Consider the following 57,671-nt stretch of genomic DNA (forward strand, 5'->3'; position numbering starts at 1 on the left):
GATGGCAAACTCACCTTTGACCGTTTATCTTCTGTGTTTGTATCAAATACAGTACATGAAGAAAACCAACCTGCGCATTTAAAATTAACTGACCCAAATATTCCAGTGCAAGTTAATTTACCGAAATGGGATGAGCCTGCACAGCGTTACTGCCCTGCTGGCGTATACGAAATTATGGACAATGATGATGGTTCCAAGCGTTTCCAAATTAATGCTGCGAACTGTGTTCACTGTAAAACCTGTGACATCAAAGATCCTTCACAAAACATCACATGGGTAACACCGGAAGGTGGTGGTGGACCAAACTATCCTAATATGTAATGGATAAAATGTCATACAAAACCCGCTTAGGCGGGTTTTTACATATTAAATGTTTTAAGCTACGTTCAATTTATTATTTTTCAAAATTAAGGCACAAAAAAACCACAATTAAGCGGTTGATTCTTCAAGTGGTGCGCTCAGAGAGATTCGAACTCCCGACCCCTTAGTTCGTAGCCAAGTGCTCTATCCAGCTGAGCTATGAGCGCGACGTCTTGATGTGGCATATCATACGTGAATTTTATAATTTGTTAAGTGTTTTTTAATATGATGTGATTCAACCGACTAGTATTTAAGCATTACATTCAATACTCTATCAATTTAAAAAAGTCATATCATAAGAACGGTTATAAAAAACAAAATAAATCAGATAAATTTATAAAAATAGAAATGATCTCTTATTATTATTTTAATCCTTTCATTTTGATCATGTTCTTTATACGGAGAAATATCAATTCAAAAAATCAGATGCCTAATACACGATGAGCCTGTCATGACTTATTTTTTAGATACAAAAAAACCGCAATTAAGCGGTTAATTCTTAAGTTGGTGCGCTCAGAGAGATTCGAACTCCCGACCCCTTAGTTCGTAGCCAAGTGCTCTATCCAGCTGAGCTATGAGCGCATTACTTATCTACCCGAAGGTAATACGTTACTTTTCATATTTACTTATTGGTGCGCTCAGAGAGATTCGAACTCCCGACCCCTTAGTTCGTAGCCAAGTGCTCTATCCAGCTGAGCTATGAGCGCGACATAAGTAAAGTTGGCGGTGAGAGAGGGATTCGAACCCTCGATACAGTTGCCCGTATGCATCCTTAGCAGGGATGTGGTTTCAGCCACTCACCCATCTCACCGTAACGTGCCGCCATAATACAAACTTCACACGCTCACTGCAAGCTTAGAATTTATAAAAACTACATTTTTTTGATCGTTTAAATACTTTTTAAGCAATTTTCATTTATTTCTATGATTATTTTCAAAATAATGTCTAAATTTTATGCGTCGTATAAATATTTCATCTTAAAATTTAAATTTAAACGATAATATTGTCATCAATTACGTGCAGTATTCCTCTGCATGTCTTATGCTAAACCAATATCTTCTTACTTGAAGTCAAAGAAATTATGAAAAATTGGGTCGACCCAGAAGCAAAAGCTGAAGCCGAACGTTACGAAAATCCAATTCCGAGTCGTACTCTCATTTTAGAGACGATTAAAAAGTCTAAACAATCACTATCTCATGCCAATTTAGTGGAAAATTTTGCAATTGTTGATCAAAAAAGTATTGATGCTCTAAGCCATCGCTTAATCGCAATGGTCAGAGATGGTCAACTCATGAAAGATGGCTATAAGTTTCAGCTTGCAGAAGAATTACCAACTTACGACGCTACTGTTTATATTAACTCTAAAGGTCTTGGTTCCGCACATATTAGTGGGCAAGACGATATATTACTTCCTGAACGAGAACTTCGTTTAGTCTTTAATGGCGATCGCGTTAAAGTTCGACAAACCTCTGTAGATCGTAAAGGTAAAGCATGGGGTTTTATTACCGAAGTTGTTCAACACCGTGTAAAACAAATTATTGGTCAACTCTCATCATATGAAGATGAATATTTTATTCAACCGAATAATCCGAATAAACACCAACCGATTACCTTAGAAAAAGAACTGATTGAACATGCTCAAGTTCAGCTAGGAGATTCAGTTCGTATTGCCATTGATGACTACCCTACACGCGAAGAGCTTGCCACAGGTCATATTATTCAATCCATGGCAGATAAAGCAGATACTGAAATTATTATTCCTCAAACCATTTTAGAATTCGGTCTACCTTATGAATTCCCTGAAGATGTGCTTGAAGATGCCAATAGTTTCAAAGAACCTTCAGCACAAGATCGAGCGAACCGTATCGATTTACGAGATTTACCATTGGTCACTATTGATGGTGAAGATGCACGTGATTTTGATGATGCTGTTTATGCAGAAAAGCGTCCTGGTGGTGGGTATCGTGTTGTCGTTGCTATTGCTGATGTCAGTCACTATGTCCGTACCGATAAACCTTTAGATAACGAAGCACAAGAGCGTGGTACTTCAGTTTATTTTCCTCACTTTGTACTACCAATGCTTCCTGAAGCCTTATCAAATGGCTTATGCTCTTTAAATCCAAATGTTGACCGCCTATGTATGGTCTGTGATTTAAAATTATCAAGAGCTGGTAAAGTCACAGGCTATGAATTTTACCCATCCGTCATGCATTCAAAAGCCCGTTTAACATACACACAAGTTGCACAATATTTTGATGGTGATAGCCACGCTGTGCCAGAAGACCGAGATGTTCGTAAATCACTAAATACACTCTTTCAGATGTATCAAGTGCTTAAAGGTTTACGTGCTGAACGTCATGCAATGGAATTTGAAACCGTTGAAACCTATATGACTTTTGATGCATTAGGTGGGATTAATGAAATTCTTCCACGTACTCGTAATGAAGCACATAAGCTGATTGAAGAATGCATGCTCTTAGCGAATGTAGCAGCAGCTGAATATGCACTGAAACACGACATTCCAATGCTTTATCGTGTACACGAAGCACCTGAATTCTCACGAATTCGGAAAGTTAAGGATTTTGTGAAGTTATTAGGTCTTCCCTTTCCTGACCAACCAACACAAGCTGACTATCAATCCGTTATTGAAGCAACCAAAGACCGTATTGATGCCCCTAGCATTCATGCAGTTTTATTACGTTCAATGATGCAAGCATATTATGGCGCTAAAAATTTAGGGCATTATGGTTTAGCGTATGAAGCATACACGCACTTTACCTCGCCAATTCGTCGTTATCCTGATCTCTTGTTGCATCGTGCGATTAAGTCACATCTGAAACAAAAACCTTTCCCGATTTCTGGTGCTGCATTAGATGATGCAGGCGAACATTTCTCTGCAACAGAACGTCGAGCAGATGAAGCTTCTCGTTCAGTAACAACTTGGCTCAAATGTCATTATATGCAACAGCATTTAGGCGAAGAATTTATTGGTACTATTTCTGCAGTTGCCGAATTTGGTCTATTCATTACCCTAAAAGATTTATATGTCGATGGTATGGTTCATGTCAGCCAATTAGGTGATGATTTCTTTGTTTTCGATCAAGCCAGTCAGACATTAATTGGGCAAAATCGCGGTCAAGTTTTTGGCTTAGGTGATGAAATTAAAATTAAAGTCGCTGCGGTCAATCTAGAAGAACGCAAAATTGATTTCGAACTTTTACAACAGCTCACTCATGCTGGTCGTACGATTCGAAGTAAGGCACCTCGCACGGCAAAACCAACTGCTCGCGCTCAAGCCAATGAAGAAATATTTTCTACCCGTACTAAACCACCAGCACAGCTAAGTGAAGATGGACAGCAACTAGTCCGTAAAAAGAAAGACAAAGCTAAATCAAGCTCATATAGCAAAAAAACACCGAAAAAAGCTGCATCTAAAGCAGAAGGAAAAACCAAAGAAAAAGTAAAAAAGAAGGTGAAACCCAAAAAGAAAAAAGCCAATGCGAAAGCAAAAAGTGAATAACATTAACAACTTTATTTAGAGAGCTTCGGCTCTCTTTTTTATTTCCAACTCAAAACTATGCTTTATTTACCACATTCATTCATGGCTTATTTAAGCAGTTTGGCTTGATTTAGTCATAATTGCCCTTACTTCTATTATTAAACACTCAATTTATTTGGCACATTGATATGACATTAGAAAAAGTAACGCTTCCAGTTCCACAATTTAATCAAATTACATTATCAGACTTAAAACAAAAAATTGAAGATGCTATCCAACATGGTCAAAATTATTTAAATGACCTGAAAGCCGTTCCTCAAACCCATGAAGCTCAGCTCGATGTCTTAACTCAGATGGATATGCTTGAAAATAATATGAGTGAAGTATGGGGAATTCTATCTCACTTAAATGCAGTGATGAATAACACTGAAACACGAGAAATTTATCAATCACTACTTCCTGCCTTAAGTGAATATTATACCGCTTTAGGTCAACATACTGTGTTGTATCAAACCTTCCAACACATTCATGATCAGAACTTATTTAGCAACTTATCAGATGCGCAGCAAAGTGCGATTAAACTCGCACTCAGAGATTTTAAATTATCAGGTGTCGCACTCGAAGGTGAGAAAAAACAACGCTATGCTGAAATATCATCTCGCCTATCGCAATTATCATCTGATTTTTCTAACCATGTATTAGATGCAACACAAGCTTATTTTAAACCACTATCTGAAGAAGAATTAAAAGGGTTACCTGAAAGTAGTGTTCAGCTCTTAAAACAATATGGGCAACAACATGAATTAGATCAGCCAGTTGCGACACTCGATATTCCTGCGTATTTAGCAATCATGACGTATGCTGAAACTCGCTCACTACGTCAAACGCTTTATCATGCCTATACCACACGTGCTTCTGAATTAAGTGAACATTCAGCATTTGATAACACCCCCATCATGGAAGAAATCTTAAGATTACGTCAAGAAATGGCGCATCTCTTAGGCTTTAATAATTATGCAGAGTTATCACTCGCTAGTAAAATGGCACCCAATGTTGAAACCGTAAATCAGTTTCTGATTGACCTCGCACAACATGCACGTCAACCAGCAGAAAAAGAGATCCTAGATATTAAAGCGATTGCTGCTGAAGATAATGTCACAGATTTACAGGCTTGGGACATTGCGTTCTATTCTGAAAAATTAAAAGTTCAACAATTTAATTTATCTCAAGAAGCATTAAAACCTTATTTTCCTGTACCTAAAATTTTGCAAGGGCTGTTTCGCATTGTAAATCGCTTATATGGGATTCAAGTTATTGAACGCGAAGCACCTGTTTGGCATCCTGATGCACGATATTTTGAATTAGAAGATCAAGGTCAAGTGGTCGGTGGCTTCTATTTAGATTTATATGCACGTAGTGGAAAACGTGGCGGTGCATGGATGAGTGGCTTTCGTTCTCGCATGCAAACAGCACATCATTTACAAAAACCGATTTGCTATATGGTGTGTAATTTCACTCCACCAATCAATGGTCAGATTGCACAATTAACCCATAATGAAGTTATTACTTTATTCCATGAGTTTGGTCATGGCTTACATCACATGTTAACAGAAGTCGATAATATTTCTGTAGCTGGCACACATGGTGTTGCTTGGGATGCTGTAGAGCTTCCTAGTCAATTCATGGAGTTTTGGGCATGGGACAATGAAAGTCTAGAATTACTCAGTGAACACATCAACACCAAAGAGAGCCTTGCACCCGAATTACTCAAAGCATTACTTGATGCTCGATTCTTCCAATCGGGTATGCAAACACTACGTCAAATTGAATTTGCACTATTTGATTTAACCATTCATAAACTCAGTCCAGCATTAAATGCTGAACAAATTCAAGCAACGTTAAATGATATTCGACAAAAATATGCTGTAGCGCCTACAACGATAGAAAACCGCTTTCAACATAGTTTTAGCCATATTTTTGCTGGTGGTTATGCTGCCGGTTACTATTCATACAAATGGGCTGAAGTTCTTGCAAGTGATGCATTTGATCGTTTTGAGCAAGAGGGAATCTTCAATACTCAAACTGGAAAAGAGTTCAGACAAGCAATTCTTGCTGTTGGCGGAAAAGACCAAGCACTAGAAGCATTTGTGAATTTTAGAAACCGTGAGCCTAAAATTGATGCATTATTACGCCATCAAGGTTGGACGAACAACTCGTAAAATGCGTAAACTATCCGCATCAACAAATATAGGTAAATATGATGACCGTTAAACGTCGCTTCATCGCTGGAGCAAAATGTCCAAAATGCCAGGCATTAGATCGTGTTGTCATGTTCACCTCAGGTGAGGATGAATGGATTGAATGCATTGAGTGCGATTACAGTGAAAATCGTCCAACCCATGTAGAAGAACCAACAATCCCTGCAATACCTGATGAAATAGGTGTTATACAGTTTAAGCCTCGACAGAAATAATTTTTCATTTTAGAGTAAGGAAGAATGTAATTCTTCCTTGCTTGTACATGTGAACATTAATTTAGTTCTTCCCATGCAATAAACTAAACAGAAAGTAAGCTTAATCTATTCAGCTTTCATTTAAAAAGGACAAATTCAGCTAGAATAGGCTGAATACATTGTTATCTCCACAGCATGTCTACTTTTAGCTCAGACCAAAATACATACAAAGCAGTTCTCTTACTCATTTGTTCAGCATTTTTATTTTCATTAATGGGGGTATGTATTCGCTATGCATCACATACCGTCGACAACCCAACTATTGTTTTTTTTCGGAATTGTATCGGTCTTTTAATTTTCTTACCGTTTATTTTTAAACAAGGTTTTAAATTTGTAAAAACTGAAAAACTTTGGATGCATACTTGGCGATCAATTGTTGGATTAACTGCCATGTATGGATTTTTTTATGCAATTGCGCACTTAAAGTTATCTAATGCAATGGTTTTTTCTTATTCTTCACCAATTTTTATTCCATTTATTGCGTGGTTATTCTTAAAAGAGAAAATAACATCCGCGATGCTAATCGCAGCCTTGATTGGACTAATTGGCGTATTATTTGTCGCAAAACCAGATCAAGGTTTGCTTAATCAACTTTCAATTATTGGAATAATCTCAAGTATTTTAGCAGCTACTGCATTTGTTACGGTCAGAGCTCTAACATCAACAGAACCACCAGAGCGAATTGTGTTTTATTTTTGTTTCTTCGGCACCCTTATTTCAGTTATTCCAATGTTTTGGCTCTATAGACCATATACATGGAAAGAATTGGCATATTTAGCTTGTGCAGGAGTACTTGCCAATATTAGTCAAATTTTCATGTCGAATGCATATAAACTTGCACCTGCTGGACAAATCGGACCTGTTAATTATATTGCGATTATTTTTGCAGGAATATGGGGATTCTTATTTTGGTCAGAAAGTCCAGATATATATAGCCTTATCGGCTTTGCATTTATACTTTTAGCAATCTTACTTACGAACCCAATGTTTCGGTTAGCACAGAATAAAAAAAATAATTTATTATGATAAGAATCTCAAATTTTAGATAAAAAAAAGTAGCATTGCGACGGTTCAGCACATGCTACTTATCAACTGGTTGACCAAATGGTCAATATTTTTATTTATATCTTAAAAAATAGATAAATTTTATACATATTTAGAATAATTAGGACTTAAATATTTTCAAATTTAATCTTTAACTACTCATTTTCTGTACTGCTACTATAACCTTATCATAATAAATTTAGCGTAATAGTTGTCTAACAATTTATTCTTTTTGCTAATGATTTGTAAATAATCATGAGCAAATTAAATTTATCTTAATATAAGATTTTGTTTTTCTAAATAATTTATTAAAAATTTATTTTATTCATTATTTTTTTAGAACATTTTTGCCAATATAAGTAGTTTTTTCCATTGTTGTTTAGATAATTGATCACACCAAATAATCAATGGACTATGATTCTTTTCATTCAAATAAATTACAATATAAAGATGATGATTTATCAACTTAGAGAATTGAATACGCTGAGTTTTGTTTTGATTTTGAATACATAAAGTCCACTCATTTTTATCTAAATAATATAATGAAAAATTTTTTTGTTTTTTTAGAAAAATAAATAAAATAATAAACTGAAAAATTAAAAGAACAACAAAAAATGAAATAGATACCGCCATAAATGAAGATACCATAATTATAATGAAAAATATTATAGGTAACGCAACCGCTAAACGGCTGCGATCTAAAATAAAATGATTATGATCCGTGTACATAATATTTTAATTTACGAATAAAATCTTTTAATTCAGGTCTAGGCGGTTCTGCCACCTCCATAAACCAATCTAATAAATCTGGATCTTCTTGTTCTACAAGTTCAGCAAACATTTGTTTTTCATGATCATCTGCTTTTAAGTAGTAGTTTTTAACATATGGATCAAAATAAACATCAATTTCTTTTAAACCACGACGCGCTCTATAAACAACTTTACGCTCTTCTAAACTAATTTCATCAATCATTACTTTTCTCAAATACATATTTTTCAAGTAGTTTAACCCAGCAATAAAAAAGTTTCGATGTATTTATCCTCCGACCAATGAACGTGATTTGTTATGACTTATAAATATTCAAGTGTTTATAATTAAATGTAAGATATATTTTAGTTTTTAGACCTATCGTTCTATATTTAACGTTGGTTATGGTTTAAGGTGCGAGATGTACGATTAAGTTACACAATTTTGTAATATATTTATAAAATCAACGTATTTCTAAACGTCACCAGAAAAATTCAAAATTCTTAAGCCTAATATGAAATTTTAAATGATGATAAAAATAAAAAAGTCGGCTAAAAGCCGACTTTTTAGAACAACTGAACTGTTCGACGAAATTATTTAACTTCGCGATCTACAAGTTCAACGTAAGCCATCGGTGCAGCATCACCTGCACGGAAGCCCGCTTTAAGAACACGTAGATAACCGCCGTTACGTTCTTTGTAACGAGGGCCAAGAATGGTAAATAATTTACCAACAGTTGCTGCTGAACGAGTACGAGCAAACGCTAAGCGGCGATTTGCAACAGTATCGTTTTTAGCTAAAGTGATTAAAGGCTCTGCAACGCGGCGAAGTTCTTTCGCTTTAGGCAAAGTTGTCTTAATTAACTCATGCTCAACTAAAGCATTTGTTAAATTTTGAAACAACGCCTTACGGTGGCTGCTTGTACGGCCTAATTTCACACCACTATTACGATGACGCATGGTGATAGTCCTACTTAATTAACGGCTACGATAGGCGAAACGATCGTCCATACGGAGACTAGCTGGTGGCCAGTTCTCTAAACGCATGCCGAGCTGTAAGCCCTTAGAAGCCAGAACATCTTTGATTTCAGTAAGCGATTTTTTACCAAGGTTAGGAGTTTTAAGTAACTCAACCTCTGTGCGCTGTACGAGATCGCCAATGTAGTAAATATTTTCTGCTTTCAAACAGTTAGCAGAACGAACAGTAAGCTCTAGATCATCTACTGGACGAAGCAAAATTGGATCAACTTCTTCACGAGGCTCTTGAGCTACAGGTGCTTGATCTTTCTGAAGATCAACAAAAATTGCAATTTGTTGTTGCAAAATTGTTGCTGCTTTACGAATTGCTTCTTCAGGATCTACAGTACCATTGGTCTCAAGATCAATGATGAGTTTATCAAGGTCTGTACGTTGTTCTACACGAGCATTTTCAACTGTATAAGAAACACGTTTAACTGGGCTATAAGATGCATCCAATTGTAAACGTCCTACAGGGCGAGTTTCGCCTTCTGGAAAACGAGAATCAGAAGTTTCATAGCCACGGCCTTGAGCAACTTTCAAGCGCATTTTTAATGAGCCAGAAGCACTTAAAGTGCCAATCAAGTGTTCAGGGTTAACCACTTCAACATTATGAGGAAGACGAAGATCAGCAGCTGTAACGTTGCCAGCACCTTCTTTCTCTAATGTCAAATAAGCTTCATTTTGATCGAACAACTTAATAGACAATCCTTTCAGGTTCAGCAAGAGCTCGACGATGTCCTGCTGCAAGCCTTCCAAAGTACTGTACTCGTGCTCAACACCTTCAATTTCAACTTCAACCACAGCAGCGCCAGGTAAAGAAGAAAGAAGGATGCGACGTAAAGCATTACCTAGAGTATGACCAAAACCACGCTCTAAGGGTTCTAGAATAACTTTTGCCGAGGTCCCGCTAACCGCTTCGACCTTGATCGCTTGCGGTGTTAGAAACTCATTTGCAGTACGCGTCATATTGCTACCTCAAGGATTATTTAGAATACAATTCTACAATCAAGCTTTCGTTGATTTCAGCAGGTAAATCAGAACGATCTGGTGCAGCTTTAAACGTACCTTCAAATTTTGAATGATCAATGTCCATCCAAGAAGGAATGCCACGTTGAGCAGCCAATTCAATTGCGTTTTTGATACGTAACTGAGTTTTAGCACCTTCGTGAACTGCAATCACATCACCAGCTTTAACTTGAATAGACGCAATGTTAACACGACGACCATTTAAAGTAATTGAGCGATGCGATACAAGCTGACGAGCTTCTGCACGTGTAGAACCAAAACCCATGCGATAAACAACGTTATCTAGACGGCTTTCAAGCAATTTCAACAAGTTCTCACCTGTTGCGCCTTTAACACGAGCAGCTTCTTTATAGTAGTTACTAAATTGACGCTCTAAAACACCGTACATACGACGTACTTTTTGTTTTTCACGTAATTGTAGTGAATACTCTGATTGTTTACCACCACGCGCTCCGCCATGTTGGCCTGGAGCTTTAGCATGTTTTTTAGTCTTAACGTCAAATGGTTTAACGCCAGATTTTAATTGCAGGTCTGTCCCTTCGCGGCGAGAGAGTTTGCATTTTGGACCAATATAACGAGCCATGAATGTTTCTCCTTACACGCGACGTTTTTTAGGTGGACGGCAACCGTTGTGAGGGATAGGCGTCACATCGGTAATGCTGTTAATTTTATAACCCACTGCACCTAATGCACGAACCGCAGACTCACGACCAGGACCAGGACCTTTTACAAGGACGTCCAAGTTTTTCAAACCGTAATCCTGAGCAGCTTTACCAGCAACTTCAGCAGCTACCTGAGCAGCAAACGGTGTTGATTTACGTGATCCACGGAAGCCTTGTCCACCTGAAGTAGCCCAAGCCAATGCATTACCTTGACGATCAGTGATCGTTACAATGGTGTTATTAAAAGAAGCGTGAATGTGTGCAACACCTTCAGAGACGGTACGGGTGACCTTCTTGCGTGTGCGAGTATCTTTAGCCATCTTTTAGCTTCCAGAAATCTTATTTCTTAATAGGTTTGCGCGGACCTTTACGGGTACGTGCGTTAGTTTTGGTGCGTTGTCCGCGAACAGGCAAGCTGCGACGATGACGAAGACCACGATAGCAGCCTAAATCCATTAAACGTTTAATGTTCATGGAAATTTCGCGACGTAAGTCACCTTCGGTTGGTACCTTAGCAACTTCAGCACGAATCGCATCAAGCTGAGCATCATCTAATTCACGAATTTTTGTTGTTGGTAAAATACCTACAGCAGTTAAGATATTCTTAGCTGTGTGGCGACCAATACCAAAAATATACGTGAGAGAGATAACAGCATGCTTGTTATCCGGAATGTTTACACCGGCAATACGAGCCATTCAAATTTCTCCAAAAAGGCAGTAGAGATAATCAACCGCCCCACAAAAATCTTGAGGGGCGGATAATAACCCAATTAGCCTACTGAAATCAACAGGTCTTGATTAGATTAACCTTGACGCTGCTTATGACGAGGTTCAGCGCTACAAATTACGCGAATAACCCCATTACGACGGATAACTTTACAGCTACCACAAATTTTCTTTACAGAAGCTTGTACTTTCATGATGAAACCTCTAAGTGCGCTTATCCCTTAGGATGAGCAGTCGTTTTTCTCATTAATGTTTGATTATCATACTGATGAGATGTTAAATGAGCTTGAAGCTGAGCCATAAAGTCCATTACAACAACTACTACAATCAACAATGATGTCCCACCTAAAGAAAATGGAATACCAAATGAGCTTTGTAGAATCATTGGCATCAAGCAAACTACAGTAATATAAATCGCACCAATAAACGTCAAACGATTGAGAATATGATCTAAGTAACGAGCAGTTTGCTCACCTGGACGTATACCAGGCACATAAGCTCCGCTGCGTTTCAGATTCTCTGATACTTCTTTAGGGCTAAATACTAGCGCAGTATAGAAATAGCAGAAAAAGATAATTAACGCACCAAAGAGCACCAAATACAACGGCTGTCCAGGCGATAGTACCAATGCCAAATCTTGTAGGCTACGTTTAATAAATCCTGCATTAGGATCTGCACTTCCCACCCATTGACCTAAGCTCGCAGGGAACAAAAGTAATGAACTTGCAAAAATTGCAGGAATAACACCAGCCATATTAATTTTTAATGGGAGGTGTGTTTGCTGTGCTGTAAATACACGACGACCTTGTTGCTTTTGAGCATAATTTACTGGAATACGACGCTGCGCTTTCTCAATAAAAACAATTGCTGCTAACACTGCTAAAGACAACACAGCAAATACTGCTAAACCAATCAGACTTGATTGACCATTATCAATAGATGTAAATGATTGCAAAACAAGATTTGGCAATCCAGCAACAATACCCGCGAAAATGATCATGGATATACCATTTCCCACTCCGCGTTCAGTAATTTGTTCACCCAACCACATTAAGAACATTGTTCCTGCAACTAAAGAGGTTACTGCAGGAACGTAAAATGCTAGACCATCTGTCAAAGTAATCCCTTGACTAATTAATCCAGCACACATACCCACAGATTGCACAAGTGCAAGTAACAATGTACCTTGGCGCGTATATTGATTTATTTTACGCTTACCTTGCTCGCCTTCTTTCTTTAAGGCTTCCAGCGAAGGAACAACCGTTGACATTAACTGCACAATAATTGATGCAGAAATGTAAGGCATAATTCCCAAAGCAAGAATTGACATTCGTTCTAAGGCGCCACCTGAAAACATGTTAAACAAACCAAGGATTGTACCTTGGTTTGCATTAAACAAGTTTTCAAGAGCTGCATTATTAATGCCCGGTACTGGAATATGCGCCCCTAGCCGAAAGACCAACAATGCACCAATTAGAAACATCATTCTACGAATTATTTCACGGTATTTCACGTGAAATGGTTGACCTTTCATCATGTGAACATGACCAGAAGAACTAGGAGACATAGACACTGGAGATTACTCCTCGACTTTGCCGCCAGCAGCTTCTACAGCAGCTTTAGCACCTTTAGTCAATGCAACACCTTGAACAGTGAATGCACGAGTAATTTCACCAGAAAGTACGATACGAGCACGAATCATATCTTTACGTACAACGTTAGCAGCTTTTAAAGTTTCAAGACTAACGATGTCGCCTTCAACTTTAGAAAGCTCAGACAAACGTACTTCAGCAGTTTTTAATGCGATTTGGCTAGTGAAACCGAATTTAGGCAAACGACGATATAACGCAGTTTGACCACCTTCGAATCCTGGACGAACGCCACCGCTCTTACGTGATTTTTGACCTTTGACACCACGGCCACCTGTCTTACCAACGCCAGAACCGATACCACGGCCTAAACGAAGGTTTTCACGTTTAGCACCTTCTGCAGGTGCAATTGTATTTAAACGCAGAGTCATGGCTTATTCCTCTACACTAACCATATAGTAGACTTGGTTGATCATACCACGATTAGAAGGTGTATCTAACACTTCTACAGTATGACCAATACGACGCAGACCTAAACCTTGAAGGCTAAGCTTGTGATTTTTCAAGCGATGCGATGCAGATTTAGTCTGGGTAACTTTAATCGTTTTCATGATTGATTACCCTTGAATTTGTTCTACTGTTAAACCACGTTTAGCAGCGACTCTCTCAGGAGAAGTCATATCACGCAAACCATTGAAAGTTGCGTTTACTACGTTAGCAGCGTTAGTAGAACCATAACATTTAGTTAGTACGTTACGTACACCAACAGCTTCTAATACTGCGCGCATAGCGCCACCAGCAATTACACCAGTACCTTCAGAAGCAGGTTGCATGTAAACGCGGCTTGCACCGTGACGAGCATTAATAGAGTGTTGAACTGTACCGTCAACAAGGTCAACAGTAATCATGTTGCGACGAGCCGCTTCAAGTGCTTTAGAAATAGCAGCTGGAACTTCACGTGCTTTACCACGACCAAAACCTACACGACCATTACCATCACCCACAACAGTTAATGCTGTGAAAGAGAAGATACGACCACCCTTAACAACTTTGGCTACACGATCAACGGCAACCAGCTTTTCAACAAGACCTTCGTTTTGTTCAACTTTAGCCATGATTAGAACTCCAAGCCATTTTCACGAGCAGCATCAGCCAAGGCTTTGATACGACCATGATATTTGAAACCAGAACGGTCAAATGCAACTTTAGTTACGCCAGCTGCTTTCGCACGTTCTGCGATTAAAGCACCTACTTTTTGAGCAGCATCAACATTACCTGTTGAACCTGCACGTAAAGTAGCATCTAAAGTTGAAGCTTGCGCTAAAACTTTACCACCATCTGCTGAGATAACTTGAGCATAGATGTGACGCGGAGTGCGGTTTACACACAAGCGAGTCGCACCCAATGCACGAATGTGCAAGCGTGTGCTTTTCGCACGACGCAAACGGGATTGTTTCTTTTCGTTCATAAGAACCTCGCGCCTTATTTCTTCTTAGCTTCTTTACGAAGAACAACTTCGTCAGAATAACGAACACCTTTACCTTTATAAGGCTCTGGCGGACGATAACCACGGATTTCTGCTGCAACTTGTCCAAGTAACTGCTTGTTTGCTGATTTAAGCACAATTTCAGTTGCCGTTGGAGTTTCTGCAGTTACACCTTCAGGAAGGTTGTAATCAACCGGGTGAGAAAAACCTAGGCTAAGGTTAATAATATTACCTTTAACCGCAGCTTTATAACCAACACCGATAAGTTGCAACTTACGTTCGAAACCTTCGTTAACACCTTTTACAAGGTTGTTCAATACAGCGCGAGCAGTACCAGCTTGCATCCAAGAATCTTTCGATTCTTTAACTGGAGCAATATGAAGTTGACCTTCTTCCTGTTTTAGCTCGACCAGCGCATGCAGGTTGAAAGACAATGTACCTTTACTGCCTTTCACTTCGACCTGCCGGCCGTTCTGAGTAACTGTTACACCATTAGGTACAGTTACTGGGGCTTTAGCCACACGAGACATGAGGAATCACCTATTAAGAAACAAAAGCAATAACTTCACCACCGATACCTGCAACACGTGCAGCGCGATCAGTCATGATGCCTTTGCTTGTAGAAACAATTGCAATACCTAAACCTTGCTTAACGCGAGGAAGATTATCTTTACCGCGATATTGGCGAAGTCCTGGACGACTTACGCGCTTCACAGTATCAATAACTGGTTTGCCTTCGAAGTATTTTAACGTAATTGTTAAAGTTGCTTTACCTTCAAGTTCTGCAACTTCTACGTTAGAAATATAACCCTCTTGTTGAAGTACGTTTGCAATTGCAACTTTCAACTTAGAGTTAGGCATAGAAACAGTTTGTTTCTTTGCCATTTGTGCGTTACGAACACGTGTTAGCATGTCGGCAACGGTATCTTGCATACTCATTTATAGTGCTCCTTACCAGCTTGCCTTAACAACGCCAGGTACATCACCCTGCATTACTGTATCGCGTAATTTGTTACGGCTTAGACCGAACTTACGGAAGTAACCATGAGGACGACCAGTTAAACCACAACGGTTACGTAGACGTACAGGAGATGCATTACGTGGTAATGCTTGTAATTTTAACATCGCATCGAAACGTTCTTCGTCGCTAGCATTTACGTTTGCAATAACAGCTTTATATTCAGCACGTTTTGCAGCGTATTTAGCAACAGTATTTTCGCGTTTCAATTCGCGATTAATCATACTTTTCTTAGCCATATCGACCTCTTATTTGAACGGGAAGCCGAATGCACGCATAAGCGCACGGCCTTCGTCATCGGTGCGAGCAGTCGTAGTAACGGTAATGTCCATACCACGAATACGATCAATCTTATCAAAATCGATTTCAGGGAAAACGATTTGCTCTTTAAGACCCATTGAGTAGTTACCACGACCATCGAATGATTTCGCAGAGAAACCACGGAAGTCACGGATACGAGGGATCGCAATAGAGATCAAACGGTCTAAGAATTCGTACATACGTTCGCCGCGTAAAGTCACTTTACAACCAATCGGCCAACCGTCACGGATTTTAAACCCTGCAATTGATTTGCGAGCTAATGTTAAAACTGGTTTTTGACCAGCAATAGCTTGCATATCAGCAAGAGCACCATCAAGGAGTTTTTTGTCAGCAGCTGCTGCACCAACACCCATGTTGATAGTAATTTTAGTGATGCGAGGAATCTCCATCACATTCTTAACGCCCAATTGTTCAAGTAATTGAGCTTTAAGTTCTTCATTGTAACGCGTTTTAAGTCTGGCCATTGCCCATTCAACCTATTACTTCGCTACCGCCACTGCTTCACCATTTGATTTATAAACACGAGTTTTCGCGCCTTCAATCACTTGGTAACCAATACGGTCAGCCTTTTGGGTTGTAGCATTAAAAATTGCCACATTTGAGATATGAAGCGTAGCTTCTTGAGTTACGATACCGCCTTCAGCGCCAGTAGCACGATTCGGCTTCTGATGCTTCTTCACTAAGTTAAGGCCTTCAACCTTAACGCGGTCATTAGAAACTGACAGAACAGTACCCTGTTTGCCTTTTTCTTTACCTGCGATCACAATTACTTGATCGCCTTTTTTAATCTTAGCCATGATTGCCTCTTATAGAACTTCAGGAGCCAATGAAATAATTTTCATGAACTGTTCAGTACGAAGTTCACGAGTCACTGGTCCGAATATACGAGTAGCAATCGGCGCTTTGTTGTTGTTCAAAATAACAGCTGCGTTATCGTCGAAACGAATCACTGAACCATCTGGACGACGGATGCCGAATTTAGTACGAACAACTACTGCATTCATCACGTCACCTTTTTTAACACGTGCGCGTGGAATTGCTTCTTTTACAGTAACTTTAATAATGTCGCCAACAGAAGCATAACGACGATGTGAACCACCAAGTACTTTAATACATTGTACGCGGCGAGCACCACTGTTGTCTGCTACGTCGAGCATAGTTTCGGTCTGAATCATTGCCCTACTCCAAAACCTAGCATCACCGGTTACAATTCGAAAGGCTCAAAGAGTACTCGAAATTAACCGATGATGCAACAAAAACGTTTAATTACTCAGCAGCTGCTTCAACAACTTCAACTAGAGTCCAAGACTTAGTTTTAGAAATTGGGCGGCTTTCTTTGATTGTTACAACATCGCCTAATTTAGCTGTGTTGTTCTCATCATGAGCATGTAATTTTGTTGAACGGCGGATTGATTTGCCATACAACGGGTGTTGAACGCGGCGTTCAATAAGAACAACAATAGACTTGTCCATTTTGTCGCTTACAACTTTGCCGGTTAACGTGCGGACTGTATTATCACTCATTGTCCGTTCCCCTGTTTTTCGGTAAGGAGGGTCTTAATACGAGCAATAGTCTTACGAGTAAGTGCAACTTCATGCGATTTACCCAATTGACCAGTTGCTTTAGCCATACGAAGACGAAATTGGTTAAGCTGTTGCTCATCAAGCAAAGCTGTCAACTCTTCTACCGACTTTTCACGTAGATCTTTAGTTTTCATTACATTACCGTCCGAGTCACGATAGTGGTTTTAAACGGAAGTTTAGCAGCTGCAAGCGTAAATGCTTCACGCGCTAACTCTTCGTTCACACCTTCCATTTCGTACAGGATTTTACCTGGTTTGATCACACAAACCCAGTACTCCACATTACCCTTACCTTTACCCATACGAACTTCTAATGGCTTTTCAGTAATTGGTTTATCTGGGAATACACGAATAAAAATCTTACCACCACGTTTTACACGACGGCTGATTGTACGACGTGCAGCTTCAATTTGGCGAGCTGTCATACGACCACTCTCAATTGCTTTAAGTGCAATTGAACCAAAAGCTACTGTGCTACCACGATGCGCAAGACCAGTGTTACGGCCCTTATGCACCTTACGGAATTTTACACGTTTAGGTTGTAACATCGATTATTCTCCTTTTTCAGCAGAACGATCATTACGACGACCACGACGCTCTTGACCTTCACCACGACCACGACCGCGTTTAGCTGGACGGTCTTCAGCAGGAGCAGGGTTCATGACTTGTTTCATGCCACCTAAAATCTCACCACGGAAAATCCAAACTTTAACACCAATCGTACCGTAAGTAGTCTCAGCACGCATAGTAGCATAGTCGATGTCAGCACGTAATGTATGCAAAGGTACACGACCTTCACGATACCATTCTGTACGCGCAATCTCAGCACCACCTAGACGGCCTGAAACTTCAACTTTGATACCTTTAGCACCAGCACGCATAGAGTTCTGTACAGCGCGTTTCATCGCACGACGGAACATCACACGCTTCTCTAATTGTGAAGCAATTGCTTCGGCAACTAAGCGTGCATCTAAGTCTGGGCGATCAATTTCATTGATACTTACTTGCGCTGGAACACCCATAATGCTGGTAAGTTCGCGTTGTAATTTCTCAATATCTTCGCCTTTTTTACCGATAACGATACCAGGACGAGCAGTGCTAATCGTAATTTTAGCAGCGCCAGTAGGACGTTCGATAAGAATATTGCTGATCATTGCATTCTTAAGTTTTTTAGTTAAAAACTCACGAACTTGCAAATCTTTAAGCAAGTATTCAGCGTATTGTTTCGGGCTCGCATACCAGTTAGCGTTATGACGTTTCACAACACCTAGGCGGATACCGATTGGATGAACCTTCTGACCCATATCAAACCCCTACCTTAACGGTGATGTGACAAGTACGCTTAGTAATACGATCTGCACGGCCTTTAGCACGTGGCATAATACGTTTCAGGCTAGTGCCCTCATCAACGTAGATCGTAGATACTTTAAGATCGTCTACATCTAAACTGTTATTGTGTTCAGCGTTTGCAATTGCAGATTCCAATGCTTTTTTAACCAAAACTGCAGCTTTTTTGTTGCTGAAATTCAAGATATTTAAAGCATGCGCAACAGATTTGCCGCGAATTAAATCAGCAACCAAACGTGTCTTCTGTGCCGAGATAGCGGCACCGCGTAATTTAGCAGTTACTTCCATCATAGCACCTATTAACGTTTAGACTTCTTGTCAACACCGTGACCACGATAGGTACGAGTTGGCGCGAATTCACCTAATTTATGACCAACCATATGTTCAGATACGATTACCGGAACATGGTTACGTCCATTATGTACAGAAATTGTTAAACCAACAAAATCCGGGAGGATCATCGAACGACGCGACCAAGTTTTGATCGGCTTACGGTTATTAGCCGCGATTGCCGCTTCAACCTTAGCGAACAAGTGCGCATCGACGAATGGGCCTTTTTTCAGAGAACGAGGCATTGTCAGATTCCTTTACTTGTTACTTAACGCGACGGTCGCGAATAATCATCTTAGTCGTACGCTTGTTGGTACGTGTCTTGTACCCTTTAGCTTTTTGACCCCATGGACTTACAGGTTGAATACCTTTATTACGCCCTTCACCACCACCATGCGGGTGATCAACTGGGTTCATAGCCATACCACGTACGGTAGGACGAACGCCACGCCAGCGTGAAGCACCTGCTTTACCTAACGAACGTAAGTTGCTTTCTGAGTTAGAAACCTCACCCAGTACAGCACGGCACTCAACATGCACTTTACGCATTTCACCAGAACGTAGGCGAATGATTGCGTAAGAACCGTCACGACCCAACAACTGAGCAGAAGTACCAGCTGAACGTACTAACTGTGCGCCCTTGCCAATTTTAAGCTCGATGTTGTGAATAGTAGAACCGATAGGTACGTTACGAAGTGGTAAACAGTTACCTGGACGAATTGGAGCATCGTTACCAGATTGCACTTTATCACCAGCGCGCACACCTTTAGGTGCAATAATATAACGACGCTCACCGTCAGCATATTTCAATAAAGCAATATGTGAAGTACGGTTAGGATCGTATTCAATACGTTCAACTACAGCAGGAATGCCATCTTTGTTACGTTTGAAGTCAACAAGGCGATAGTGCTGCTTATGACCACCACCAACGTGACGAGTAGTAATGTGACCGTTATTATTACGACCACCAGTACGTTTTTTAGCTTCTACCAACGGTGCATAAGGTGCGCCTTTGTGAAGGTGGTCATGAACCACTTTCTCTACAAAGCGACGTCCCGGAGACGTTGGCTTACATTTTTGAATCGGCATAAATTTCGTCCTTATTCCGCTGCGCTTTCAGCGGTATCGCCCAAGTCAGCCATTTCAACATCTTGGCCAGCTTTCAGGGTGACGTATGCTTTTTTAACATCAGAACGACGTCCTAATGTTTTACCAAAGCGCTTAGTCTTACCTTTGGTGATTGTTGTATTTACTTTAACAACTTCTACACCAAACAATTGTTCAACAGCTTTTTTGATTTCAAGTTTGTTTGCACTTAATGCAACTTTAAACACTTGAACACCAGCAGTCTCACCTAAAACTTGAGCTTTTTCTGAGAAAACAGGTCCTTGAAGGACTTGATATAAACGTTCGTTGTTCATCCGAGTTCTACCTCAATTTTCTTAGCAGCAGCTACAGACATAACAACTTTATCGAACGCGATCAAGCTAACAGGATCAATTGCAGCAGCATCAACAACATCCACATGTGGAAGGTTGCGAGCAGCAAGATACAAGTTCTCATCAACAGCATCTGTAACGATCAATGCACGAGTTGCATTCAAGTCGTTAAGTTTTGCAAGCAATTCTTTAGTTTTTGGAGCTGCAACTGTAAACTCTTCAACTAAAACTAAGCGATCTTGACGAACAAGTTCAGCTAGGATGCATTGCATAGCACCGCGATACATTTTACGGTTTACTTTTTGAGACCAGTCTTGTGGACGAGCTGCAAAAGTTTTACCACCGCCAACCCAAATCGGGCTACGAATAGAACCAGCACGAGCGCGGCCAGTACCTTTTTGACGGAACGGCTTTTTACCACCACCAGAAACGTCTGCACGTGATTTCTGAGCTTTTGAACCTTGACGACCACCAGCTAAATAAGCTGTAACAACTTGGTGTACAAGAGCTTCATTGAATTCACGACCGAACGCAACTTCTGATAATTCAACAGCAGAGCCGGAAACAGTATTTAAATTCACGTTATTTCCCCTCAGGCCTTGATCGTAGGACGAACGATTACGTCGCCACCAGTAGCACCAGGAATCGCACCTTTAACAACAAGAACTGAACGCTCTGTGTCGATAGATACAATTTCAAGACCCTGTACTGTTACGCGTTCAGCACCTAAATGGCCAGCCATTTTTTTGCCTTTGAACACGCGACCAGGAGTCTGGTTTTGACCAGTAGAACCTAGAACACGGTGAGATACAGAGTTACCGTGAGTAGCGTCTTGAGTACGGAAGTTCCAACGTTTAACACCACCTTGGAAACCCTTACCTTTAGATTGTCCAGTTACGTCAACAACTTGACCAACTGCAAACAATTCAACTGTAAGCGTACCACCAACTTCACGACCTTCAAGATCAGCTTCTGTAGCACGAAATTCTTGAACTAAACGACCAGCAGCAACACCAGCTTTCGCAAAGTGACCTTTCTGAGCGTTAGTCACGCGAGATTCGCGACGTTCACCAGTAGTGATTTGAATCGCTTGATAACCATCAGTTTCAAGCGTTTTGATTTGTGTGATGCGGTTAGGATCAACCTCAATCACTGTTACAGGCACAGAAACACCAGCATCTGTAAAGATACGTGTCATACCGCACTTGCGACCGACTAAACCAATAGCCATGTGCATAAACCTCTAAAAAAGCGGCCTAATTAACTTAGAGTGTTAATTAACCCGAAAGCCTTAACCCAAAGCGATCTGAACATCAACACCAGCTGCTAGATCTAATTTCATCAATGCATCTACAGTTTTGTCTGTAGGTTGAACGATATCGATCAAACGCTTATATGTGCGGATTTCATATTGGTCACGCGCATCTTTGTTTACGTGTGGTGATGTTAAAACGTTAAAACGTTCGATGCGAGTTGGCATCGGAATTGGACCACAAACTTGTGCGCCAGTACGTTTTGCTGTTTCTACGATCTCTTGAGCAGATTGATCAATTAAACGATGATCAAAAGACTTAAGACGGATACGAATTCTCTGGTTAGACATACCAGTTAACTCCAAGCCAAATATATAAAGAATCACCCTTGACGCATCTCACCTCACTTTATTAAGGTCAGTGTCAAGAGCAGTGAGTTATCACTAAGGTCATGATCGATGCCACGACTGTAACGATGTCAGCTACTTTCTTCGCAGCTAACCCCCTTATATAAAGGGTCGCCCATTATAGCTATTGTTTATTGCATAAGCAAACCTATTTTACCTTTTTTCACTATTATTTGATTTTCCGTCTTGTTTGTTTTATAAACAAAAAAATATTTATACCTCTAGTTTCAAAACATAGGCTACCGCTTGTTTTAATATTTGATTTCCAACAATAAATTGGCAATCTTCAGTTTTTTTCAACGAGATAAAATCTTGCACATATGCTCCTGAAAATAATGCCAACTCTTCATCATTTTCCAGAAACAGTTTTAAAACCTTTGCTGTCATTTCTGGGTGGAATTGAAAACCTAGCACATTTGTTCCAATTTGGTACATTTGATTGCGACAAACATGATTTTCTGCCAAATGAATTGCACCTTTCGGAATTTCAAATGTCTCACTATGCCATTGCATCACATTAAATACCTCTGGAAGCTTAAAACACTGTTCTGGAACAGAGTTTTTTCGATAGACCTGTGTCCATCCTAATTCTTGTTCAGGATTTCGACTCACCGCAGCACCAAGCGTATTTGCAATGAGTTGCCCCCCAAAACACAAGCCAATCACTGGTTTCCCCAATGCTAAATATCGTCTCAACCACCTTTTTTCTATTTTTAACCAAGGATAATTAGCCTCGTCATTCACACTCATTGTCCCTCCCATTATAATCAATAAGTCGACTTCACTTAGCTCAGGTAATGCTTCTATTTCCAATGAGTGATCTAAAGGTAATGCAAAAAATTCTGTTGCTGTAATTTGTGCATTCATTTGCTGAAGATACTCAAAGCAACCACCAAATCCCTCTCCAGCAATATGTTGAAAATAATGCACTTTTAATTTTGCCTTCATGTACTTGCCTATTTTTATTTGTCTTATAGAACGACGTGCAAAATTGAAGCCAGTTTTATCTCTATTTTTACAGAATTTTATCTTTCCTTTACCAATCTATTGTGGTTTTCTTTTAAGCTTAATTTATTGAATTATTTTAAAGAGTTTAATGTGAAAATCTCTCCACAAACACAGCTTATTCATGCACCAAGATTAGCACCTCAGTACGTCTCTACAATTCAACCTCCACTATTTCGTGCTTCGACCATTATTTTTGAAAATACTAACGCACTATTTAATCGCCATTGGACAGATCAATATGACTATAGTTATGGCACACACGGCACACCAACAACCTTTACACTAGGTGATAATATTGCACGTATTGAGGGCGGAAAATATTGCCTACTTGCACCTAGTGGTTTATCCGCAATTAATTTGGTCAATTCATGTTTTCTAAGTCATGGCGATGAGGTTTGGGTTGCAGATAACATTTATGGTCCAAATATGGAGCATCTACTTAATCTTAAAAATCGTTATGGCATTCAAGTAAAAGTTTACAATCCCCTTGATGTCGATTCATTTACGCCAAGCAGTAAAACTAAACTTCTTTGGTTAGAAGCAGCAGGATCCGTCACTTTAGAATTTCCCAATTTAATCGGATTGGTCAAAAAAGCAAAAGCACAAAATATTCTGACTGCCATTGACAACACTTGGGGAGCAGGTATTGCCTTTAATGCTTTCAATTTTGGCGCAGAACACCTCAGTATAGACATTTCTGTACATGCACTCACCAAATATCCAAGTGGCGGCGGTGATATTCTCATGGGTTCAGTTGTCACTAACAATCTAGAACTTCACCACAAACTCTTCCGCACTCATGCCATTCAAGGAATTAGCATTTCAGGAGATGATGCTGCGCAAATTCAACGTAGCCTTTCATCCATGCAGCTACGTTATGAACATCAATCACAAAGTGCACTAAAATTACTAAACTGGTTAAAAAAACAACAACACTTTACACAAGTACTTCACCCTGCGGATCAAGACTCTGCTGGACATAAATATTGGAAAGAAGTGTGCCCCAATGCACATAGCGCAGGACTCGTTAGTGTCATTTTTGATGAAAAATATACCCTTAATGATATTCGTCAATTTTGTGATGCATTAACCTTGTTTAAAATTGGTTTTAGCTGGGGTGGTCCTGTCAGCCTAGTCATGCTATATCGTTTAAAGGATATACGCACATTAGCAACAGCACATTTAAAAACAGGAATTCTTGTTCGTTTTTGCATAGGACTAGAACATCCTGAAGATTTAATTCATGATATTGAAAAAGCACTTTTAACACTCGATTCGTAATAATTAAAATGACGAGGATATCGCGATGGGAACACCAATTATCATTGCAAAAAATGCTGTAGATACAACTAAAAATATTACTTTACATTCTGAGTTTGCAAACCGACATGGCTTAATCGCAGGGGCTACAGGTACAGGAAAAACTGTCACTTTAAAAGTACTAGCGGAAAGCTTTTCTAGGCTTGGTGTTCCCGTTTTTCTTGCAGATGCAAAAGGAGATGTTTCTAGTCTTGCTCAGGCAGGGGAAAGCAGTACAAAATTTGAAGATCGACTAAAAAAACTCAATATTGATTCTATTCCATTTACTGCTTCACCTGTGGTTTTTTGGGACCTTTTTGCTGAACAAGGTCACCCTATTCGAACCACAATCTCAGAGATTGGCCCTCTTTTGCTTTCACGAATTTTAAATTTAAATGACACTCAAGAAGGCGTGTTATCTGCTGTCTTTCGAATTGCAGATGATCAAGGCCTATTGCTCATTGATTTTAAAGATTTAAAAGCAATGTTGACGTATGTCAGTGAAAATACCGCCAAATTTAAAACTGAATACGGCAATCTCTCCCCTGCCAGCCTAGGTGCAATTCAACGTAATTTACTTGCTTTAGCAGATCAAGGTGGCGCTCAGTTTTTTGGAGAACCCGCACTCAATATTCTTGATTTCATTCAAACAGATCCTCAAGGTCGTGGGGTAATCAACATCTTAGCTGCCGATAAGTTAATGAATACCCCAAAACTTTATGCAACATTTTTATTATGGATGCTGTCTGAACTCTTTGAACAACTTCCGGAAGTTGGCGATATTGATCAACCTAAATTAGTGTTCTTTTTTGATGAAGCCCACTTACTTTTTGACAATGCAAGCTCCGCCTTACAACAAAAAATTGAGCAAGTTGTTCGTCTTATTCGTTCAAAAGGCGTGGGCATTTATTTCGTTACCCAAAGCCCTCTCGACTTACCTGAAAGTGTATTAGGACAGCTTGGTAATCGCATACAACACGCCTTACGTGCATTTACCCCAAAAGATCAAAAAGCAGTAAAAACAGCCGCTGAAACCTTTCGTGCAAACCCCGAGTTTAAAATTGACCAAGTGATTACCGAACTCGCTGTTGGTGAAGCACTCATTAGCTGCTTAGACGAACAAGGCATTCCTCAAGTTGTGGAGCGAGGATGGATATTACCCCCTTATTCATCATTCACCCCCATCTATCCAGAACAACGTCAACACCTGATTCAACACAGTGTTATTGCTGGCGTGTATGAAACGACAATTGATCGTGAAAGTGCTTTTGAATGCTTGCAAATAAAAGCCACTGAACTGCAACAGCAAACAATTCAAGAAGAACAAGATAAAATTCAAGCCAAAGAACAAGAACGCTTAGTACGTGAACAACAGAAAGAAACTGAACGTAATGCAAAACAACGAGAAAAACTCACCCAAGATATTGTTGGTACTTTTGCTAAAAGTGCCGCGAGAAGCTTAGGTGGCAGTACTGGACAAAAAATTATCCGTGGATTACTTGGCTCATTATTTGGGAAAAAATAGCGCAACTTCGCTTAAATTTTTCAAGTTTTCAGCGATGAAACAAGCTCATATTTCACATTTTTTATGCCATTTTTATAACATGTATTGCAAATACATCTTATAACATGTATTTTAAATACATGTTATAAATAACAAGTATGAGACATCTATTATGAATCCACAACAAATTGATCTTGTAAAAGCTACTGTTCCTGTTCTACGTGAAAATGGAGTTGCCTTAACGAGTTATTTTTATAATCGAATGCTCAGCAATAACCCAGATTTAAAAGAAACATTTAATATGGGACATCAACGTAGTGGCGCTCAAGCTCAGGCATTAGCAAATGCAGTTTTGGCATATGCTGAAAATATTGAAGACCCATCTGTACTTCTTCCAGTTGTGGAGCTTATTGCTCACAAGCATGTTAGTTTAAATATTCAAGCACCCGATTACAGTATTGTTGGAGAAAACCTACTGCGCTCGATCAGTGAAGTTCTGAATATCTCGATGGAAGATCCACTCATCGATGCTTGGGCGCAAGCATATGGACAATTAGCAGATTTATTTATTACCACAGAAAAAACCATTTATGATCAACACCAACAAACCAAGGGCAGTTGGTTGGGATGGCGTCATTTTAAAATTGCGAAAAAAATACAAGAAAGCAGTGAAATTACTTCATTTTACCTACAACCTACAGATGGTGGAGATTTACCTCAATATGAGGCAGGTCAATACATTTCAGTACGTGTATTTGTTGAAGAACTCGGTTTGAAACAACCGCGCCAATATACATTATCTACCAGCTCGCAAACTGACTATCTTCGAATTTCAGTTAAGCGCGAAGATCAAAAAGATGATCTCGTTGCTGGTTGGGTTTCAAATACGCTTCACAATCTAAATGAAGGTGCAGAAATTGAAGTATCTGCACCGACTGGTAACTTCTTCTTAGTCAATCAAAATAAACCAAACGTATTTATTAGTGGTGGTGTTGGATTAACACCAATGGTTGCAATGCTCAATCAACTCGTCACACAAGATATTCCTCAACCTGTCACGTTTATTCATGCCTGTCGAAGTAAACTTGTTCATGCAATGAAACAACATATTCATGATTTAAAAGAGAAGTACACAAATCTTAAAACAGTTACTGCGTATGAGCATCCTTATGGAAATGATCAACATGGTAAGGATTATGACCTATCTGGTCGTTTAGATCTAAGTGCCATTGATAGCACTTTACTCTCTCCACAAGCAGATTATTATCTCTGTGGACCAATACCATTTATGGCTGAACAACATAAAAAGCTAATTGCGCTTGGTATTCCCGCTGAAAATATCTACAGTGAAGCGTTTGGTACTGGTGGTGTTCAGCACTAACGATCTTAAGCCTACTGAAATGGTAAGCAGGTTAGTTTAGTTATGCTAAACTAACCTTAGTTTTGTCATCTTTACAACATCAATATTGTCATGCAGCTAAATAAATTTACCGACTACGCTTTACGGATTTTGATGTATATTGCGCAACCTAGAAAAACTCCCTACACCATTGCCGAAATTGCTCAAGCTTTACAAGTTTCACAAAATCATCTCGTTAAAATTGTACATTTCATGGGAAAACAAAACCTACTTATTACCACGCGCGGTAAAGGTGGTGGAATTCAACTCAATCCCGCAGCACAGCAATTAAAATTAGGGCAAATTGTTCGTACTTTACAAGGTGAAACTGCCATTGTTGAATGCAATACACCGCCGTGTGTATTTCGTGGTCAATGTGGATTAAAAGGGATTTTAGACCAAGCACTTGAACAATTTTATATCTACCTAGATCAGTACACATTAAGTGACGTATTAGCACCTTCAAGCCCCCCTAACTCTCCTTTATTGATTAATTTAGTTAATCTTTAATACTCTTTTCTGTTCAATATTCGCTTGCTTAGGCGACTTCATTTATAATAGAAGTTTGTAGAATATAAATTGAAGTTAAGTTATGCATCCAAACAGAGGCAAATCGAAAAACAGTAAAGCAGCGAATACGCCTAAACAAAAGATCTCTTATGAAAAAGAAATGGATCCTGCAATTACTGAGTACTCTGTTCGCGCATTAAATTGGTTGCGTAAAGCAGAGTTCCTCATGAGCGCACCAAAACTTAATTTATGTGTTGAAGACACAGGATACGAAGTTGCATTTGCGGGTCGTTCTAATGCAGGGAAGTCTAGTGCGATTAATGCACTAACAAATCAAAAACAATTGGCTCGTGCATCTAAAAGGCCTGGCCGTACGCAAATGATTAACTTTTTTAGTTTAGGTAATCCAGATCAACGCTTAGTTGACCTTCCTGGTTATGGTTATGCTGCCGTACCTGAAGCAATGAAACTGGTATGGCAAAAAGAATTAGAAAATTATTTAATTCACCGTAAAAGCCTACAAGGTTTAGTTTTGCTCATGGATATTCGCCATCCATTACAGCACTTTGATGTCATGATGCTAGAGTGGGCATATTCTCGAAATTTATTCGTACATGTACTTCTAACGAAATCAGATAAATTAAACCGAGGTCCAGCCTCAAAAGTGTTACAAGAAGTCAAAGTTCAATTAAAGAAAATGAAACTTCAGTTTTCGATTCAACTCTTCTCTTCACTCAATAAACAAGGATTGGAAGAGCTTGCGAGTGTAATGGCTGGACGTTTAAATTTTGTTCTTGATCAAGACAATGCCTTAGATTCTTCAAATGAAGAAAACTTACAAAGCAACTTACTTGCAGGTATTGATTTAGCGAGCATTGAATTTGCTGATGACTCGGACATTGAAAGCGAAATTGATGAATCTTCAGAGATCTCTTCAGAACTAAAACAAGATTAAATTAAAAACTTAATCCAAAAATGAACAAAGCAGGCTTTATGCCTGCTTTATTTATTCTACAATCTATCAAGTTGAGACTACAGATGAATCATCATCCCCTCGAGTATAACGATCAACAACTACACTGATCATCATATCGCCTTGTACATTCACAACGGTTCGAACAGTATCAAGCAATCGATCAATTGGAAGTAAGATCGCAATTGCTTCTGCTGGTAAGCCTACCGATTGTAATACCATAATCATGGTCACCATACCTGCACTTGGAATACCTGGCGCACCCAATGAAGCAATCATTGCAGTTAAACATACAATCAGTTGTTGCCCCAGCGTTAAATCAAGTCCCATCAAATTAGCAATGAATAATGCTGCCGCAGCTTCATATAATGCCGTTCCATCCATATTAAGCTGAGTTCCTAACGGAATAACAAAACCAACAGTCTGTGGACGCACGCCTAAATTTTCTTGCGTGCATTTCATGGATAGTGGCATAGTTGCCGAACTTGAACTGGTTGCAAATGCCGTAATTAATGCAGCTCGAGTCCCCTTAAAGAAGGTAATTGGATTCATACGTCCAAAAATCCACAGCAACAAAGGTAAAACCACTGCCCCATGAAAAATGGTAGTTCCAGTCACAACCACTGCAAATTCAGCCAAACGGCTTAATACAGAAATATCTTCTGTTGCAACTAACTTCGCCAAAAGTGCCAAAATTCCAAGTGGCGCAAGTTTCATGACCCAGCCAATCATCAACATCATAATATCAAAAAATTGCTGACTCAGTTTTTTCACCGTAATGAACTTATCACCACCTTTAACCAATGCAACTCCCACCAAAAGTGCAAAAACTACAACCGCTAAAACATTACCATCAGAGAATGCTTTAAACGGGTTGATTAATGTATTTTGAATGAAATTGGTAAAGAATGAAGATGGCGTAAGTGTGTCAGGGGTTTTATAGTTATTCATGGACTCTTGGAACATGACAATATCAACGCCTTTACCCACATTAAACAAATGGGCACAACCAATACCTAAAATCAGTGCCAAAATGGTAGTGGTTACACAGCAAGCCAAGGTAATTTTCCATACCCGATTAAGCTGTCCTGTGGCTTGTAAATTTGAAACACCTACGACAATTGAGCTAAAAATTAACGGTACAAGTAGCATTTTTAATAAACCAATAAAAATACTACTCGCAATATTTAAACCATATAAACTTGCGTTAAAGAATTCTGTTTCTGGATAAATATTGAGAATTAATCCGAAAATAACACCTAAAATTGCAGCTATTAGAATTTGAGTATTTAAGCTCATCTCGAATGACTTTTATCTGTCCATTATTGGGCAACAATATGCCACGAGGTGCATAGAGAATCGAGTACTATTTTGTCATATAGATATCTAATAATATTAAATTCCTATTAATTGTATACAACCTTCAAACATTGAAGTGTTAAATTTCTGAGATTAAAATTCACTTAAATGCGCTTTAAAATTTAATCCGAATTCAAATAAAAATAGTCGAATATTTTTATTCGACTATTGTTTTAATCAATCTATTTTAAGCATTATTTTAAATTTTATTGCGTCTCAATTTCTCTTAAACGCATCAAACCTTCTTGTATTGTACTACAAACTAATTCACCATTTTGCCACATACGCCCGAAATTGAGTCCTCTCGCACTCGTACTAACCGTTGCATCCATATCATAAAGCATATATTCGTCCACACGGAATGGCTTATGAAAATAAATCGTATGATCTAAACTTGCACATTGTAAGTTTGGAGACATATAACTTAAACCATGTGGGCGAAGTGCAGTTGCCATTAATGTAAAATCGGAAAAAAATGCTGCAATTGCTTGATGTAATACCAGCTCATCAACATCCTGCGATATTTTCTGATGCGTTTTTACATAATGTGCATAGGCTGGTGCTTCTGGTTGAGGTGTGAATGGATTTACAGGCATAACTGGTTTGATTTCAACTAAACGATCATGCATAAAGCTTGCACGTACATTTTCAGGTACAAAATCAACCAATTGTTTTTTTAACTCAGCTTCATTTTTTAAATCTTCAGGTGCTGGATATTCTGGTTCAGCAACTTGATAATTTAAACCTTCTTCAGATTGGGTAAAGGAAACCATTGCAATAAAAATAGTACGACCATGTTGAATTGCACGAACTTGCCGACTGATAAAACTTTTTCCATCACGAATACGGTCAACTTCATAGACAATCGGGGCATTGGCATCGCCACCAAATAAGAAATATGCATGTAAAGAATGGGCTGGGCGATCTGTGGTATAAGATGCCGCTCTTAATGCTTGCCCTAATACTTGTCCACCAAAAACACGTTTTCCTACAATCTTTTTACTTTGACCACGAAAAATATTTTCTTCGAGTTTTTCTAAACTAAGTAGCTCAACGAGTTCCTGAGTTAATGTATTCATGAGAAACCTTTTACGACATCTAAAAATGATAAATCATCCAATTATTCTCTAATTTTGCCATAAAACCAACCATAACACTAAAGTTATAGACGTTAATACAGCACTTGATTTTGTATAATTCCTGCTAAAAAATTGCTTTTTTGCTCAAAATGCTGACAATATCGGTTTCTTTTCAAAAAAATGACATATTGTTTTTGCTTAGTTTTCTGCAAAATACTATCATTTTTCTTTTTTCATATTTGCAATAACGCTAGTAGGAGTTCTTATGTCCAAGCGTGGTTTTGGTCAAATGTATCGTAAGCTTTCAGGTAAGCTTCTTGACCTCGTGGTCAATCCACAAGTTCTTGGTGAAGTACCGAAAGAGCTCTCTACTCAAACAGAAACGGGCACAACTGAAAGAAAAAAAGTGGTTTGTTATGTTTTGCAAAATCATTCTCGTAGTAATGCTCTACTAGTTGATGGCGAAACACAAAAACTAAATTTAACACCAGCACTAAGCCCACTAGTTATTGGTGAACACACCGAAAAAGTTTCTATTTTATTTTTACAACATAACCAAGACAACAACTTACTTTCCACAACATCACAAACGCTACCACCTCGCTTAATCAGACTGGTTGAATTTTTAGACAAACATCCAGAGCTAGATATTGAATTAGTTCCAGTCACCATTTTGTGGGGGCGTTCTCCAGACAAAGAAGATTCTCTCTTAAAGCTTTTACTCACCGATACGTGGTCAACACCTGGTACTCTCAAACAATTAGTTAATATTGGCTTGCACGGTCGCCAAACCTATTTAGAATTTCATCCCTCACAATCATTACGTGCTTTGATTGACTATGCAAAAACAACACACCCCAATCTTTCACCTGCGACTTATATCATTACAACACTAAATAGTTATTTAGATAATCAACGTGAAATTGTACTTGGGCCAGACCTTTCAGATCGTCGTAATGTTATGCATTCTTTGATTAAATCTGCCGATGTGCAAGCCGCCATTCGTAATGAAAGTATTCGTAGCAAAATCAGTATTACAGAAGCCGAAAAGCGTGCCATTAGCTGTTTAAATGAAATCGTTTCAGACTATTCTCATTCTACCGTTCGTTTCGCATCTCAAGCTTTAACGCGTTTATGGACACAACTATACGATGGCGTTGAAGTACATAACTTTAGTACCGTTCGCGAACTCGCTAAAGATTATGAAATTATCTATACCCCTTGCCATCGTAGTCATATCGATTATTTACTTTTATCCTACGTCATATATCGTCGTGGCTTAATGGTGCCTTATATTGCTGCTGGCGATAATTTAAATATGCCTGTTGTCGGACAAATACTCCGCGGTGGTGGTGCATTCTTTATTCGTAGAACATTCCGTGGCAATGCACTTTACACCACTGTATTTAAAGAGTATTTATATAGCATCCTATCTCGAAACACACCTTTAGAATATTTTATTGAAGGTGGTCGTTCACGCACTGGGCGCTTACTTCCACCGAAAACGGGTATGCTTGCGATGACGGTTCATAGTCATTTACGTGGTCGTGCCAAACCAATCGTGTTCATTCCAACCTATATCGGTTATGAACGCTTAATGGAAGGTTCGACTTATGTCGGCGAAATGAATGGTAAGCCCAAAGAAGCTGAATCCATTCTAGGTATTCTTAAAACCTTACGCAAAATTGAGCGCATATTTGGTAAAGTTCATGTGAATTTTGGTGAACCTGTTTTTCTAGACGACATGCTAAAAAAACATGGGGCTGAGAATATTGAGCTCAATAAAAATGACGATGCAATTCCAAAAGAAGTTTCAAGTGCTGTAGATAGTTCTGCACATGCTATTTTAGAAAATATAAATCGCGCTGCGGTAATTAATCCAGTTTCATTATTATCTTTAATCCTACTGGCAACACCAAAACATACTTTAGATGAAGAAATATGTACTAAGCAATTAGATACTTATCGCAACTTACTTACCAAATTACCTTATGACTCTCGCACTCAAGTGACGCCTTTGTCTGGTAAAGAGATTATTGAATACGGACTAAAACTTAAACTGATTAAACGGGTACATCATGTATTAGGCGATATTATTGCGATAGAAGAAGGACAAGCTATTCTTCTCACTTATTTCCGCAACAACATTCTACATGCATTTATTCTTCCTTCTTTAATTGCTGCACTGGTTAAACATAATGCGGTCATTAAACCAAAGGATATGAGCAACGTTATCACAACGCTTTATCCGTTCTTAAAAGCTGAACTCTTCTTGAAGTGGGATCAACAAGAATTAAGACCACTCATTGAGTCATACACCCAAGCTTTATTAGATGCCAAACTCATTGGCGTTGATCACGAAGATAATCTACTTTGCCCTATTCCAAATAGTGAAGACCATAATCAACTTTCAGTTCTTGCAGCACCAGTTATGCAAAGCTTGGAACGTTACTACATGACTCTAGCATTGATCACTCAACGTGGTTCAGGCAATATCTCAACACGCCAAGTGGAAGAACTAAGTCATTTGGTTGGCCAACGCTTATCTGTACTGTATGAGTTTAATTCACCAGAATTTTTTGATAAATCGTTATTCCAAAGCTTTATTAAAGTGCTAACTCAGCAAGGTTATATTGGAACAAATGACAATAATGCCATTGTTTTTGATGAACAATTTAAGAGCGTTGCGCAATATGCTAATTTAGTTTTAGATGATGTAACATTACAAATGTTACAACACATTACTTCATTTACAGATGAAGAACTTAAAGAAGCGCTAGATGCGCTCGCAGCTCAGAAAGCAAAACACCGCTTAAAACGTAAGAAGAAATAAGTATAACAACTGCAACTTCTCTTTAAGTGAGAAGTTGCAAACTATTTAAAAATCATTTTAGTAATGCAAGATAATCTTGATAACAATCTGTATGTTTGAGCTGAAATCCGCTGTCTATCATTCTATGGGCAAATATTTTTTTTCCAGAACATGGCTGATTTCCCAAGACTAATTTAGGAAGATTTAACTGTTGTTGAAACCACTGTACAATTTCATGTAATGGTATAGGTCGATTATTTGTACAAATATAAGTTTTCTTTATATGTTCCACGTGAAGCAAATGTACTAAAAACCGAGCTAAATCATCAATATGAATTCGATTTGACCAATGAATATTCGGATATATTTCCGTTTTTTCTGCGAGTGTTATCATGCGCTGAACGGACAAGCCATAAATTCCTGTTGGTCGAACAATACTACATAGCTGCGGAAATGCCTTTAAATATGTATTTTCCATTTCATATAAAATCTGTCCTTGTTCATCGATGGGTTGAATCATCGATTCATCATCAATACTCTCTCCTTTATTCTCACCATAAACGCGCGTTGATGACACAACAATTAATTTTTTAAGTGGATGATGTTTTAATGCTTTGATAATCGGTTGAGTGGAATCTAAATATGTTTTTTGATAAGCCTCTATCCCTCCTTCATTCGGTGCCAGTAAAATAAATACACAATCTATTGGTTTGATATTAGTTAAATTAAGTTGATTAATATTTTGAATCAGATGATTAGCATATAAATCTGTTTTCGCAGTTTGGCTGATTGTGGTAAGTTGATAACCTAACTCAAATAATTGTTTTGCAACACGTTGAGATGTTTTACCATAACCAATAAATAGAATATGCATTAAATACCTAATCACAGATGAGTTGAGGGGACATGGCTGCAGTCCATCAATTGCAAGGCGTTGGCAATGCCTCTGCAACACTACTTGAAAAACTTCATATCTTAACGACTGATGATTTACTTTTTCATTTACCACGAGATTATGAAGATCGTAGCACGATCATTCCAATGAACCAATTAAGTGTGGGTCGTAGTTATTTGTTGGAAGGAGTTGTCACTGGCATTGATTTTCCACCTGGAAAACGTAAATCAATGGCTGTCGCTTTAGAAGATGATTTTGCTAAAGTCACTTTACGTTTCTATCATATTTATAAAGGCATTACAGATCGTACAAAAATTCATTCACGACTTCGTATTTTTGGTGAAGTCCGTGTTGGTGCTCGTGGCTTAGAGCTCTATCATCCAGAATTACAAGTCATTAGTGAACATACACCTTTACCCAAAACACAGCTGACGGCTATTTATCCCAGCACAGAAGGCTTAACACAAGCTAAATTACGCGATTTTATTCAGCAAGCTTTGACTCAATTTAGTGATGACTTACCTGAACTGCTACCTCAAAAATTTACCAATGGTTTTGTATTAAAAGAAGCCTTGCAATATATTCACCATCCTCCTGTAAATGCCAACATGTCGCAATTGATGCAAGGTTCACACCCTGCTCAGCAACGTTTGATTTTTGAAGAGCTTGTGGCACATCAAGTGAGTTTGCTTACTCGACGTGCTTATATCCAAGAAATTGAAGCACCAATCTTTCAACCCAGTCAAACGTATGCTCAGACACTGTTAAACAGCCTCCCCTTTAAAATGACGGGCGCACAACAACGAGTCTCTCAAGAAATCAGTGCAGATCTTCAAAAAAATAAGCCCATGCTTCGCTTAGTTCAAGGCGATGTGGGTGCTGGAAAAACACTTGTTGCAGGCATTGCTGCCTGTCATGCGCTTGAAGAAGGCTGGCAAGTTGCATTAATGGCACCAACAGAAATTTTAGCTGAACAACATTATCTTAATTTTAAAAAATGGTTTGAACCTTTGGGCTTAACTGTATCTTGGTTATCAGGCAAACAAAAAGGTAAAGCACGTCTTATCGCAGAACAACAAATCAAAACGGGCTCTGCCAATTTGGTCATTGGAACACATGCTTTATTTCAAGACAATATAGAGTTTTATAAACTTGGCTTAGTCATTATTGATGAGCAGCACCGTTTTGGGGTTGATCAACGTTTAGCATTACGCAACAAAGGTACGCAGCATACGACACCTCATCAATTGGTCATGACTGCAACGCCTATTCCTAGAACATTGGCAATGTCTGCTTATGGAGATTTAGATACTTCGATTATTGATGAATTACCTCCTGGTAGAACACCAATTCAAACCGTTACGATCCCTCTCGACCGCAGAGAAGAAGTTTTACAACGAATCGCAAAAAACTGTATGGAAGGCAAACAGGCCTATTGGGTATGCACCTTGGTTGAAGAATCTGAAACGCTCGATGCCCAAGCAGCAGAAGCCACTTATCATGAAATAAAAGAACGCTTTCCTGATCTTCAGACTGGTTTAGTCCACGGCAAAATGAAATCAGATGATAAACAAGCAATCATGCAGCAATTTAAAAATAATCAATTACAGTTACTCATTGCAACAACCGTGATCGAGGTTGGTGTAGATGTTCCCAATGCCTCAATTATGATTATTGAAAATGCTGAACGTTTAGGACTCTCTCAGTTACACCAACTTAGAGGACGTGTTGGACGTGGTGCAACAGCCAGTTTTTGCGCGCTCTTATACAAAACCCCATTATCTCAAAATGGTCAAGAACGCTTACGTATTATGCGTGAAACCAATGATGGCTTTATGATTGCTGAAAAAGATTTAGAAATTCGAGGTCCTGGGGAAATTTTAGGAACCAAACAAACTGGAGATATGAACTTTCGTGTTGCCAAACTTGATCGCGATGATCATTTACTAGGACAAGCACATTATGTTGCACAACAATTATTAGTCCATTATCCTAAAAATGCAGAAGCACTCTTAAAACGCTGGCTTCCAGAAGCACCTCGGTACGCTTATGTTTAATATTTTAAAAAAATCACAACACTTGATTCAACATTTTTTTCCTTGCCAGCTATGTGGGACAGATCAGCAAGATCAATATTCCATCTGTCAAAATTGTTGGGAGCAACTGCCTTGGATGAATCAAGTCATCACCAAACAAGAAATCTCTTTTTATATCGCTTGTCAGTATCATTTTCCTATAGATCGGGTCATTCAAAAATTTAAATATGAACACCAACTTCACTGGCAAAACTTATTAACTGGGCTCATTTTACAGTTACCTTTACCCAAGGTACAGGCCATTGTACCCATGCCAATTTCAGAAGCTCGGTTGATTGAGCGTGGCTATAATCAGACCTTAGAAATTGCAAAACACGTTGGAAAAGTACTTAATATTCCGATTTGGCAACCGATTGAAAGAATTCATCAACATACTCAAAAAGGGCTTGATCGTTTTGAGCGAATTGAAAATATTCAAAACCAATTTAAAATGATTAAGACACAAAAACAGCTTCCTTACCGCAGAGTACTCATTTTAGATGATGTCGTTACTACTGGAAGCTCTGTTCTAGCGCTTAAATTAAAACTAGAACAGATGGGCTGTCAAAATGTTTATGCATGTGCCATTGCTAGTACAGACTAACAAGCATCTACATTCTCTTTTAAATGTTGCTTTACCCAAGGAATAACAATGTCCTGTGTTAAAGGAGCTAGGCAAGTGTGATCATCCGATAAATCAATCCATTTCATTTCTGCAATTTCCGCCTGAATTTGTGGCGTCTGATTGAAATGAATAAAATATAGATAACTAACTAAAAGATGATCTGGCTCATTCGCAGCACGCGTTTCATAACGACCAACAAAACATTTGATTTGTGCAATACCACCAATTTCTTCAGAGATTTCTCGAAGCATTGCTTGTTCAGCAGTTTCATTACCATCTAACTTACCACCGACCTGCATAAAGCATGCGGTATTTTTCTTGCGAACCACTAACAATTGATTTTGTTCATTCAAAATAATTGCAGCAGCAACAGTAATCACATTCATTAGACGTTGGCAATCTCTGGTTTTTCGACCATGCCCCATTTAGGTTCTGGCGCAATAAAATGATCAAATTGATAGAGAATTTCTTCAATAGAAGAACTGTACTGCAGTGTTTCCATAAATCGTGAATGCGTAAATCCTTTTTCGGTTGCTCGCTGCAGAAAACTAATTAAATCATCATAAAAACCATCAACATTTAAAAATGCACAAGGTTTCAAATGTATACCCAGTTGTGCCCATGTCCATTGCTCAAAAATTTCTTCAAATGTTCCTGTTCCACCAGGAAGTGCAATAAATCCATCAGATAACTCTGACATCTTCATCTTTCTTTCTTGCATATTTTGTACGACATACAATTCTGTTAAATCTGGATGTGCGAGTTCTTTATTCACTAAAATTTCAGGAATAACCCCAATCACTTTACCACCTGCATTTAATGCACTATCAGCGACTACGCCCATCAAGCCTGAACGTCCACCGCCATAGACCAACGTTTTACCTTGTTGAGCAATGGTTTCTCCAACTTTTTGTGCAGCTTCCAAAAAAACTGAATCTGTTCCTAAGGCAGAACCACAAAATATAGCAATAGAATTTGTCATTTTTTCACCATGTAATATAAATGTCATACAATACATATAAGTTTTGCAAGGTTTTTTATGAAATATCCTGATTCAAACAGTGCTTTTAATCAGTTCCTTGTCTAAAATACACACATCATTACTTACCCATACTGCGCAAGGGAGAAAAGACTAATGCTTGAAGCCTTTTACGCCACAGAGCGCGGTAGTTTAGAAGATACCACAATTAATGGGGGTTTTGATTTACATCAAGATCTTGTTTGGATTGACCTTATTGCTCCCTCACATGAAGAACAGCAATGGGTACTCGACGCATATAATCAGGATCTTCCAACGCTCAAGTCTTTGGAAGATATTTCATCCTCGGCACGGTTTTATCGTGATGATGATGGCATCTTACATATTAGCACTTATTTTTTAACGAAAAACAAAAACTATCAAGTCGAAGGTAATTCTGAAGATAGTTCAATCTTAGCCACAGTGCAAACGGTTGCATTTATTTTACATAAAAATCGTTTATTTACTATGCGCGGGGAAAAACTCGTTGCATTTCGTGCATTTCGTGCACGTGCACGACGTAATGATTATGAAATTGACTATAAAGAACCGACATGGATTTTATTAGGACTACTAGAAGCTAAACTGGATGAGCTTGCGGATATCTTAGAAGATATCCACAGAGATCTTGAAAAATACTCCACAGAAGTGCTAAATAATCGTCATCGTGAGCAAATTTTAGACCTTGATGATATGATTACGCGGCTTGCTCAGCTAGAAGATATTCTAGGAAAAGCACAATTATGTTTAATTGATTTACGACGTGTACTCACCTTTTTGTCACGTCCACGTGCACTAGGCAGCCATATTTATGATGGTGATATTCGAGAGTTAAGTGAAGATGTTCGCTCACTGGTTGAACATGATGCCTTTTTATTCCAAAAAGTACGTTTCTTGCTTGATACCACATCTGGATTTATTAATACTGAACAGAACGATACGATTCGTCGCTTCTCAATTTTACCAAGTATGCTCGCCCCCCCCATGCTGATTGCCAGTATTTATGGTATGAATACTGAAGTACTTCCTTTTGCTCATGGTACAACAAGCTTTTTAATTGTATGTGCAATCCTTGTTGCCTTCTTTATCGGCCCAATGATTTATTTCCGTTGGAAAAAATGGATTTAACCTTAGCATAAATTAAAAAAGCACCTGTTGGTGCTTTTTTATTTAAACGATTAATTGCAAATCATGTTCAAGATGACATGCTTGGATAATTTTCATCATCTTTTCAGGAACGGCTTTAAATATTAACCCTTTAGCATCTGGCGTTTGACGTAACAAACGAATCAATACAGCTAAAGCAAGTGTACTTCCATGCAATAATTTCGATAAATTAACCACAATTGGAAATTTCAAATGACTATTTAAAGCAATTAGACCTTGCTGATAATATTCCTCAGCATTGTCATAATCTATCTTTCCCGAAACATGTAATTCCTGACCAATCAATTCAATCACAACCAATCCCTATTATTTTGTCGTTGCAGCATCTGCATCTGGTTTAAATGTTGCAATTGCTTTATCAATATTATTGCCATTACGCTTTACGTTAGCAGCAAATTGATTACGAAATTGTAGTCCCAAATCAATTCCCGATACATTCATATTACGTACCTTCCATTGATCTCCTTTTTCAATCAACTGAAAAGAAACAGGAATTTTTTCACCATTGTTATTAAAATCAATGGTCACAACAGGATTTTTACTGTTTGTTTCTTTATATGGACGTAATGTATAAGTTTGATTAGTGAACTTAGCAAAAGCCGTACCATAGTTTTCAATCAAGCTTTCACGAAAATTCTTTTCAAACTGAGCACGCTGAGCAGCGGTACTATATTGATTCGTCGCATAAGTGCCCATCACAATACGAGTAAAAGCTTGCGAATCAATATATGGATCTAAGTTATTGCGAATAATTGCTCGCGCTTCAGCAGGGTTTGCTTTTAACTTTGCCTGATTTGCTTTTAAACTTGAAATTAAACCATCTGCAACACGCTTTACAAATACAGGTGGTGCCTCTGTTGGCGCAGCAAAAGCTGTACTCACAATCATGGTCGATAAAACACTAGCTGTTAACGTTTGTTTAAATAAAGTGTTCACTTCAATCTGCCTCAATCAATTATTCAACAAACGAAACTTCGCCATTTGTTGATTTAGCGGGAGAATCACCTTCAGTTTTTTCTGGGGTCTTATTAGAACCACCTGTAATAAACTTAGTGACCAAATCTTCTATTTCCATTGTACTTTGTGTATTGGTAATTTGCTCGCCAGGTTTCAAATAATTCAAACCACCACCAGGTACAATTTTCAAATACTTTTCACCTAATAGACCATTAGTTGCTACCATTATGTAAGCATCATCGTCAATGTTAGTGATGGATTTCATGTTATCAATGAGTTGCTTTTCCATTACTTTTTGTTGTTCTGGAGTCGCATTTTCATATTCTGAACTATATTTTAACTCTTCCAATGCATTTTGTTGAACTTGTTTCAGTTGCTCTGCATTAAATGAAGTTAAATCTCCATTTAAAGTCATATGAACAGTAGCTAAACGAGTAACCGGATCAAGTTTAATACTATCTACTTGACCAACCGTAACACCACTTAATGCAACTTTTGCACGCGGTTTAATCCCATTAATATTTTCAAATGTTGCTGTCATTTCATAGCTATTGGGAATATTATTTCCAACCAAACCACTCACACGCATCGCTAAGAAAAATATTGCAATACCAAACAGAATAACAAAAATACCGACGGCCATTTCACTTGCACGTGATTTCATTAAACACCTCCAAACATGACCGCAGTCAACACAAAATCAGAACCTAAAACACATAATGATGAATACACTACTGTTCGAGTAGTGGATGTAGCAATACCTTCAGACGTTGGCACACAGGCATAACCTTGATATACCGCAATCCAAGTACAAATAAGCGCAAAAACTAAACTTTTAATAATCGTGCCATTAAACACATCTTGATAAAACTGCGCACTATTTTCGATGCCACTCCAATAAGAACCCTCATCACCGCCAAGAAAATCTACACCAACCAACTTCCCCCCCATAATGCCCACAGCGGCAAATATGATCGATAACATTGGCAAACTGAAAATACCAGCCCATAACCGTGGAGAAATCACACGTTTTAACGGATCAACACCGATCATTTCCATGCTGGCTAACTGTTCAGTGGCTTTCATTAAACCAATTTCAGCAGTCAAAGCAGAACCTGCTCGCCCAGCAAATAATAATGCTGCAACGACAGGTGCTAATTCTCGAAGTAATGTTAATGCAACTGCTGTACCCAACATTGACTCACTACCAAAAGTGACCAAGATGTTATACATTTGCAAGCCAAGCACCGCACCAATAAACAAACCTGAAACCACAATAATTAAAAGAGACAATACTCCAACACGGTACATTTGATAAATAAATAATTTAACACCAAGCCACGTCGGTAAAGAAAAAATAATCTGAAAAAGCATGTGAGTGGCAACACCAATCCCACGAATTCGCTCTATAACTCTCTGACCAATGAGGGCGATTGCATTCATGGATGAACCTCATTATTTAAATATGCATCATGACTAAATTGAAAATCGACAGGGCCATGCGCAGAGCCTGTTAAGAACTGTTGTACAAACGCATTTGCATGTGCTTTTAATTCTGCGGGTGTACCTTCGCCCTGAATTTTTCCTTCAGCAACAACATAAATATAGTCTGCTATTGATAAAGTTTCAGCAACATCATGTGAGACAATAACCGTAGTTAACTCTAATGCTTCTCTTAACGAGCGAATTAGACGTGTTAAAACCCCTTTTACAATTGGATCTTGTCCAGCAAATGGCTCATCATACATAATCAGTTCAGGGTCTAAAGCAATCGCTCTAGCTAAAGCAACGCGACGTCCCATTCCTCCAGATAACTCTGTCGGCATGAGTTGTTCTGTTCCTCTTAAGCCCACTGCTTCTAATTTCAATCCAACCAGTTCAGTAATTAAATGTTCGGATAATTTTGTATGTGCCCGAATTGGAAATGCCACATTTTCATATACAGACATATCAGTAAATAATGCACCACTTTGGAAAAGCATTCCCATACGTGCACGTGCAGCAAATAGCTCCTGACGTGACATCGTAGAAATATTTTTTCCTTCTAGCAAAATTTCTCCATGATCTGGAGTAAGCTGACCACCAATCAAACGCAATAATGTTGTCTTTCCAGTCCCAGATGGACCCATAATTGCGGTTACTTGTCCACGACGGATTGTTAGGCTAACATCGTCATAAATGACTCGTTCCCCTCGCTTGAAACTCAGATTTTTGACTTCAATGAGTCCTTGAACCTGCTGAGGTATTTGACTATTCATAGCAGAGGTTATTCCTGATTATTTTCAGCACGCATAACATAAAAAATGATGAGCGATTTAATGAATTGTTATTGCCCTAGCATACTACCTTTTTATGAAATAATTTTAAAAATCATTATATTCAACTAAATTTAACTGTATGCAGACAGAAACAACACAATTACTTCAAAATTATAATATAAACCAAAATGATAACAATCAAAACAAAATAGAACCTACTCTACTTTTCAATCGATGATTATCATCAGCAATCTTTATTCAATCACATCAAATCATCTCTTTTAATTATACCTTTTCACTGAGTACGTGCAAATCTTATACGAATAAAAAAACCGGTGTAAGCACCGGTTTTTTTATTATGACTTTAACTTAGTCATTGAATTTACGACGTGCTGGACGATCACCGCTTTCACGACGTGGACGATCTTCAGAACCACCTTCGCGACGTGGACGATCATTATTAAACTCGCGACGTGCCGGACGATCACCGAAATCACGTTTTGGACGATCGCCAAATGCTGGACGGTCACCACCAAAATCACGTTTTGGACGGTCGCCAAATGCTGGACGGTCACCACCGAAATCACGTTTTGGGCGGTCGCCAAATGCTGGACGATCACCACCGAAATCACGTTTTGGACGGTCACCAAATGCTGGACGATCACCTGCTGGACGATCACCACCAAAATCACGTTTTGGACGATCACCAAAACCTTCACGACGAGGTTTATAATCTACTCGATTACCACGGTTGTCATCACCAGACTCAAAACGTGGCTTATCATTAAAACCACCTTCGCGACGTGGACGATCATTATTGAACTCACGACGTGGACGATCTTCAAAACCACCTTCACGACGTGGACGATCATTATTGAACTCACGACGTGGACGATCTTCAAAGCCACCTTCACGACGTGGACGATCATTATTGAACTCACGACGTGGACGATCTTCACCACCATTAAATGCTGGACGCTCACCACGTGGTTTATCATCGAAGCTACGACGCGGACGATCATCACGACCACCTTCACGGCGCTTGAAGTTGCCCTCGCCCTCAAAGCGACGACCACCACCAAAACCACCACGACCGCCATCACGACGACCACCACCACCATTGCGGCCGCGACCACCACCATCACGACTACCACGTGCAGGAGGTGGAGATGGCTCTAGGCCTTCAATTTCAGAAACTTCTAAACGTGCATCTAAATAATCTTCTAAAGCACGAATTTTACCGCGTTCACGATACGTTGCTAAAGTAATTGCTTTACCTGTACGACCTGCACGACCAGTACGACCAATACGGTGTACATAATCTTCATTTTTCATTGGTAAACCAAAGTTAATGACGTGTGAAATCGTTGGTACATCAAGACCACGTGCAGCAACATCAGTTGCAACTAAGATTTTTGCACGACCTTCACGAATGCTACGTAAACGACGATTACGTACAGTTTGTGGCATTGCACCATGAAGTGCAACAACAGAAAGACCTGCTTCTGCAAGCTCTTCAGCCAACATATCTGTATCTTCTTGAGTCGATGCAAATACAACTGCCTGATCAACATCTTCAGCACTTAACCAATGTGTAAGCAATTTTTTCTTATGCTCAAAACCATCAGTCCAATGTAATGTTTGTGTGATATCTGTATTTGTAGAATGACCTGTTTCAATTGCAATACGCTCAGGATCATTCATCATGCGTTCTGCAAGTGTAATAATACGAGGTGCAAATGTTGCAGAGAACATTAATGTTTGTTTACGATTTGCAGCAAGCTCACCAATTGCCTCTAAGTCTTCAGAAAAACCCAGATCCAACATACGGTCAGCTTCGTCAACAATTAAAGCATCAACTTTATCAAGTTTAATTTGACGACGATTGACTAAATCCAATAAACGACCTGGCGTTGCAACAACAACAGATGCGCCTTTTAATTGTTGAATTTGCTTACCAAAAGGCATGCCACCCATGATTGCAGCAACACGTACACCTTTCATTTGACGTACAAGTGCAATTGCATCTTGACATACTTGCTGTGCAAGTTCACGAGTAGGAGAAATAACCAAAATTGTTGGTTGAGTTACTGCCTTCATACGATCTTTAAATGAAACTAAAGTATCTTGTTCAGCAATCGCATTTAATGTTGGAAGTAAAAATGCAGCAGTTTTACCAGAGCCAGTTTGGCTCGATACTAAAAGATCTTTACCTTCTAGTGCAGCAGGAATCGCTAATTCTTGAACAGGTGTAGGGTTAGTAAAACCTAAACCTTGTAATGCCAATTGAAGTGATTCATGTAAAGGAAAATCAGCAAAAGTTTTGCTCATAGAGTGTTTCACCCGAATGTGGGTGCTCCATTAAATATATGGTCTGATGGACATCGGCAAAAAGCGGCACAGCAATAAACGCTGAAAATTTGATCAGCGGCGATCCGAGTAACGACGATGCGTAGCGCACACATGATTAACAGCTTAACCTGAAGGAATCGCTTTAGCGATTGGGGCGCAAGGTATCGTCCTCTTTGGACCGAACGCGCATACACAATGATAAGAAGATAATGTTCAGGTAGTGAACAGAAATTAAGTGCGTTGGCGGAGTATAGCAGTTTTTTTTAAAAAGTCACCCATTTTAATTGATTTTACAAATTAGAATAATAAAATATGAACTTCATCACATTTTTATATTGAAAAATCTGTAATTAAACGAATAATGCCACTAATCATCATATCAATTGCAATTGTACCCACCAATAATGCAGAGATTCGCCCCACAATATCAACATAACGGTCAATATAATCTGAATGTCGCACTTTTAAATTATCATGTGCAAATTTCATGAGCATCAGTAATGTACAAGTCAAAAATAAAGTCGTACCAATCACTGCCATTGCGCCTAAAATTGACATTTTTGCGCCCGTAATAACTGACGCACTCACTGTTCCAGGACCAATCATGAATGGCATTGCAATCATTCCCGCTGCATTACCACCACGAATATCACCAATTGTGTCTGCACCTTCAAATACAAAACGATAACCGATCACTAAAAAAATGATGCCACCAAAAATTTGAAAAGCCTCAAATCTCACTTGTAAATATTCAGAAAAAATAGCCTCTCCACCCCATGCAAAAAGCACAAATACAACAAAAGAGATTAAAGATCCATGAATTAATGCTTTATTGAAAGTGATAGCAGGTAAATTTCGAATCATGCCAAGCATATAAATGCTCATCAAAAATGGGTTCAAAAGTGAAAAGAACAATACAAAAGAATGAATATAATCTGTCAAAGTATTTGGCTCCCCAAGAGGTCTATGCATTCACAACATAATTTATGGTCAATTCTAACGACCTTACCCCCCAATCTAAACACTACATTACAAAACAACGCATTATTTGTTATATTTATCACATAAAATAACCCTCACGAGGAGGGTTATTTATAATCATATAGCTCAGATTAAAGTGCTATTATTTTGCTGCTTCGCCCCAAGCAGGAACAACTGCTTTCATTAAAGGCTTTAACATTTTCATAGAACATGCAAGTACTTGTCCGTTTTCCATAGACTCACTTCCACCACGCGCATCAACCACTGTTCCGCCAGCTTCTTTTACAATTAACTCACCAGCCGCAATATCCCATGGCTTCAAACCAAGTTCAAAATAGCCATCAAAACGACCTGCCGCAACATAAGCTAAATCTAATGCTGCAGAACCAGTACGACGATATTGCGCACCTGCTTCAGTCACATTGAGTAATGACTCAAAATGATTTTTAGCATAAGAAATCACCTCACCATTACGTTTTGCACGATAAGCATGTCCAACTGAAAGGAAAGTATTTTCCAGACTATCTTTAATATTGACGCGAATACGACGCTGATTCAACATTGCTCCGCGACCACGGCTCGCAGAAAATAATTCATCTTTAACAGGGTCATAGATAACACCATGTTGAGTGATGCCTTTATGTTGAACTGCAATGGAAATACAGAAATGCGGAACACCATGAATAAAGTTTAAAGTTCCATCTAAAGGATCAATCACCCAGCACCAATCTGCATCATGTCCTTTACCTTCTTGGAAACCAAACTCTTCACCGAGGAAACTGTGATTTTTATAGCTTTTACGGAGTGTATCGATGGTTAATTGTTCCAAATAACGATCAACACGTGTTACTGGACCATCAATTCCTTTTTCTTCGACTTGTAGATCTAATTTATGACGATTTTGATGCGCTTTTAAAAGCTCTTGGCCAACTGTTTGAGCCGCACGCGCAGCCATCACCACCATAGGTTCCATTTTGAACACCCACTACAAATTAAAGATATTGATAAAGAATAATGCATAAAAGCCCCTCTATTTTAACAAAAAAAGGAGCTTTTGTGGTGAATTTTGTATTTTAAATCTCGAAATTTATAAAACAATTGAATTTAAAAGCTTTTGCCAAGCATTTTGTATCGATTCCTCAATGCCCACCTCATCTAAACCTGCTTGTTGCAACATTTGTTCATGAGATGCTTGAAGCATAAATTCATCGGCTAAACCTAAATTTAACACTGGCTTAACGATTTGTGCTTTTGCTAAATATTCATTAACCGCACTACCTGCACCACCCATTACTGCATGCTCTTCAACCGTAACAAATAAGGCTGTATTTTCTGCGAGCATCGAAATTAATGATTCATCTAACGGTTTTACATAACGCATATTGATAACACGAATCGCAATATCATGCTTTTGTGCAAATGATTTTGCAGCATTTTCAGCGACTGTTACACGACTACCAAATGCTAAAACAGAGATATACTCATCATATTGCTCATTGAATGCACTCACAATTTCAGCTTTACCAATCTCTATTTCTGTCAGTTGTTGCTGAATTTCAACCCCAACTCCAATACCACGAGGATAGCGAACAACTGCTGGACCAGGATAAAGGTAAGCGCTGTGCAACATTTGACGACATTCATTTTCGTCTTTTGGCGCCATAATAATCATGTTTGGAATTGTTCTTATATAGGCATAATCATACGCGCCTGCATGTGTCGGACCATCTTCACCAACTAAACCTGCTCGATCTATTGCAAACGTAACATCTAAATTTTGTAATGCCACATCATGAATAAGCTGATCATAGCCGCGCTGTAAAAATGTCGAATAAATCGCAACAACAGGTTTTAAGCCCTCACAAGCCATTCCTGCTGCTAAAGTCACGGCATGTTGCTCTGCAATTGCAACATCAAAGAACCGTTCTGGAAATTTTTGGGCAAATTCGACCATACCAGAACCTTCACACATCGCTGGGGTAATTGCCAATAAACGAGTATCTTGTGCAGCTTCATCACATAGCCATTGACCAAAAACATCTGAATATTTCGGAATTAGTGTTTTAGACGTCGTTGCTGTTATTTTCGAAATTGCGTGATATTTAATTTGATCTGCTTCTGCAGGAGCAAAACCTTTTCCTTTCACTGTATAAATATGAACTAAACGTGGACCTGTTCTTTTCTTTAGCGCACTAAAAACTTGCACCAATTGATTAACATCATGACCATCGAATGGCCCAAAATATTCAAAACCAATGGCTTTAAATAAGTTATCCGCTGCATCTGTAGCAGCTTGATGCGAACGTGAGTTATATGTCCATTTCGGATGTGGTTGGCTAAATGCTTCACCTGTTTCAGAAATGCCAATAGACTGACCTGTCTCCCAAAGTGCAGCTAAATGTTTCGCAAAACCACCAGTACTTTCTGAAATAGACATATCATTGTCATTCAGTACGACGATCATATCTGCTTGGTGCGCAACAGCATCATTCATTGCCTCAAATGCCATACCTGCAGTCATTGCGCCATCACCAATCACGGCGACTACATCACAAGGATCTTTCTTATAACGACGTGCAAGTGACATGCCTAAACCAGCAGATATTGCAGTCGATGAATGTCCTACACCAAAAGTATCAAAAACAGATTCTTCACGTGCAGGAAATGCAGCCAAACCATTTTTTGCACGAATCGTCGTCAGTTGTTCTCTACGCCCTGTCAATGCTTTATGCGGGTATGCTTGATGACCTACATCCCAAATTAAGCGGTCTTTGGGTGTTTCAAAACAATAGTGCAATGCAACCGTTAGCTCAATTACACCAAGGTTTGCAGCAAAATGTCCGCCACTTTGACCAGCTGCATACAAAATAAATTGGCGCAACTCATCTGCTAGCTGTTCTAACTGGCTACGCTCGAGCAAACGCAATTGTTCTGGATGATCAATATCATCCAGTAATGGTGTTACAGGGCGAAGAGTTGGTATTTCTGTATACAACATAATATGGCAAAGCCTTCTAAAGCCTGGCAAATCATAAGCTAGGTCAAATGGATATCCGATCATACAGCTGGATTGCATCTCCATCAATTAGCCATATTTCTACCGTCTATATTTTATCCAATGCAAAAAGTAGCATATTTCTTGGGTAGGACAGATTATCCTGAATTACCGACCTATTTATCAACTATTATTATGAGGTTTATACAAAAAAGAATATCGAAATACGTAAATTCTTATTGGCTATCCTACTAATATCTGAACATTCCGCTATACTTGATCAATTTCAAAACGATGAAGTGGGTTTTGTTGTGCCTATTAAATTTGCTGCTACTTCTAAATTACCGACTGCGTTTGGTGAGTTTAACATCACTGTTTTTCAAGATCCTGAAACTGGCGAAGAACATATTGCCCTCTCCCAAGGTTTAGAAACGCCATCGGATGAACCTGTATTAATACGTATTCATTCAGAGTGTTTAACAGGAGATGCTTTTGCTTCTTTAAAATGTGATTGTGGTCCACAACTTCAAGCAACCCAAAAACTCATTAATGAAAATGGGCGTGGTGTTATTCTATATTTACGCCAAGAAGGGCGTGGTATTGGTTTAACCAATAAAATTCGTGCCTATGCTTTACAAGATCAAGGGCATGATACAGTTGATGCAAATTTATTATTAAATTTACCCGCAGATGCACGTCGCTATGATATGTGTTCGATTATTCTTGACCATTTAAATATTAAAGCAGTTCGCTTAATCACTAATAATCCATTAAAAATAAAAGCGTTAACAGAACAAGGGATTAATGTGGTAGATCGCGTTCCTCTCACTGTTGGTTTAAATCCATTCAATGAACAATATTTAAAAACGAAACATGATCGCATGTCTCATATGTATCAAAAAGATGATTTTTAAACCGCTCACTTTTAGATTTCATTTTAAAGCCCTCTTTTTGAAAAGAGGGTTTTTTATCTTTGCATAGATCATGATGACAGAGTTAAATGGTCATGGAAAAAATGCGTGTATTCGGCATTTTCCGATTCAGACGTAAATCAAATGCCATACAGATATTACGAATAAATGGCTTACCTTTTTCTGTGATCGTAATTTGATCTTCTCCAAGCAGGAGTAAACCATCCTTTTCCATCTCTTTTAATTTTTCAATGACCTGTGCAATTTCATTAAAATACAGATCTGAATTTTTCCAAGATGTCTTAAATGTACACATTAAATTGAGAATATGTCGACGAATTTTTAAATCTTCTTCATTTAAAACATGACCTTTTACCACAGGAATTTCATTATTTTCTAATCGAGCATAATAGTCTTCTAACGCTTTTTCATTTTGAGCAAAGCTGTACCAGCTATCACTAATCGAAGAAACCCCCAAACCAATCATGACTTGTGTTTTAGACGCGGTATAGCCCATAAAGTTTCGATGCAAAACCCCAGCATGAAAAGATTGATACATTTTATCTTTTGCTAATGCAAAATGATCCATTCCAATTTCAAAATAGCCCTGCTCCAGAAGTTTTAATTTTCCTTCCTCATAGCACTGACGCTTCATTTCATCTTTAGGAACGTCGGCATCTTTAAAACCACGCTGACCATTTCCTTTAATCCATGGTACGTGCGCATAGCTATATAGTGCAATACGATCTGGCATTAAATGATTGGTTTGCTCAATCGTATATAAAACATCATCTAAGTTTTGAAAAGGTAAGCCAAAAACTAAATCATGTGAAATGGAGGTATAACCGATTTCTCTTGCCCATGTTGTTACACGTTCTACATGTTCAAATGGTTGAATTCGATGAATTGCTTTTTGCACTTTTTCATTATAGTCCTGTACGCCATAACTTACTCGTCTAAAACCTAAATCATACAATACTTGTAAGTGCTGATAGGTCGTATTATTCGGATGCCCTTCAAAGCTAAACTCATATTCTGCTGCAATATCTGCTTTTGCTAAAACACCTTGAATTAATTGTATTAAATGTTCAGGAGAAAAGAATGTTGGCGTACCTCCACCCAAATGAATTTCTTTAATGACTGGCTTATCTTTTAATAATTCACAATATAAGTCCCATTCTTTTAAGACCGCTTCTATATAAGGTTCTTCCATCTCATGACGTTTAGTGATTCGTTTATGACAACCACAAAAAGTACATAAGCTTTCGCAAAAAGGTAAATGAATATAAAGACTAATTCCCTCTGATAGATTCGATTCGTCAAAAGATTTTTTTAATGTTTCTTTCCATAACTCAAGCGAAAAAGAGTGTTCATCCCAGTATGGAACTGTCGGATAACTGGTGTAACGCGGACCTGGAACATTATATTTTTGTACGATTGAATTCAGCATATTATTAACTCTAAAGTGAATTATTGACCACTTTTTAAATATAAAAATCACATATATCTTAATTATAAAGTGCGGACTTATTCTACGATTTCAATGTAGAATTTATAATCCCTGATTTATTTTATGTGTTTTATTTAACCCAAATATAATATTCAGAAAATTTCCTTAAAATTCGAATCATTTTATGCTTTGATGTAGCCAGTTTATTTTCTCTGAGAGATATGATGAAGAATCCTTCTTCAAATGATATTCAACGTGTTCGTGATTTTCTGATCAACTTACAAGCCCGTATTTGCAGTGCTCTAGAACAACAAGAACAATTGGGTGGTGGCACAGCAGAATTTATCATTGATGATTGGGAACGTGTCGAAGGTGGTGGTGGACGGTCACGGGTTCTTCAAAACGGTGATGTCATTGAAAAAGGTGGCGTCATGTTTTCTCATATTCAAATTTCAAAATTACCTCCCTCGGCAACAGAACGCCATCCCAATATTGCGGGAGCAAAAGCACAAGCAATGGGTGTTTCTCTTGTCATTCATCCTAAAAACCCAAATGTACCAACCTCACATGCCAATGTTCGGCTTTTTGTCGCTGAACCAGAAGGTCAAGACCCAATTTGGTGGTTTGGCGGTGGTTTTGACCTCACACCTTTTTATCCCAATGATGAAGATATCTTCTCTTGGCATCATACTGCTCAAACACTGTGTGCGCCATTTGGTGATGAAATTTATGCTGAACATAAAAAATGGTGTGATGACTATTTTTATTTAAAACACCGTGACGAGCAACGTGGTGTTGGCGGATTATTTTTTGATGATTTAAATCAATGGGATTTTGAAACCTGTTTTAAATACATACAAGCTGTTGGTAATGGATACCTAGATGCCATTTTGCCTATTTTCAAACGTAACCAAAATAAACCTTATACTCAAGCACAACGTGATTTTCAGCTTTATCGACGTGGGCGATATGTAGAATATAATTTAGTTTATGATCGCGGAACCTTATTTGGCTTACAAACAGGTGGCCGTATTGAATCTATTCTCGTGAGTATGCCACCTTTAGCTGCTTGGTCTTATCGACCAGAATGGGATGAAAACTCATCCGAAAAGAAACTGACAGAATTTTATTTAAAGCCCCAAGCATGGTTAACTTGCCTAAAATCATAAAATAAAGTCGAGGAGTGATTGTGCTAAACGCTCACTCCTCAATGCGACATTAAAATCAAAATCTTATTGATAATATTAAAATTTTATTAATAATCACCATCCTTTAAAATAGCACATCATTTATTAAAAACTATCACTGTAAAATAATAATGAAAATTAAATCACACATAAATAGTGTACTTTTAAATTTCTAAAAAACATCTCGTTACCTGACAATTCATCACTCTTTTTCGACAATTTGTATTTGCTTACATATTCGTAGGGAATGTTCTGTGAATATCATTGGTTATTTCATTTAATTTTCATAATATATTGTTAACTTATTTTAAAATTTATAGAAAGTTACCATGATGAGTGAACCAGTAAACCGAAAATTACAGATGTTTTGGATACTTTTGATTAGTATGATTATCTCTTTTTCTGTAACCCTTATTTTTGAAGCTCAACTTACAGATGAAATCTCAATTGCTTCTGGTATTCTAACGGGTATTGCATTATTTTTTACGTGTATTTTCATACTCCTTGAAACGATTACAGACATTTGTAATCCTTAACTTTTCGTGTTTATCATCTATTCATCTTCCGCTATGAATTAATTTGACATATATTGACTACAATTTCAGTATCCATATATGAGCTTTGTACAATGAGCAAAAATTTTGCTGTCATCGGGAATCCTATTGAGCAATCTCGCTCGCCTGAATTACATCATGCATTTGCAAAGAAAATGGGAATTGAGCTTTCATATACTAAGCGTTTAGCTCCATTAGATGGTTTTATTGCCAACATCAATGATTTTTTTTCACAGGGTGGTACAGGCTTAAATGTTACTGTTCCCTTTAAAGAACAAGCGTTTCAACAATGTACAGTACTTACATCTCGTGCAAAAATTGCAAAAGCGGTTAACACGCTCTGGATGGAAAATGGTCAACTCCATGGCGATAATACGGATGGTCAAGGCTTAGTTGATGCGATCAATGGCCTCAACTGGAAACTTGAAAATTCTAGAATTTTAATTATTGGTGCAGGTGGTGCAACACGTGGCGTTATTTATCCATTAATTCAAGCTGGAGTACAAGAAATTGTGATTGTAAACCGTACTTTAGCGCGTGCAGAACAATTGGTAGATGACTTAAAAAATGCCATTCCAAACATTAAATTACGTGCAATTTCTTTACAAGATTTAACTGGTAACTTCGATCTTGTTATCAATGCAACCTCTGCAAGCCTTACAGGTGATTCACTTACTTTACCAGATCATCTTCACTTCAAATATGCGTATGAAATGGCATACGGCAAACCGTCTACTTTCCTTGATCAGGCGAAAATACGAGATATTCCAACATCAGAAGGTTATGGCATGCTTGTTGGTCAAGCCATCGAATCTTTTAGTATTTGGCATGGTGTTCGTCCCAATTTAAAAGATTTTATCTAAAATACAGATCAGCACTTCAATAAAATTTAATTCTGATTGGAACCTAAATTTCAATACATCACCATACAAAGAAATTTAGGTTCACTTATATTTTATGACTATTTAATATTTTCCTGAATATCAATATACGTTTCTTGATAAACTCCTGGATCTAAATAATCAACATGATCAATCTTCAGTTTTTGAATTGATTTTTCAGACAATTTTCCTTTTAGATCATCACTAAATCCTTGTGCTAAAATTTGTGCAGTTTCTCTTAACTGCTTACTATCTTCAGCTGAAGAGACTTGGTAATAATCTTTATAAAGTTTTTCATAATGTGCTGCAAAAGCAGACTGCCCTGTTTTTGCTTTCACATTTAATTTTGTCCAATACCGCTGTTTTTCATTATTTTCTAATACTTGCTTCATGATCCGAAAAACAGCATAGCCCTCTTCACCAAAGTTATCACTCTGTTTTAGCTCATGCTTTTTCACCAGTTTTTCTAAACGCGCTTTTTCTACTGCGGTAGGACGTAATGCCTTATTAAAATGATATGCCGATACTTCAGCAATTTCATTTAAATCTGCTGTTGAATAATATTTAGCTAAATTAGGTTTTTCCGTAATAAAATATAACGCATAGACAGCTTGATAACTTTTAACATATGAACCTGTACGCTTATAGGTATCTGAGGCAATTTGCTCTAATATTTGATTGAAATTTTGCGTGACTTCTTTAGTATTCTCTTCTGAATCATCAAAAATTCGCCCGACAATTTCCTCATAAGCTGAGCCTTTTGTCGCCTCTTTAAATGTTTTTGCATCTTTAAGTAATTGCTGATTAATTGGTGTCGCTTTTCCATAGTTATAAATTTGTGTGGTGCTTAAAATATGAATATTTCCATATTTCTTATCATTTTTCACAATATTATAGACAACGTCTGTCATTCGCCCTTGTGCGTCTAGACTCAGATCGACTGTAATCGGAATTGAATCCATCTTCTGCTGATTTAATATATCTTGAATTTCCAATTGGTGCTTATTCCAAATATTTTTAAATGCTTCAGCATCAACAAATTGAGATGACTGATAAGGTTCAAAAATTGCAGAGATTGCAACAAATTTAGGAATAAAACTTAAAATACTGCTTTCATCTAGAATACTACGATTGTTATTTTCTTTTTTATCTTGGGGTTTCAATAATTGAATATCATAATTGACGTAGCAATCATTGACGGTGCCAAATGGAATTTTCTGTTTTATATTAATCAATGCGGTACAAGCCTCTTCAGATATCCCCACCGCTTTGACTAAATTGATATCTGTAGTAGTAACATCTTCATCTTCTTCAACATCAGCGCAACGTTCATCACACGTTTCAGCAACGCCATAACCATACTGCGCTAAATGGTGATTAATTTGCTCGGTCACTCGTCTTGATGATGCCCGCGCCTTTTCTGTTAAATCAACATCATAATATTCATATACTTCTGTTGGAGAACTTTTATCTTCTATTTGAGTTTCTTTTAACGTTTCCCCTAAAATAGTTTCTGACATATATGTTTTATTAACATATTCAAATAGCATATTTTGTAAGACAAGTGATTCGAAATTCGTATTCAACCGAATTTTTTCACTCAAACCTTTTTCTTTTTCTTGTTGACTTAACGCAATCGATTGAATATCTGAAGATTGAGCTAAAATATAAGGTAAGGCATTTGTTTGCTTAATATAGTTTGCCCAAGCTTGAATGTTTACTTTAGAGATATCATCTTTATATTTAGAAAAATCAAAATAAGTAAAAGAATTTTGACTTTCATTATTTAATAAAAATGGCATAAATCCAGAAAAGTTACCATAAAATCGGTTGTTTTTAAAATCGAGAACCATCGGAACTTTGGCTTTAACTAAAAGTGTTGGTTTTTCATATTCAAAATTTAAATTCAAAGACCCTATTTTTTGTCGATAATGCACAGATCCATCATAACTGAATTTAAAATCATTCAAAACATTAAGTAAGCCACTGATAAATTTTTGTATTTTTGTATCTCCTGTGCCATAAGAAGATATGTATTCATAAGGATTTGCCTGTTCAGCCAAGCGTGTATATAAAACCTGCTTTTCTTGTGCAGTTAATGATATTTTCTGGTTTTGAAGGACTTGGTTTATTTTTCGATCTAACTCTGCATCTAATACTGGTATTTGATTTTTTTGCTGAGGTTTCTTTGTACCTAATGCAGTTTTTGGTGTTACAGATTGAACTAAAAATTCCCCTTTATAATCAAAGCTAGGGGTTTCTAAAATTGCATTTAATCCGTTTACAGCACGTTGTTCTAATAAAAAATCCGATGTTTTTAAGTTATTTACAGTATGATGCGCACATCCAACCAAGCTTAAACTCAATAAACAGAACGATAAATATTTTAAACGCATAATATACTTCTAATATCCAAATTACTTATACTTAAAAAAATAATGATCAAAGGATCATCAATCATAGTAACAGAATTATAGTAAAAAATAGGATGAATGTAATAACGATGATTCGCCTTTCTGACATGCTGAAAGGTTTGATACATCAATGCAATTTATATTTATTTATGAATAATCAAAATAATGATTTTAAATAATCCAAAAAATTGAATTAGGATTACAGACATGCCAGCATACAAAGCACCTCTTCGCGATATTCGCTTTTTAATGAATGAAGTTCTTGACTTCAATTCCCACTATCAAACCCTTTCAAATGGTGAATATGCAGATTCTGAAACCGTAGATATGATTTTAGAAGGTGCTGCAGATTTTTGTGAAAATGTGCTTTCTCCACTCAATCAAACAGGAGATGAAGAAGGTTGTCACTTTGAAAATGGCGAAGTAAAAACTCCTAAAGGCTTCAAAGAAGCTTATGATCAATTTGTCCAAGGAGGATGGCAAGGACTGTCTTATCCTGAAGAATTTGGCGGTCAAAATCTACCAATGTCATTAAATCTGATTAAATCTGAAATGATGGGTACCGCCAACTGGTCTTTTCAAATGTATCCAGGTCTAAGCGTAGGATGTATCAATACATTTTTACAATTTGGCTCAGAA

64 protein-coding genes, 4 tRNA genes and 1 pseudogene (1 of these 69 running past the window's edge) are annotated in these 57,671 nt (G+C 38.1%); 19 read left to right on the forward strand and 50 right to left on the reverse strand.

What is annotated here, in order from left to right:
- Positions 1–321: 4Fe-4S dicluster domain-containing protein (locus B9T31_RS00005; protein WP_171264652.1), on the forward strand; the 321-nt coding region annotated here is incomplete at its 5' end.
- A 129-nt stretch (positions 322–450) separates the two neighbouring features.
- On the opposite strand, the gene B9T31_RS00010 is transcribed toward B9T31_RS00005, so the two are convergent.
- From B9T31_RS00010 to B9T31_RS00025, 4 genes are all read right to left on the reverse strand, one after another.
- Positions 451–527, reverse strand: a tRNA-Arg gene (locus tag B9T31_RS00010).
- A 338-nt stretch (positions 528–865) separates the two neighbouring features.
- Positions 866–942 (reverse strand) — tRNA-Arg (locus tag B9T31_RS00015).
- A gap of 48 nt (positions 943–990) precedes the next feature.
- Positions 991–1,067, reverse strand: a tRNA-Arg gene (locus tag B9T31_RS00020).
- A gap of 14 nt (positions 1,068–1,081) precedes the next feature.
- A tRNA-Ser gene (locus B9T31_RS00025) sits at positions 1,082–1,171 on the reverse strand.
- A 267-nt stretch (positions 1,172–1,438) separates the two neighbouring features.
- Between B9T31_RS00025 and rnr the strand changes: the two genes are divergently transcribed.
- The 4 genes from rnr (at position 1,439) to B9T31_RS00045 (ending at position 7,397) form a co-directional block, all read left to right on the forward strand.
- Entirely contained in the window at positions 1,439–3,880 is a 2,442-nt protein-coding gene (rnr, locus tag B9T31_RS00030) for a ribonuclease R (RefSeq protein WP_213033212.1), read from the forward strand.
- Between the two features lie 152 nt (positions 3,881–4,032).
- Complete coding sequence (locus B9T31_RS00035; protein ID WP_171264663.1) at positions 4,033–6,078, forward strand: M3 family metallopeptidase; 2,046 nt, start codon at positions 4,033–4,035, stop codon at positions 6,076–6,078.
- Positions 6,079–6,116: 38 nt separating this feature from the next.
- Complete coding sequence (locus tag B9T31_RS00040; RefSeq protein WP_171264653.1) at positions 6,117–6,332, forward strand: YheV family putative zinc ribbon protein; 216 nt, start codon at positions 6,117–6,119, stop codon at positions 6,330–6,332.
- Positions 6,333–6,506: 174 nt separating this feature from the next.
- Entirely contained in the window at positions 6,507–7,397 is an 891-nt protein-coding gene (locus B9T31_RS00045; protein WP_086179933.1) for a DMT family transporter, read from the forward strand.
- A 730-nt stretch (positions 7,398–8,127) separates the two neighbouring features.
- On the opposite strand, the gene B9T31_RS00055 is transcribed toward B9T31_RS00045, so the two are convergent.
- From B9T31_RS00055 to B9T31_RS00200, 30 genes and pseudogenes are all read right to left on the reverse strand, one after another.
- Entirely contained in the window at positions 8,128–8,388 is a 261-nt protein-coding gene (locus B9T31_RS00055) for a succinate dehydrogenase assembly factor 2 (protein WP_086179935.1), read from the reverse strand.
- Positions 8,389–8,756: 368 nt separating this feature from the next.
- Positions 8,757–9,122, reverse strand: coding sequence for a 50S ribosomal protein L17 (gene rplQ / locus B9T31_RS00060; RefSeq protein WP_004672979.1), 366 nt, complete (start codon positions 9,120–9,122; stop codon positions 8,757–8,759).
- An 18-nt stretch (positions 9,123–9,140) separates the two neighbouring features.
- On the reverse strand, positions 9,141–10,148 hold the full coding sequence (locus B9T31_RS00065; RefSeq protein WP_086179936.1) for a DNA-directed RNA polymerase subunit alpha: 1,008 nt from the start codon (positions 10,146–10,148) through the stop codon (positions 9,141–9,143).
- 16 nt (positions 10,149–10,164) lie between these two features.
- Positions 10,165–10,791, reverse strand: coding sequence for a 30S ribosomal protein S4 (rpsD, locus tag B9T31_RS00070; RefSeq protein ID WP_086179937.1), 627 nt, complete (start codon positions 10,789–10,791; stop codon positions 10,165–10,167).
- Positions 10,792–10,803: 12 nt separating this feature from the next.
- On the reverse strand, positions 10,804–11,190 hold the full coding sequence (gene rpsK, locus B9T31_RS00075) for a 30S ribosomal protein S11 (RefSeq protein ID WP_054580362.1): 387 nt from the start codon (positions 11,188–11,190) through the stop codon (positions 10,804–10,806).
- 19 nt (positions 11,191–11,209) lie between these two features.
- Positions 11,210–11,566 carry a 30S ribosomal protein S13 gene (gene rpsM / locus B9T31_RS00080; RefSeq protein WP_086179938.1) on the reverse strand — a complete coding sequence of 119 codons (357 nt, stop codon included), beginning with the start codon at positions 11,564–11,566 and terminating at the stop codon, positions 11,210–11,212.
- Positions 11,567–11,673: 107 nt separating this feature from the next.
- Positions 11,674–11,790 (reverse strand): 50S ribosomal protein L36, encoded by a 117-nt coding sequence (rpmJ, locus tag B9T31_RS00085; RefSeq protein WP_000867907.1) that lies wholly within the window; start codon positions 11,788–11,790, stop codon positions 11,674–11,676.
- Between the two features lie 20 nt (positions 11,791–11,810).
- Positions 11,811–13,130: a preprotein translocase subunit SecY gene (secY, locus tag B9T31_RS00090; protein ID WP_171264664.1), complete on the reverse strand. Its 1,320-nt coding sequence runs from the start codon at positions 13,128–13,130 to the stop codon at positions 11,811–11,813.
- Between the two features lie 45 nt (positions 13,131–13,175).
- Positions 13,176–13,616: a 50S ribosomal protein L15 gene (gene rplO / locus B9T31_RS00095; RefSeq protein ID WP_086179940.1), complete on the reverse strand. Its 441-nt coding sequence runs from the start codon at positions 13,614–13,616 to the stop codon at positions 13,176–13,178.
- Positions 13,617–13,619: 3 nt separating this feature from the next.
- Entirely contained in the window at positions 13,620–13,796 is a 177-nt protein-coding gene (rpmD, locus tag B9T31_RS00100; protein WP_004281495.1) for a 50S ribosomal protein L30, read from the reverse strand.
- A 6-nt stretch (positions 13,797–13,802) separates the two neighbouring features.
- Positions 13,803–14,300 carry a 30S ribosomal protein S5 gene (gene rpsE, locus B9T31_RS00105; RefSeq protein WP_086179941.1) on the reverse strand — a complete coding sequence of 166 codons (498 nt, stop codon included), beginning with the start codon at positions 14,298–14,300 and terminating at the stop codon, positions 13,803–13,805.
- 2 nt (positions 14,301–14,302) lie between these two features.
- A complete protein-coding gene (gene rplR / locus B9T31_RS00110; protein ID WP_086179942.1) occupies positions 14,303–14,653 on the reverse strand; it encodes a 50S ribosomal protein L18 in 351 nt (116 codons plus the stop codon).
- Positions 14,654–14,667: 14 nt separating this feature from the next.
- A complete protein-coding gene (gene rplF, locus B9T31_RS00115; protein WP_086179943.1) occupies positions 14,668–15,201 on the reverse strand; it encodes a 50S ribosomal protein L6 in 534 nt (177 codons plus the stop codon).
- A gap of 13 nt (positions 15,202–15,214) precedes the next feature.
- A complete protein-coding gene (gene rpsH / locus B9T31_RS00120; RefSeq protein ID WP_086179944.1) occupies positions 15,215–15,610 on the reverse strand; it encodes a 30S ribosomal protein S8 in 396 nt (131 codons plus the stop codon).
- A 12-nt stretch (positions 15,611–15,622) separates the two neighbouring features.
- Positions 15,623–15,928 carry a 30S ribosomal protein S14 gene (gene rpsN / locus B9T31_RS00125; RefSeq protein ID WP_086179945.1) on the reverse strand — a complete coding sequence of 102 codons (306 nt, stop codon included), beginning with the start codon at positions 15,926–15,928 and terminating at the stop codon, positions 15,623–15,625.
- 9 nt (positions 15,929–15,937) lie between these two features.
- Positions 15,938–16,474: a 50S ribosomal protein L5 gene (gene rplE / locus B9T31_RS00130; RefSeq protein ID WP_086179946.1), complete on the reverse strand. Its 537-nt coding sequence runs from the start codon at positions 16,472–16,474 to the stop codon at positions 15,938–15,940.
- 15 nt (positions 16,475–16,489) lie between these two features.
- Entirely contained in the window at positions 16,490–16,807 is a 318-nt protein-coding gene (gene rplX / locus B9T31_RS00135) for a 50S ribosomal protein L24 (RefSeq protein WP_086179947.1), read from the reverse strand.
- A 9-nt stretch (positions 16,808–16,816) separates the two neighbouring features.
- A complete protein-coding gene (gene rplN / locus B9T31_RS00140; RefSeq protein WP_001982634.1) occupies positions 16,817–17,185 on the reverse strand; it encodes a 50S ribosomal protein L14 in 369 nt (122 codons plus the stop codon).
- Positions 17,186–17,276: 91 nt separating this feature from the next.
- Positions 17,277–17,534: a 30S ribosomal protein S17 gene (gene rpsQ, locus B9T31_RS00145; protein WP_086179948.1), complete on the reverse strand. Its 258-nt coding sequence runs from the start codon at positions 17,532–17,534 to the stop codon at positions 17,277–17,279.
- Positions 17,531–17,728 (reverse strand): 50S ribosomal protein L29, encoded by a 198-nt coding sequence (rpmC, locus tag B9T31_RS00150; protein ID WP_004650482.1) that lies wholly within the window; start codon positions 17,726–17,728, stop codon positions 17,531–17,533. The genes rpsQ and rpmC overlap by 4 nt, the downstream gene beginning before the upstream one ends.
- On the reverse strand, positions 17,728–18,141 hold the full coding sequence (gene rplP / locus B9T31_RS00155; RefSeq protein WP_086179949.1) for a 50S ribosomal protein L16: 414 nt from the start codon (positions 18,139–18,141) through the stop codon (positions 17,728–17,730). Before rplP ends, rpmC begins: the two co-directional genes overlap by 1 nt.
- Positions 18,120–18,897: pseudogene (gene rpsC, locus B9T31_RS00160) on the reverse strand (30S ribosomal protein S3). Before rpsC ends, rplP begins: the two are co-directional and overlap by 22 nt.
- 1 nt (position 18,898) lies before the next feature.
- On the reverse strand, positions 18,899–19,228 hold the full coding sequence (rplV, locus tag B9T31_RS00165) for a 50S ribosomal protein L22 (RefSeq protein ID WP_086179951.1): 330 nt from the start codon (positions 19,226–19,228) through the stop codon (positions 18,899–18,901).
- An 11-nt stretch (positions 19,229–19,239) separates the two neighbouring features.
- On the reverse strand, positions 19,240–19,515 hold the full coding sequence (gene rpsS / locus B9T31_RS00170) for a 30S ribosomal protein S19 (RefSeq protein WP_004281508.1): 276 nt from the start codon (positions 19,513–19,515) through the stop codon (positions 19,240–19,242).
- 19 nt (positions 19,516–19,534) lie between these two features.
- Entirely contained in the window at positions 19,535–20,359 is an 825-nt protein-coding gene (rplB, locus tag B9T31_RS00175) for a 50S ribosomal protein L2 (RefSeq protein ID WP_086179952.1), read from the reverse strand.
- 11 nt (positions 20,360–20,370) lie between these two features.
- Complete coding sequence (gene rplW, locus B9T31_RS00180) at positions 20,371–20,691, reverse strand: 50S ribosomal protein L23 (protein ID WP_086179953.1); 321 nt, start codon at positions 20,689–20,691, stop codon at positions 20,371–20,373.
- A complete protein-coding gene (rplD, locus tag B9T31_RS00185) occupies positions 20,688–21,290 on the reverse strand; it encodes a 50S ribosomal protein L4 (RefSeq protein WP_086179954.1) in 603 nt (200 codons plus the stop codon). Before rplD ends, rplW begins: the two co-directional genes overlap by 4 nt.
- An 11-nt stretch (positions 21,291–21,301) precedes the next feature.
- Positions 21,302–21,940 (reverse strand): 50S ribosomal protein L3, encoded by a 639-nt coding sequence (gene rplC / locus B9T31_RS00190; RefSeq protein WP_086179955.1) that lies wholly within the window; start codon positions 21,938–21,940, stop codon positions 21,302–21,304.
- A gap of 60 nt (positions 21,941–22,000) precedes the next feature.
- On the reverse strand, positions 22,001–22,312 hold the full coding sequence (rpsJ, locus tag B9T31_RS00195) for a 30S ribosomal protein S10 (protein WP_000070912.1): 312 nt from the start codon (positions 22,310–22,312) through the stop codon (positions 22,001–22,003).
- A 270-nt stretch (positions 22,313–22,582) separates the two neighbouring features.
- Positions 22,583–23,317 carry a type 1 glutamine amidotransferase gene (locus B9T31_RS00200; protein ID WP_086179956.1) on the reverse strand — a complete coding sequence of 245 codons (735 nt, stop codon included), beginning with the start codon at positions 23,315–23,317 and terminating at the stop codon, positions 22,583–22,585.
- A 150-nt stretch (positions 23,318–23,467) separates the two neighbouring features.
- Here B9T31_RS00200 and B9T31_RS00205 point away from each other — a divergent pair, with 150 nt between their 5' ends.
- From B9T31_RS00205 to yihA, 5 genes are all read left to right on the forward strand, one after another.
- Positions 23,468–24,658 carry a PLP-dependent transferase gene (locus B9T31_RS00205; protein ID WP_086179957.1) on the forward strand — a complete coding sequence of 397 codons (1,191 nt, stop codon included), beginning with the start codon at positions 23,468–23,470 and terminating at the stop codon, positions 24,656–24,658.
- Positions 24,659–24,683: 25 nt separating this feature from the next.
- A complete protein-coding gene (locus tag B9T31_RS00210) occupies positions 24,684–26,201 on the forward strand; it encodes a helicase HerA-like domain-containing protein (RefSeq protein WP_086179958.1) in 1,518 nt (505 codons plus the stop codon).
- Between the two features lie 151 nt (positions 26,202–26,352).
- Positions 26,353–27,561: an NO-inducible flavohemoprotein gene (gene hmpA / locus B9T31_RS00215; protein WP_086179959.1), complete on the forward strand. Its 1,209-nt coding sequence runs from the start codon at positions 26,353–26,355 to the stop codon at positions 27,559–27,561.
- A gap of 90 nt (positions 27,562–27,651) precedes the next feature.
- Positions 27,652–28,089: an RrF2 family transcriptional regulator gene (locus B9T31_RS00220; RefSeq protein ID WP_086179960.1), complete on the forward strand. Its 438-nt coding sequence runs from the start codon at positions 27,652–27,654 to the stop codon at positions 28,087–28,089.
- An 82-nt stretch (positions 28,090–28,171) separates the two neighbouring features.
- The gene (yihA, locus tag B9T31_RS00225; protein WP_086179961.1) at positions 28,172–29,044 is read left to right on the forward strand and encodes a ribosome biogenesis GTP-binding protein YihA/YsxC; all 873 of its coding nucleotides are present in this window, start codon (positions 28,172–28,174) and stop codon (positions 29,042–29,044) included.
- A 66-nt stretch (positions 29,045–29,110) separates the two neighbouring features.
- Here yihA and B9T31_RS00230 read toward each other — a convergent pair whose 3' ends face one another.
- Entirely contained in the window at positions 29,111–30,361 is a 1,251-nt protein-coding gene (locus tag B9T31_RS00230; protein WP_086179962.1) for a dicarboxylate/amino acid:cation symporter, read from the reverse strand.
- A gap of 266 nt (positions 30,362–30,627) precedes the next feature.
- Positions 30,628–31,500: an acyl-CoA thioesterase gene (locus B9T31_RS00235; protein WP_086179963.1), complete on the reverse strand. Its 873-nt coding sequence runs from the start codon at positions 31,498–31,500 to the stop codon at positions 30,628–30,630.
- Positions 31,501–31,765: 265 nt separating this feature from the next.
- On the opposite strand from B9T31_RS00235, the gene plsB reads away from it, so the two are divergent.
- Positions 31,766–34,333: a glycerol-3-phosphate 1-O-acyltransferase PlsB gene (plsB, locus tag B9T31_RS00240; RefSeq protein ID WP_086179964.1), complete on the forward strand. Its 2,568-nt coding sequence runs from the start codon at positions 31,766–31,768 to the stop codon at positions 34,331–34,333.
- A gap of 52 nt (positions 34,334–34,385) precedes the next feature.
- On the opposite strand, the gene B9T31_RS00245 is transcribed toward plsB, so the two are convergent.
- The gene (locus B9T31_RS00245; protein ID WP_086179965.1) at positions 34,386–35,186 is read right to left on the reverse strand and encodes an NAD-dependent epimerase/dehydratase family protein; all 801 of its coding nucleotides are present in this window, start codon (positions 35,184–35,186) and stop codon (positions 34,386–34,388) included.
- 32 nt (positions 35,187–35,218) lie between these two features.
- Between B9T31_RS00245 and recG the strand changes: the two genes are divergently transcribed.
- Both recG and B9T31_RS00255 read left to right on the forward strand, forming a co-directional pair.
- Positions 35,219–37,264 carry an ATP-dependent DNA helicase RecG gene (recG, locus tag B9T31_RS00250; protein ID WP_086179966.1) on the forward strand — a complete coding sequence of 682 codons (2,046 nt, stop codon included), beginning with the start codon at positions 35,219–35,221 and terminating at the stop codon, positions 37,262–37,264.
- Positions 37,257–37,886: a ComF family protein gene (locus tag B9T31_RS00255; RefSeq protein WP_086179967.1), complete on the forward strand. Its 630-nt coding sequence runs from the start codon at positions 37,257–37,259 to the stop codon at positions 37,884–37,886. The genes recG and B9T31_RS00255 overlap by 8 nt, the downstream gene beginning before the upstream one ends.
- On the opposite strand, the gene B9T31_RS00260 is transcribed toward B9T31_RS00255, so the two are convergent.
- Both B9T31_RS00260 and B9T31_RS00265 read right to left on the reverse strand, forming a co-directional pair.
- Positions 37,883–38,293 (reverse strand): NUDIX hydrolase, encoded by a 411-nt coding sequence (locus tag B9T31_RS00260; protein WP_086179968.1) that lies wholly within the window; start codon positions 38,291–38,293, stop codon positions 37,883–37,885. The two genes, B9T31_RS00255 and B9T31_RS00260, sit on opposite strands and share 4 nt — an antisense overlap.
- Positions 38,293–38,889 carry a TIGR00730 family Rossman fold protein gene (locus tag B9T31_RS00265; RefSeq protein ID WP_086180366.1) on the reverse strand — a complete coding sequence of 199 codons (597 nt, stop codon included), beginning with the start codon at positions 38,887–38,889 and terminating at the stop codon, positions 38,293–38,295. Before B9T31_RS00265 ends, B9T31_RS00260 begins: the two co-directional genes overlap by 1 nt.
- 153 nt (positions 38,890–39,042) lie before the next feature.
- Here B9T31_RS00265 and B9T31_RS00270 point away from each other — a divergent pair, with 153 nt between their 5' ends.
- Positions 39,043–40,053: a magnesium and cobalt transport protein CorA gene (locus tag B9T31_RS00270; RefSeq protein WP_086179969.1), complete on the forward strand. Its 1,011-nt coding sequence runs from the start codon at positions 39,043–39,045 to the stop codon at positions 40,051–40,053.
- 42 nt (positions 40,054–40,095) lie between these two features.
- Here B9T31_RS00270 and B9T31_RS00275 read toward each other — a convergent pair whose 3' ends face one another.
- The 9 genes from B9T31_RS00275 to dxs all read right to left on the reverse strand — a co-directional run bounded on the left by B9T31_RS00275 (position 40,096) and on the right by dxs (position 49,638).
- A complete protein-coding gene (locus B9T31_RS00275) occupies positions 40,096–40,386 on the reverse strand; it encodes an STAS domain-containing protein (RefSeq protein ID WP_086179970.1) in 291 nt (96 codons plus the stop codon).
- 12 nt (positions 40,387–40,398) lie between these two features.
- Entirely contained in the window at positions 40,399–41,028 is a 630-nt protein-coding gene (locus B9T31_RS00280; protein ID WP_086179971.1) for an MlaC/ttg2D family ABC transporter substrate-binding protein, read from the reverse strand.
- A gap of 19 nt (positions 41,029–41,047) precedes the next feature.
- Positions 41,048–41,713 (reverse strand): outer membrane lipid asymmetry maintenance protein MlaD, encoded by a 666-nt coding sequence (locus tag B9T31_RS00285; RefSeq protein WP_086179972.1) that lies wholly within the window; start codon positions 41,711–41,713, stop codon positions 41,048–41,050.
- Positions 41,713–42,492 carry a lipid asymmetry maintenance ABC transporter permease subunit MlaE gene (gene mlaE, locus B9T31_RS00290; RefSeq protein WP_086179973.1) on the reverse strand — a complete coding sequence of 260 codons (780 nt, stop codon included), beginning with the start codon at positions 42,490–42,492 and terminating at the stop codon, positions 41,713–41,715. The genes B9T31_RS00285 and mlaE overlap by 1 nt, the downstream gene beginning before the upstream one ends.
- Positions 42,489–43,307 carry an ABC transporter ATP-binding protein gene (locus B9T31_RS00295; RefSeq protein WP_086179974.1) on the reverse strand — a complete coding sequence of 273 codons (819 nt, stop codon included), beginning with the start codon at positions 43,305–43,307 and terminating at the stop codon, positions 42,489–42,491. Before B9T31_RS00295 ends, mlaE begins: the two co-directional genes overlap by 4 nt.
- A gap of 369 nt (positions 43,308–43,676) precedes the next feature.
- A complete protein-coding gene (locus B9T31_RS00300; RefSeq protein WP_086179975.1) occupies positions 43,677–45,638 on the reverse strand; it encodes a DEAD/DEAH box helicase in 1,962 nt (653 codons plus the stop codon).
- 351 nt (positions 45,639–45,989) lie between these two features.
- Entirely contained in the window at positions 45,990–46,631 is a 642-nt protein-coding gene (locus tag B9T31_RS00305; protein ID WP_086179976.1) for a MarC family protein, read from the reverse strand.
- 151 nt (positions 46,632–46,782) lie between these two features.
- Positions 46,783–47,613: an inositol monophosphatase family protein gene (locus tag B9T31_RS00310; protein WP_086179977.1), complete on the reverse strand. Its 831-nt coding sequence runs from the start codon at positions 47,611–47,613 to the stop codon at positions 46,783–46,785.
- A 114-nt stretch (positions 47,614–47,727) separates the two neighbouring features.
- Positions 47,728–49,638: a 1-deoxy-D-xylulose-5-phosphate synthase gene (gene dxs / locus B9T31_RS00315; RefSeq protein WP_086179978.1), complete on the reverse strand. Its 1,911-nt coding sequence runs from the start codon at positions 49,636–49,638 to the stop codon at positions 47,728–47,730.
- Between the two features lie 308 nt (positions 49,639–49,946).
- Here dxs and ribA point away from each other — a divergent pair, with 308 nt between their 5' ends.
- Positions 49,947–50,549: a GTP cyclohydrolase II gene (gene ribA / locus B9T31_RS00320; protein WP_086180367.1), complete on the forward strand. Its 603-nt coding sequence runs from the start codon at positions 49,947–49,949 to the stop codon at positions 50,547–50,549.
- A gap of 82 nt (positions 50,550–50,631) precedes the next feature.
- Here ribA and hemN read toward each other — a convergent pair whose 3' ends face one another.
- Entirely contained in the window at positions 50,632–51,996 is a 1,365-nt protein-coding gene (gene hemN, locus B9T31_RS00325) for an oxygen-independent coproporphyrinogen III oxidase (RefSeq protein ID WP_086179979.1), read from the reverse strand.
- A gap of 224 nt (positions 51,997–52,220) precedes the next feature.
- Between hemN and hemF the strand changes: the two genes are divergently transcribed.
- The 3 genes from hemF (at position 52,221) to aroE (ending at position 54,600) form a co-directional block, all read left to right on the forward strand.
- Complete coding sequence (hemF, locus tag B9T31_RS00330) at positions 52,221–53,165, forward strand: oxygen-dependent coproporphyrinogen oxidase (RefSeq protein ID WP_086179980.1); 945 nt, start codon at positions 52,221–52,223, stop codon at positions 53,163–53,165.
- 350 nt (positions 53,166–53,515) lie between these two features.
- A complete protein-coding gene (locus B9T31_RS00335; RefSeq protein WP_139840885.1) occupies positions 53,516–53,719 on the forward strand; it encodes a hypothetical protein in 204 nt (67 codons plus the stop codon).
- A gap of 92 nt (positions 53,720–53,811) precedes the next feature.
- The gene (gene aroE / locus B9T31_RS00340; RefSeq protein ID WP_086179982.1) at positions 53,812–54,600 is read left to right on the forward strand and encodes a shikimate dehydrogenase; all 789 of its coding nucleotides are present in this window, start codon (positions 53,812–53,814) and stop codon (positions 54,598–54,600) included.
- A gap of 98 nt (positions 54,601–54,698) precedes the next feature.
- On the opposite strand, the gene B9T31_RS00345 is transcribed toward aroE, so the two are convergent.
- Positions 54,699–57,014 (reverse strand): hypothetical protein, encoded by a 2,316-nt coding sequence (locus B9T31_RS00345; protein WP_086179983.1) that lies wholly within the window; start codon positions 57,012–57,014, stop codon positions 54,699–54,701.
- 225 nt (positions 57,015–57,239) lie between these two features.
- On the opposite strand from B9T31_RS00345, the gene B9T31_RS00350 reads away from it, so the two are divergent.
- Positions 57,240–57,671, forward strand: partial view of an acyl-CoA dehydrogenase C-terminal domain-containing protein gene (locus B9T31_RS00350; protein WP_086179984.1) — the start only. 1,392 nt of this gene lie beyond the right edge of the window; 432 of the gene's 1,824 nt are visible here — the first part of the coding sequence; the start codon lies at positions 57,240–57,242; its stop codon lies off the right edge, out of view.

The organism is Acinetobacter sp. ANC 4558, from assembly GCF_002135375.1.
Taxonomy (GTDB): Bacteria; Pseudomonadota; Gammaproteobacteria; order Pseudomonadales; family Moraxellaceae; genus Acinetobacter.

What these genes read in the sequence shown, in the direction of transcription:
- B9T31_RS00055 (WP_086179935.1), bottom strand. Translation starts at nt 8,388, where the DNA reads ATGATTGATGAAATTAGTTTAGAAGAGCGTAAAGTTGTTTATAGAGCG.
- rplQ (WP_004672979.1), bottom strand. Translation starts at nt 9,122, where the DNA reads ATGCGTCATCGTAATAGTGGTGTGAAATTAGGCCGTACAAGCAGCCAC.
- B9T31_RS00040 (WP_171264653.1), top strand. Translation starts at nt 6,117, where the DNA reads ATGATGACCGTTAAACGTCGCTTCATCGCTGGAGCAAAATGTCCAAAA.
- plsB (WP_086179964.1), top strand. Translation starts at nt 31,766, where the DNA reads ATGTCCAAGCGTGGTTTTGGTCAAATGTATCGTAAGCTTTCAGGTAAG.
- rplR (WP_086179942.1), bottom strand. Translation starts at nt 14,653, where the DNA reads ATGAACGAAAAGAAACAATCCCGTTTGCGTCGTGCGAAAAGCACACGC.
- B9T31_RS00200 (WP_086179956.1), bottom strand. Translation starts at nt 23,317, where the DNA reads ATGAAGGCAAAATTAAAAGTGCATTATTTTCAACATATTGCTGGAGAG.
- rplB (WP_086179952.1), bottom strand. Translation starts at nt 20,359, where the DNA reads ATGCCGATTCAAAAATGTAAGCCAACGTCTCCGGGACGTCGCTTTGTA.
- rpsN (WP_086179945.1), bottom strand. Translation starts at nt 15,928, where the DNA reads ATGGCTAAGAAAAGTATGATTAATCGCGAATTGAAACGCGAAAATACT.
- rpmD (WP_004281495.1), bottom strand. Translation starts at nt 13,796, where the DNA reads ATGAAAACGATTAAAGTTACCCAGACTAAATCTGCATCGCATCGCTTG.
- B9T31_RS00245 (WP_086179965.1), bottom strand. Translation starts at nt 35,186, where the DNA reads ATGCATATTCTATTTATTGGTTATGGTAAAACATCTCAACGTGTTGCA.
- recG (WP_086179966.1), top strand. Translation starts at nt 35,219, where the DNA reads ATGGCTGCAGTCCATCAATTGCAAGGCGTTGGCAATGCCTCTGCAACA.
- rpsD (WP_086179937.1), bottom strand. Translation starts at nt 10,791, where the DNA reads ATGGCTCGTTATATTGGTCCAAAATGCAAACTCTCTCGCCGCGAAGGG.
- rpsJ (WP_000070912.1), bottom strand. Translation starts at nt 22,312, where the DNA reads ATGTCTAACCAGAGAATTCGTATCCGTCTTAAGTCTTTTGATCATCGT.
- aroE (WP_086179982.1), top strand. Translation starts at nt 53,812, where the DNA reads ATGAGCAAAAATTTTGCTGTCATCGGGAATCCTATTGAGCAATCTCGC.
- B9T31_RS00255 (WP_086179967.1), top strand. Translation starts at nt 37,257, where the DNA reads ATGTTTAATATTTTAAAAAAATCACAACACTTGATTCAACATTTTTTT.
- rplW (WP_086179953.1), bottom strand. Translation starts at nt 20,691, where the DNA reads ATGAACAACGAACGTTTATATCAAGTCCTTCAAGGACCTGTTTTCTCA.
- B9T31_RS00230 (WP_086179962.1), bottom strand. Translation starts at nt 30,361, where the DNA reads ATGAGCTTAAATACTCAAATTCTAATAGCTGCAATTTTAGGTGTTATT.
- rpmC (WP_004650482.1), bottom strand. Translation starts at nt 17,728, where the DNA reads ATGAAAACTAAAGATCTACGTGAAAAGTCGGTAGAAGAGTTGACAGCT.
- B9T31_RS00260 (WP_086179968.1), bottom strand. Translation starts at nt 38,293, where the DNA reads ATGAATGTGATTACTGTTGCTGCTGCAATTATTTTGAATGAACAAAAT.
- rpsS (WP_004281508.1), bottom strand. Translation starts at nt 19,515, where the DNA reads ATGCCTCGTTCTCTGAAAAAAGGCCCATTCGTCGATGCGCACTTGTTC.
- B9T31_RS00270 (WP_086179969.1), top strand. Translation starts at nt 39,043, where the DNA reads ATGCTTGAAGCCTTTTACGCCACAGAGCGCGGTAGTTTAGAAGATACC.
- rplO (WP_086179940.1), bottom strand. Translation starts at nt 13,616, where the DNA reads ATGACTCTGCGTTTAAATACAATTGCACCTGCAGAAGGTGCTAAACGT.
- B9T31_RS00285 (WP_086179972.1), bottom strand. Translation starts at nt 41,713, where the DNA reads ATGAAATCACGTGCAAGTGAAATGGCCGTCGGTATTTTTGTTATTCTG.
- rpsH (WP_086179944.1), bottom strand. Translation starts at nt 15,610, where the DNA reads ATGAGTATGCAAGATACCGTTGCCGACATGCTAACACGTGTTCGTAAC.
- rpsQ (WP_086179948.1), bottom strand. Translation starts at nt 17,534, where the DNA reads ATGAGTGATAATACAGTCCGCACGTTAACCGGCAAAGTTGTAAGCGAC.
- secY (WP_171264664.1), bottom strand. Translation starts at nt 13,130, where the DNA reads ATGAAAGGTCAACCATTTCACGTGAAATACCGTGAAATAATTCGTAGA.
- hemN (WP_086179979.1), bottom strand. Translation starts at nt 51,996, where the DNA reads ATGCTGAATTCAATCGTACAAAAATATAATGTTCCAGGTCCGCGTTAC.
- B9T31_RS00220 (WP_086179960.1), top strand. Translation starts at nt 27,652, where the DNA reads ATGCAGCTAAATAAATTTACCGACTACGCTTTACGGATTTTGATGTAT.
- B9T31_RS00265 (WP_086180366.1), bottom strand. Translation starts at nt 38,889, where the DNA reads ATGACAAATTCTATTGCTATATTTTGTGGTTCTGCCTTAGGAACAGAT.
- B9T31_RS00065 (WP_086179936.1), bottom strand. Translation starts at nt 10,148, where the DNA reads ATGACGCGTACTGCAAATGAGTTTCTAACACCGCAAGCGATCAAGGTC.
- B9T31_RS00210 (WP_086179958.1), top strand. Translation starts at nt 24,684, where the DNA reads ATGGGAACACCAATTATCATTGCAAAAAATGCTGTAGATACAACTAAA.
- rplX (WP_086179947.1), bottom strand. Translation starts at nt 16,807, where the DNA reads ATGGCTAAGATTAAAAAAGGCGATCAAGTAATTGTGATCGCAGGTAAA.
- yihA (WP_086179961.1), top strand. Translation starts at nt 28,172, where the DNA reads ATGCATCCAAACAGAGGCAAATCGAAAAACAGTAAAGCAGCGAATACG.
- rplN (WP_001982634.1), bottom strand. Translation starts at nt 17,185, where the DNA reads ATGATTCAGACCGAAACTATGCTCGACGTAGCAGACAACAGTGGTGCT.
- rpsE (WP_086179941.1), bottom strand. Translation starts at nt 14,300, where the DNA reads ATGGCTAAAGTTGAACAAAACGAAGGTCTTGTTGAAAAGCTGGTTGCC.
- B9T31_RS00305 (WP_086179976.1), bottom strand. Translation starts at nt 46,631, where the DNA reads ATGCATAGACCTCTTGGGGAGCCAAATACTTTGACAGATTATATTCAT.
- mlaE (WP_086179973.1), bottom strand. Translation starts at nt 42,492, where the DNA reads ATGAATGCAATCGCCCTCATTGGTCAGAGAGTTATAGAGCGAATTCGT.
- B9T31_RS00345 (WP_086179983.1), bottom strand. Translation starts at nt 57,014, where the DNA reads ATGCGTTTAAAATATTTATCGTTCTGTTTATTGAGTTTAAGCTTGGTT.
- rplF (WP_086179943.1), bottom strand. Translation starts at nt 15,201, where the DNA reads ATGTCTCGTGTGGCTAAAGCCCCAGTAACTGTACCTAATGGTGTAACA.
- rplP (WP_086179949.1), bottom strand. Translation starts at nt 18,141, where the DNA reads ATGTTACAACCTAAACGTGTAAAATTCCGTAAGGTGCATAAGGGCCGT.
- rpsM (WP_086179938.1), bottom strand. Translation starts at nt 11,566, where the DNA reads ATGGCTCGTATTGCCGGTGTAAACATTCCGGATAACAAGCATGCTGTT.
- hemF (WP_086179980.1), top strand. Translation starts at nt 52,221, where the DNA reads ATGAAGAATCCTTCTTCAAATGATATTCAACGTGTTCGTGATTTTCTG.
- B9T31_RS00235 (WP_086179963.1), bottom strand. Translation starts at nt 31,500, where the DNA reads ATGAATACATTAACTCAGGAACTCGTTGAGCTACTTAGTTTAGAAAAA.
- B9T31_RS00335 (WP_139840885.1), top strand. Translation starts at nt 53,516, where the DNA reads ATGAGTGAACCAGTAAACCGAAAATTACAGATGTTTTGGATACTTTTG.
- rpmJ (WP_000867907.1), bottom strand. Translation starts at nt 11,790, where the DNA reads ATGAAAGTACAAGCTTCTGTAAAGAAAATTTGTGGTAGCTGTAAAGTT.
- hmpA (WP_086179959.1), top strand. Translation starts at nt 26,353, where the DNA reads ATGAATCCACAACAAATTGATCTTGTAAAAGCTACTGTTCCTGTTCTA.
- rplC (WP_086179955.1), bottom strand. Translation starts at nt 21,940, where the DNA reads ATGGCTATTGGTTTAGTCGGTCGCAAGTGCGGTATGACACGTATCTTT.
- rplE (WP_086179946.1), bottom strand. Translation starts at nt 16,474, where the DNA reads ATGGCCAGACTTAAAACGCGTTACAATGAAGAACTTAAAGCTCAATTA.
- B9T31_RS00045 (WP_086179933.1), top strand. Translation starts at nt 6,507, where the DNA reads ATGTCTACTTTTAGCTCAGACCAAAATACATACAAAGCAGTTCTCTTA.
- rplV (WP_086179951.1), bottom strand. Translation starts at nt 19,228, where the DNA reads ATGGAAGTAACTGCTAAATTACGCGGTGCCGCTATCTCGGCACAGAAG.
- dxs (WP_086179978.1), bottom strand. Translation starts at nt 49,638, where the DNA reads ATGTTGTATACAGAAATACCAACTCTTCGCCCTGTAACACCATTACTG.
- rpsK (WP_054580362.1), bottom strand. Translation starts at nt 11,190, where the DNA reads ATGGCTAAAGATACTCGCACACGCAAGAAGGTCACCCGTACCGTCTCT.
- B9T31_RS00295 (WP_086179974.1), bottom strand. Translation starts at nt 43,307, where the DNA reads ATGAATAGTCAAATACCTCAGCAGGTTCAAGGACTCATTGAAGTCAAA.
- B9T31_RS00300 (WP_086179975.1), bottom strand. Translation starts at nt 45,638, where the DNA reads ATGAGCAAAACTTTTGCTGATTTTCCTTTACATGAATCACTTCAATTG.
- B9T31_RS00310 (WP_086179977.1), bottom strand. Translation starts at nt 47,613, where the DNA reads ATGGAACCTATGGTGGTGATGGCTGCGCGTGCGGCTCAAACAGTTGGC.